At 35.4% G+C, this 57671-nt stretch carries 57 protein-coding genes; 24 read left to right on the forward strand and 33 right to left on the reverse strand.

What is annotated here, in order from left to right; genetic code table 11:
* Positions 1-441: 441 nt before the first annotated feature.
* From ACFPM4_RS07980 to ACFPM4_RS08005, 6 genes are all read right to left on the reverse strand, one after another.
* Positions 442-912: an AAA family ATPase gene (locus ACFPM4_RS07980; protein ID WP_382349913.1), complete on the reverse strand. Its 471-nt coding sequence runs from the start codon at positions 910-912 to the stop codon at positions 442-444.
* Between the two features lie 904 nt (positions 913-1816).
* Positions 1817-3205: an alpha-amylase family glycosyl hydrolase gene (locus ACFPM4_RS07985; RefSeq protein ID WP_382349916.1), complete on the reverse strand. Its 1389-nt coding sequence runs from the start codon at positions 3203-3205 to the stop codon at positions 1817-1819.
* 41 nt (positions 3206-3246) lie between these two features.
* Positions 3247-5370 carry a sensor domain-containing protein gene (locus tag ACFPM4_RS07990; protein ID WP_144924357.1) on the reverse strand — a complete coding sequence of 708 codons (2124 nt, stop codon included), beginning with the start codon at positions 5368-5370 and terminating at the stop codon, positions 3247-3249.
* Between the two features lie 83 nt (positions 5371-5453).
* Positions 5454-5825 (reverse strand): YisL family protein, encoded by a 372-nt coding sequence (locus ACFPM4_RS07995; RefSeq protein ID WP_382349920.1) that lies wholly within the window; start codon positions 5823-5825, stop codon positions 5454-5456.
* Positions 5826-5915: 90 nt separating this feature from the next.
* Positions 5916-6812, reverse strand: coding sequence for a fumarylacetoacetate hydrolase family protein (locus ACFPM4_RS08000; protein ID WP_144924351.1), 897 nt, complete (start codon positions 6810-6812; stop codon positions 5916-5918).
* A complete protein-coding gene (locus ACFPM4_RS08005) occupies positions 6809-7996 on the reverse strand; it encodes a DUF418 domain-containing protein (protein ID WP_144924348.1) in 1188 nt (395 codons plus the stop codon). Before ACFPM4_RS08005 ends, ACFPM4_RS08000 begins: the two co-directional genes overlap by 4 nt.
* Before the next feature lie 127 nt (positions 7997-8123).
* Between ACFPM4_RS08005 and ACFPM4_RS08010 the strand changes: the two genes are divergently transcribed.
* The 6 genes from ACFPM4_RS08010 to ACFPM4_RS08035 are packed head-to-tail and all read left to right on the forward strand — an operon-like array spanning position 8124 to position 10009.
* A complete protein-coding gene (locus ACFPM4_RS08010; RefSeq protein ID WP_144924345.1) occupies positions 8124-8345 on the forward strand; it encodes a spore germination protein in 222 nt (73 codons plus the stop codon).
* Between the two features lie 29 nt (positions 8346-8374).
* Positions 8375-8584: a spore germination protein GerPB gene (locus ACFPM4_RS08015; RefSeq protein WP_144924342.1), complete on the forward strand. Its 210-nt coding sequence runs from the start codon at positions 8375-8377 to the stop codon at positions 8582-8584.
* A 21-nt stretch (positions 8585-8605) separates the two neighbouring features.
* Complete coding sequence (gerPC, locus tag ACFPM4_RS08020) at positions 8606-9208, forward strand: spore germination protein GerPC (protein WP_382349925.1); 603 nt, start codon at positions 8606-8608, stop codon at positions 9206-9208.
* Position 9209: 1 nt separating this feature from the next.
* Complete coding sequence (locus ACFPM4_RS08025; protein WP_144924336.1) at positions 9210-9389, forward strand: spore gernimation protein GerPD; 180 nt, start codon at positions 9210-9212, stop codon at positions 9387-9389.
* A gap of 1 nt (position 9390) precedes the next feature.
* On the forward strand, positions 9391-9789 hold the full coding sequence (locus ACFPM4_RS08030; protein ID WP_382349929.1) for a spore germination protein GerPE: 399 nt from the start codon (positions 9391-9393) through the stop codon (positions 9787-9789).
* A 1-nt stretch (position 9790) separates the two neighbouring features.
* On the forward strand, positions 9791-10009 hold the full coding sequence (locus ACFPM4_RS08035; protein ID WP_144924330.1) for a spore germination protein: 219 nt from the start codon (positions 9791-9793) through the stop codon (positions 10007-10009).
* 55 nt (positions 10010-10064) lie between these two features.
* Here ACFPM4_RS08035 and addA read toward each other — a convergent pair whose 3' ends face one another.
* The 4 genes from addA to ACFPM4_RS08055 all read right to left on the reverse strand — a co-directional run bounded on the left by addA (position 10065) and on the right by ACFPM4_RS08055 (position 20821).
* On the reverse strand, positions 10065-13814 hold the full coding sequence (addA, locus tag ACFPM4_RS08040; RefSeq protein WP_382349932.1) for a helicase-exonuclease AddAB subunit AddA: 3750 nt from the start codon (positions 13812-13814) through the stop codon (positions 10065-10067).
* Complete coding sequence (addB, locus tag ACFPM4_RS08045) at positions 13811-17308, reverse strand: helicase-exonuclease AddAB subunit AddB (RefSeq protein WP_382349935.1); 3498 nt, start codon at positions 17306-17308, stop codon at positions 13811-13813. Before addB ends, addA begins: the two co-directional genes overlap by 4 nt.
* A gap of 124 nt (positions 17309-17432) precedes the next feature.
* Entirely contained in the window at positions 17433-18044 is a 612-nt protein-coding gene (locus ACFPM4_RS08050) for a TVP38/TMEM64 family protein (protein ID WP_144924321.1), read from the reverse strand.
* A gap of 791 nt (positions 18045-18835) precedes the next feature.
* A complete protein-coding gene (locus ACFPM4_RS08055; protein WP_382349939.1) occupies positions 18836-20821 on the reverse strand; it encodes a S9 family peptidase in 1986 nt (661 codons plus the stop codon).
* Between the two features lie 192 nt (positions 20822-21013).
* On the opposite strand from ACFPM4_RS08055, the gene ACFPM4_RS08060 reads away from it, so the two are divergent.
* Entirely contained in the window at positions 21014-21442 is a 429-nt protein-coding gene (locus tag ACFPM4_RS08060; protein ID WP_382349942.1) for a YhjD family protein, read from the forward strand.
* A gap of 37 nt (positions 21443-21479) precedes the next feature.
* On the opposite strand, the gene ACFPM4_RS08065 is transcribed toward ACFPM4_RS08060, so the two are convergent.
* Positions 21480-22046 carry a competence protein ComK gene (locus ACFPM4_RS08065; protein WP_186324757.1) on the reverse strand — a complete coding sequence of 189 codons (567 nt, stop codon included), beginning with the start codon at positions 22044-22046 and terminating at the stop codon, positions 21480-21482.
* Positions 22047-22248: 202 nt separating this feature from the next.
* Between ACFPM4_RS08065 and ACFPM4_RS08070 the strand changes: the two genes are divergently transcribed.
* Positions 22249-22476, forward strand: a complete 228-nt coding sequence (locus tag ACFPM4_RS08070) for an IDEAL domain-containing protein (RefSeq protein ID WP_382349946.1) — start codon at positions 22249-22251, stop codon at positions 22474-22476.
* 77 nt (positions 22477-22553) lie between these two features.
* Here the strand turns inward: ACFPM4_RS08070 and ACFPM4_RS08075 are convergent, their stop codons facing one another.
* From ACFPM4_RS08075 to ACFPM4_RS08090, 4 genes are all read right to left on the reverse strand, one after another.
* Positions 22554-23831, reverse strand: coding sequence for a M48 family metallopeptidase (locus ACFPM4_RS08075; RefSeq protein ID WP_382349949.1), 1278 nt, complete (start codon positions 23829-23831; stop codon positions 22554-22556).
* A 120-nt stretch (positions 23832-23951) separates the two neighbouring features.
* Positions 23952-24557: a pyroglutamyl-peptidase I gene (gene pcp, locus ACFPM4_RS08080; RefSeq protein ID WP_382349952.1), complete on the reverse strand. Its 606-nt coding sequence runs from the start codon at positions 24555-24557 to the stop codon at positions 23952-23954.
* A gap of 81 nt (positions 24558-24638) precedes the next feature.
* Positions 24639-25628 (reverse strand): lipoate--protein ligase, encoded by a 990-nt coding sequence (locus ACFPM4_RS08085; RefSeq protein ID WP_144924303.1) that lies wholly within the window; start codon positions 25626-25628, stop codon positions 24639-24641.
* 19 nt (positions 25629-25647) lie between these two features.
* A complete protein-coding gene (locus tag ACFPM4_RS08090) occupies positions 25648-26382 on the reverse strand; it encodes an MBL fold metallo-hydrolase (protein ID WP_382350390.1) in 735 nt (244 codons plus the stop codon).
* A 160-nt stretch (positions 26383-26542) separates the two neighbouring features.
* Here ACFPM4_RS08090 and yhfH point away from each other — a divergent pair, with 160 nt between their 5' ends.
* Both yhfH and ACFPM4_RS08100 read left to right on the forward strand, forming a co-directional pair.
* Positions 26543-26668, forward strand: coding sequence for a protein YhfH (yhfH, locus tag ACFPM4_RS08095; protein WP_382349956.1), 126 nt, complete (start codon positions 26543-26545; stop codon positions 26666-26668).
* Positions 26669-26894: 226 nt separating this feature from the next.
* Positions 26895-27272 carry a DUF4870 domain-containing protein gene (locus ACFPM4_RS08100; protein ID WP_318281045.1) on the forward strand — a complete coding sequence of 126 codons (378 nt, stop codon included), beginning with the start codon at positions 26895-26897 and terminating at the stop codon, positions 27270-27272.
* A gap of 368 nt (positions 27273-27640) precedes the next feature.
* On the opposite strand, the gene map is transcribed toward ACFPM4_RS08100, so the two are convergent.
* Positions 27641-28390 (reverse strand): type I methionyl aminopeptidase, encoded by a 750-nt coding sequence (gene map / locus ACFPM4_RS08105; RefSeq protein ID WP_382349959.1) that lies wholly within the window; start codon positions 28388-28390, stop codon positions 27641-27643.
* A 144-nt stretch (positions 28391-28534) separates the two neighbouring features.
* On the opposite strand from map, the gene ACFPM4_RS08110 reads away from it, so the two are divergent.
* Both ACFPM4_RS08110 and ACFPM4_RS08115 read left to right on the forward strand, forming a co-directional pair.
* Complete coding sequence (locus tag ACFPM4_RS08110) at positions 28535-28660, forward strand: hypothetical protein (RefSeq protein ID WP_382349962.1); 126 nt, start codon at positions 28535-28537, stop codon at positions 28658-28660.
* 103 nt (positions 28661-28763) lie between these two features.
* Positions 28764-29339, forward strand: a complete 576-nt coding sequence (locus ACFPM4_RS08115; RefSeq protein WP_144924297.1) for an SCO family protein — start codon at positions 28764-28766, stop codon at positions 29337-29339.
* A 41-nt stretch (positions 29340-29380) separates the two neighbouring features.
* Here ACFPM4_RS08115 and hemY read toward each other — a convergent pair whose 3' ends face one another.
* From hemY to hemE, 3 genes are read right to left on the reverse strand one after another with little or no spacing between them, the layout of a single operon-like run.
* On the reverse strand, positions 29381-30802 hold the full coding sequence (gene hemY / locus ACFPM4_RS08120; protein WP_382350393.1) for a protoporphyrinogen oxidase: 1422 nt from the start codon (positions 30800-30802) through the stop codon (positions 29381-29383).
* A gap of 25 nt (positions 30803-30827) precedes the next feature.
* Positions 30828-31766, reverse strand: coding sequence for a ferrochelatase (hemH, locus tag ACFPM4_RS08125; protein WP_382349965.1), 939 nt, complete (start codon positions 31764-31766; stop codon positions 30828-30830).
* A gap of 22 nt (positions 31767-31788) precedes the next feature.
* Positions 31789-32841 carry a uroporphyrinogen decarboxylase gene (gene hemE, locus ACFPM4_RS08130; RefSeq protein WP_382349968.1) on the reverse strand — a complete coding sequence of 351 codons (1053 nt, stop codon included), beginning with the start codon at positions 32839-32841 and terminating at the stop codon, positions 31789-31791.
* Between the two features lie 280 nt (positions 32842-33121).
* Between hemE and ACFPM4_RS08135 the strand changes: the two genes are divergently transcribed.
* A complete protein-coding gene (locus ACFPM4_RS08135) occupies positions 33122-33622 on the forward strand; it encodes an antibiotic biosynthesis monooxygenase family protein (RefSeq protein WP_144924286.1) in 501 nt (166 codons plus the stop codon).
* 148 nt (positions 33623-33770) lie between these two features.
* Here the strand turns inward: ACFPM4_RS08135 and ACFPM4_RS08140 are convergent, their stop codons facing one another.
* Both ACFPM4_RS08140 and ACFPM4_RS08145 read right to left on the reverse strand, forming a co-directional pair.
* Positions 33771-34994 (reverse strand): ABC transporter permease, encoded by a 1224-nt coding sequence (locus ACFPM4_RS08140; protein ID WP_382349971.1) that lies wholly within the window; start codon positions 34992-34994, stop codon positions 33771-33773.
* On the reverse strand, positions 34978-35733 hold the full coding sequence (locus tag ACFPM4_RS08145; RefSeq protein WP_382349974.1) for an ABC transporter ATP-binding protein: 756 nt from the start codon (positions 35731-35733) through the stop codon (positions 34978-34980). Before ACFPM4_RS08145 ends, ACFPM4_RS08140 begins: the two co-directional genes overlap by 17 nt.
* Positions 35734-36553: 820 nt before the next feature.
* On the opposite strand from ACFPM4_RS08145, the gene ACFPM4_RS08150 reads away from it, so the two are divergent.
* Entirely contained in the window at positions 36554-36976 is a 423-nt protein-coding gene (locus ACFPM4_RS08150) for an HIT family protein (protein ID WP_382349977.1), read from the forward strand.
* A 61-nt stretch (positions 36977-37037) separates the two neighbouring features.
* Here ACFPM4_RS08150 and ACFPM4_RS08155 read toward each other — a convergent pair whose 3' ends face one another.
* Entirely contained in the window at positions 37038-37283 is a 246-nt protein-coding gene (locus ACFPM4_RS08155; RefSeq protein ID WP_382349980.1) for a hypothetical protein, read from the reverse strand.
* A 112-nt stretch (positions 37284-37395) separates the two neighbouring features.
* On the opposite strand from ACFPM4_RS08155, the gene ACFPM4_RS08160 reads away from it, so the two are divergent.
* The 4 genes from ACFPM4_RS08160 to ACFPM4_RS08175 all read left to right on the forward strand — a co-directional run bounded on the left by ACFPM4_RS08160 (position 37396) and on the right by ACFPM4_RS08175 (position 40251).
* Entirely contained in the window at positions 37396-37767 is a 372-nt protein-coding gene (locus ACFPM4_RS08160) for a YtxH domain-containing protein (protein WP_144924276.1), read from the forward strand.
* Between the two features lie 817 nt (positions 37768-38584).
* Complete coding sequence (locus tag ACFPM4_RS08165) at positions 38585-39154, forward strand: HTH-type transcriptional regulator Hpr (RefSeq protein ID WP_144924273.1); 570 nt, start codon at positions 38585-38587, stop codon at positions 39152-39154.
* Positions 39155-39410: 256 nt separating this feature from the next.
* Positions 39411-39953 carry a DUF3267 domain-containing protein gene (locus tag ACFPM4_RS08170; protein ID WP_382349985.1) on the forward strand — a complete coding sequence of 181 codons (543 nt, stop codon included), beginning with the start codon at positions 39411-39413 and terminating at the stop codon, positions 39951-39953.
* A 118-nt stretch (positions 39954-40071) separates the two neighbouring features.
* The gene (locus ACFPM4_RS08175) at positions 40072-40251 is read left to right on the forward strand and encodes a hypothetical protein (protein ID WP_144924268.1); all 180 of its coding nucleotides are present in this window, start codon (positions 40072-40074) and stop codon (positions 40249-40251) included.
* Positions 40252-40334: 83 nt separating this feature from the next.
* Here the strand turns inward: ACFPM4_RS08175 and ACFPM4_RS08180 are convergent, their stop codons facing one another.
* Together ACFPM4_RS08180 and ACFPM4_RS08185 are read right to left on the reverse strand one after the other, a co-directional pair.
* The gene (locus tag ACFPM4_RS08180) at positions 40335-40424 is read right to left on the reverse strand and encodes a YjcZ family sporulation protein (RefSeq protein ID WP_144924265.1); all 90 of its coding nucleotides are present in this window, start codon (positions 40422-40424) and stop codon (positions 40335-40337) included.
* Between the two features lie 89 nt (positions 40425-40513).
* Positions 40514-40597, reverse strand: coding sequence for a YjcZ family sporulation protein (locus ACFPM4_RS08185; RefSeq protein ID WP_144924388.1), 84 nt, complete (start codon positions 40595-40597; stop codon positions 40514-40516).
* Positions 40598-40792: 195 nt separating this feature from the next.
* Here ACFPM4_RS08185 and ACFPM4_RS08190 point away from each other — a divergent pair, with 195 nt between their 5' ends.
* Positions 40793-41677 carry a peptidylprolyl isomerase gene (locus ACFPM4_RS08190; RefSeq protein ID WP_382349989.1) on the forward strand — a complete coding sequence of 295 codons (885 nt, stop codon included), beginning with the start codon at positions 40793-40795 and terminating at the stop codon, positions 41675-41677.
* A 188-nt stretch (positions 41678-41865) separates the two neighbouring features.
* Here the strand turns inward: ACFPM4_RS08190 and ACFPM4_RS08195 are convergent, their stop codons facing one another.
* The 7 genes from ACFPM4_RS08195 to ACFPM4_RS08225 form a co-directional block, all read right to left on the reverse strand.
* A complete protein-coding gene (locus ACFPM4_RS08195; RefSeq protein ID WP_144924385.1) occupies positions 41866-42051 on the reverse strand; it encodes a sporulation YhaL family protein in 186 nt (61 codons plus the stop codon).
* A gap of 84 nt (positions 42052-42135) precedes the next feature.
* A complete protein-coding gene (gene yhaM / locus ACFPM4_RS08200; protein ID WP_382349992.1) occupies positions 42136-43080 on the reverse strand; it encodes a 3'-5' exoribonuclease YhaM in 945 nt (314 codons plus the stop codon).
* Between the two features lie 46 nt (positions 43081-43126).
* A complete protein-coding gene (locus tag ACFPM4_RS08205) occupies positions 43127-46090 on the reverse strand; it encodes an ATP-binding protein (protein ID WP_382349995.1) in 2964 nt (987 codons plus the stop codon).
* 19 nt (positions 46091-46109) lie between these two features.
* Positions 46110-47339 (reverse strand): metallophosphoesterase family protein, encoded by a 1230-nt coding sequence (locus ACFPM4_RS08210; protein ID WP_382349998.1) that lies wholly within the window; start codon positions 47337-47339, stop codon positions 46110-46112.
* A 106-nt stretch (positions 47340-47445) separates the two neighbouring features.
* Positions 47446-48312, reverse strand: a complete 867-nt coding sequence (locus tag ACFPM4_RS08215; RefSeq protein WP_382350001.1) for a Cof-type HAD-IIB family hydrolase — start codon at positions 48310-48312, stop codon at positions 47446-47448.
* A 475-nt stretch (positions 48313-48787) separates the two neighbouring features.
* A complete protein-coding gene (locus ACFPM4_RS08220) occupies positions 48788-49141 on the reverse strand; it encodes a YlbF/YmcA family competence regulator (RefSeq protein WP_144924248.1) in 354 nt (117 codons plus the stop codon).
* Between the two features lie 40 nt (positions 49142-49181).
* Positions 49182-50321 carry a DUF445 domain-containing protein gene (locus ACFPM4_RS08225; protein ID WP_382350004.1) on the reverse strand — a complete coding sequence of 380 codons (1140 nt, stop codon included), beginning with the start codon at positions 50319-50321 and terminating at the stop codon, positions 49182-49184.
* 186 nt (positions 50322-50507) lie between these two features.
* On the opposite strand from ACFPM4_RS08225, the gene ACFPM4_RS08230 reads away from it, so the two are divergent.
* The 5 genes from ACFPM4_RS08230 to ACFPM4_RS08250 all read left to right on the forward strand — a co-directional run bounded on the left by ACFPM4_RS08230 (position 50508) and on the right by ACFPM4_RS08250 (position 53634).
* Positions 50508-50726 carry a DUF5342 family protein gene (locus ACFPM4_RS08230; protein WP_382350007.1) on the forward strand — a complete coding sequence of 73 codons (219 nt, stop codon included), beginning with the start codon at positions 50508-50510 and terminating at the stop codon, positions 50724-50726.
* A gap of 75 nt (positions 50727-50801) precedes the next feature.
* Positions 50802-50987: a hypothetical protein gene (locus tag ACFPM4_RS08235; RefSeq protein WP_382350010.1), complete on the forward strand. Its 186-nt coding sequence runs from the start codon at positions 50802-50804 to the stop codon at positions 50985-50987.
* A gap of 48 nt (positions 50988-51035) precedes the next feature.
* Complete coding sequence (locus ACFPM4_RS08240; RefSeq protein WP_382350013.1) at positions 51036-51935, forward strand: PucR family transcriptional regulator; 900 nt, start codon at positions 51036-51038, stop codon at positions 51933-51935.
* Between the two features lie 109 nt (positions 51936-52044).
* A complete protein-coding gene (locus ACFPM4_RS08245; RefSeq protein WP_382350016.1) occupies positions 52045-53145 on the forward strand; it encodes an ABC transporter ATP-binding protein in 1101 nt (366 codons plus the stop codon).
* Between the two features lie 285 nt (positions 53146-53430).
* Entirely contained in the window at positions 53431-53634 is a 204-nt protein-coding gene (locus ACFPM4_RS08250) for a small, acid-soluble spore protein, alpha/beta type (protein ID WP_144924231.1), read from the forward strand.
* A 227-nt stretch (positions 53635-53861) separates the two neighbouring features.
* Here the strand turns inward: ACFPM4_RS08250 and fumC are convergent, their stop codons facing one another.
* Both fumC and ACFPM4_RS08260 read right to left on the reverse strand, forming a co-directional pair.
* On the reverse strand, positions 53862-55244 hold the full coding sequence (gene fumC / locus ACFPM4_RS08255) for a class II fumarate hydratase (RefSeq protein ID WP_382350020.1): 1383 nt from the start codon (positions 55242-55244) through the stop codon (positions 53862-53864).
* Positions 55245-55406: 162 nt separating this feature from the next.
* Positions 55407-57527 carry a transglycosylase domain-containing protein gene (locus tag ACFPM4_RS08260; RefSeq protein ID WP_382350023.1) on the reverse strand — a complete coding sequence of 707 codons (2121 nt, stop codon included), beginning with the start codon at positions 57525-57527 and terminating at the stop codon, positions 55407-55409.
* Positions 57528-57671: the final 144 nt, after the last annotated feature.

The raw sequence follows: 57671 nt of genomic DNA on the forward strand, positions 1-57671 counted from the left end.
CACTAAACATTCTTACCAAAATAACCTACGAATTTACGAGTAAGGAGCTAGTTTCGTTCATGATAACTCGGCGCTAAACGCCTGCGGGGTCTCATCGAGGCCTTTATTCCCGCAGGAGTCTTCGTGTATTTCCTCCGCTGGTAACCATAAAATTTTTGTAATTGAAAAGGTAACCGAACTATCTTGTTTTAAAATCAAGTTATAGTTCGGTTTTTATTTGCATCGATATTCCTCTGTCCCAGCCTCTTTCATTTATTAGAAAAACGTGGGTGAAAAGCGTAATTTATTTTTTTGATGGGAATACTTTCATCATGATGGCAATGAATTACAGACTAGATAGCTTGCCACAAATAAAAAATCATCACGGATGTGTCCTCGATCGATTATTGCACTTTTAGCATGAGTATTTTGGATAGAATACACCATCTAACCTAATTTTTATTACATGTATAACAATTCTTTTAATCTTCTACAAACTATCTCTACATTTACTTCTGAAGTGTCTATCATAATATCAGAGCTTTTTTCTAATAATGGCAAAACATATTTATAGCCCTCAATTATTTCAGCCATTTCTTCAGCACTTTTCCCATAACTGTTAGTAGTTCTTTTCGTTACTCTTTCCAACATTACATCGAGTTCTGCTTTTAATAAAACAACATGCTTAAAGTGGCGATAAAATTTACTTTGGTTGGAATAGCAACCAGAAATAAATAAGTGGGATTGTTTACTCCTCTTTATTAAGTTGATTATTTTCTCTTCATCCCACACTCTTTCAGTTGTAGCACCATTTTTTATTGCTCGTACGTAGTTATAATCCGTATCAACTACATGATACCCTTCCCTACCTAATTGCTCCAAAACTGTAGATTTACCTACTCCAGATAAGCCTGTAATAAAAATAATAGCCATTTGGACAGCTCCTTTTAAATTCATACTGAAAGGGATTGGACAAAGTAATAGAGATTAAATAAAAAACCGAACTATCTTTGATTTAACTCATGATAGTTCGGTTAATAATTCTGTCTCAAATTGTTGTTCTCACAGGATTGGACTGTCATATATTCATATTTTATGTTTTTAGCGAAGGAAATACACGGAGACTCCTACCATGGAAATTATGAATCTAACTTATACATGCATCGTATAGACAACTACCACTAGCATCATTTCCATTCTCTGTGGTGTATTTTTGGTATACATGATTGACTGCGGGAGCAAAGGCCTCGATGAGACCCCGCAGTCAGAAAAGCGAAGGCGACCGATCAGCGGCGTACGAACGGGAGCCAATCCTGTACTGAGATAAAGGAAACACGGCGAGGGCCCACAGGATGTGGGTCACGTCGACGTTGTGACGTACAGGATGTACTAATGCAGGCGAAGCGACAGGACGTCGCAGCTTGAGCCTGCACAGGACGTGCCGCTTTTAGTCGACGTTCCTCTTGCCGATGTTGACTTATCGTAGGGAAAGGATTGGATCGTTCGCTAGCCGCTAGGAGCCTAAGCTAGACAGGCGTTTAGCGCCGAGGAGGCTCATTAGCCTTGTCTAGTTGTAGGCGCTATCGGCTCGAGGTCAAATAACCTGAGACATGAAAGGCAAAGAGCGCCTTTCTTTGTCTCAGAACATTTGCTTGTCGCGGGCCCGCACGAGGCGGGGCAGGAAGGCGTTGCAACAGGATGTTGCGAAATTAGCCTTCCTTCAAGTCCCAAGCGCCTTTCACTTTTCTAAGCCCGCGGAAAGCGTAGTGTATTTCCGTATCTGTATAGCTACACAAAATAATTGTTCGTATAATGGTTCAATCTCATTCACTTTTTATTATTCTGGTATACGATTTTTCCCACGCTTCCAAGCGATATACATAAAGAGAATAAATGATCCAAAAACCGCAAACAACGCAATAATAAACCACACATTAATACCGCTTTTATCGGTTAGTTTATAAATTTCCATTCCTTCACGATCAATAAATATTTTATATTCCCCATTATCACTTCGAACTAAATCCGTACCTAACAAACCACGTAATTCTTTTTCATCCTCTAAATCACTAGCTGGGATAATAAAATTCTGATCTACATCTGTATTATTAATTACTACTACGACTGTATCAGATTCATACTGACGCTTAAAAGCAATTAGCCCATTATCTTCATGCAATATATCCATTGAACCTCTAGTTAATGCTGGTTGTTCTTGTCTAACCTTCCCTAAATCAGTGATAAAGTCAATTAACTCCTCATCTGTTCTGAAGTTCATTAATGGTATATTTTCCGGTGCCTCTCCACCATTGACTGCAATTTCGGTAGCATAGAAAATGACTGGGACAGATGGTTGTGTATATAAATATGTCAATGCTAATTTCCAAGAAGATCCCGGAAAAGCCCCACTCTCTACCATGTCCCGAGTAAATCTAGTTGTATCCTTATTGTCAAAGAACACCTCTTGAATCCCAGATAAATCACTATTTTCCTTTGTTAACTCCAATAATGATTGAGCAGATTTGTTTGTATTCGAAAATGCATCTCTTAAAGGTTGTACTAATGAAATTGTAGAAACACCATCGAATCCTGCACTGTAAAGTGCTTTCATATCTGTATCACTTAACACTTTATCTTGCGCTGATACATAAAAGTTTTCATTTTCTTGCTTCATGATTTCAATAAATTGTTTCCAAAATTCAATCGATCTTGATTTTACATTCGGTATTTTATACCCATCAATTTCTGTATTTTCAACCCACCATTTTGCAGCATCCTGTATATCCGTATTTGAATAATTAGGAAGAACAGGAAACTCTAAAATTATTTTTATTCCTTTATCGTGTGCTGCTTTAACTAATTTGTTAAATTCTTTCATTGTACCAAAGTGTTGTTCTGGACTGTAATAATCAGTAATCCATTGTCCATGATATCCACCATCTTCATTTTCAAAGATTGATGATAATTGTATAACTGTAAATCCCATGTCTCTTAAATAGTCTAATCGCTTTTCAATACCGGCAAAATCGCCACCATTATAACTATTTATGTCTTTCATATTCACTTCGAAATCATTCTCACTATTACCATTATAAAATCGATCGACGATGAGCGAATAAATAATTTCGTCTTCCCATTTTCGGTCCTCTACTTCATCTGCTTGAACCGTTACTGTAGTGAAGATAAGTGAAAAGAGTAACAATATACTAAATGTTTTTTTCAACAAGGTGAAAAACCCCCGAATGTGTACTACATTTAAAGCGTAGTTTAATATACTTTCATGTTTTGATGCCAACTATAAAATTGATCTGGTTGCATTGGCTTTTCTACATAGTAGCCTTGGACAAAATCACAACCGATTTTCGTTAATAAGGTTAATTGATCCTTTGTCTCTACACCTTCTGCAACAATGTTTAACCCTAGTCCATGTCCCATTGTCATAATGGCATTCACTATTGCAAAATCTGGAGAATCCATTCTAAAGCATTGAATAAAAGAACGATCAATTTTCAAATGATGAATCGGTAAATTCTTCAAATAACTTAATGAAGAATACCCTGTACCAAAATCATCGATTGATATATTTACTCCTAATTCTCCTAGCTTTCTCATCATTTCAATTGTATCTGAGGCATATTTTAGCATAGCGCTTTCTGTTAATTCTAAGTACAAGTATCTTGCCTCTAAACCTGAATATTCAAGTGCGGATTTCACTTCATCAATAAAGCGGTTATTTTGAAGTTGGTGGGCAGATACATTTACAGAAACACATAAATGTGGCATCCCATCATTTTGCCATTCCTTAATTTGTTTGCATGCTTTTTTTAATACCCAGTATCCAATTTCATGAATCATGCCTGTTTCTTCCGCTATAGGAATGAACGTCGTTGGCGGAATCAACCCTAGCTCTGGATGATTCCATCTTAGAAGTGCTTCACATGTACTTAATTCTCTTGATTGTGTATTAATAATTGGCTGATATGCGATAAATAGCTCATCTTTTTCTAATGCTTTACGCAGACTACCTTCTATTTCTAACCTTCTTACCGTCTCTTTATTCATGTCTTCTGTATAGAATATTAAGCTATTTCCACCTTGCTGCTTCACATAATTCAATGCAAGATCTGCATTTTTCATTAATTCCATCGTATTATGACCATCATTTGGAAATTGACTAATACCAATACTTCCTGTAACGAAAAACTCTTGATTATCGTATAAAAAAGGCTTTTGAATAGATTTCAATAATGCTTTGCCAATTTCTGTTGTATCTAGAATCGGATTTTTTTCAGGTAGAATAATAGAAAACTTGTCGCCACTAAATCTACCTAAAACTGCATTTTTCGGTATTTCAGCGGATATGCGCTTAGCTAATTCTTTTAAAACCATATCTCCTGCTCGGTGACCAAGCATATCATTAATCGATTTAAATCGATCCACATCCATAAACATAACATGAAATTTCGCATTGATTTTTTTAGCCTTTACGACACATCTCTCTAATATTTCATTAAATCTCATCCGATTAGGTAAACCGGTATCTTGGTCAAAATAAGCAAATCTTTCCATTTTCTGTTCCATTACTTTTTGCTTCGTTATATTTCTACCAAACACAAACATTTCCACCACTTCATCTTTTAACAAGATTGGAACAAGGTGAAATAAATAATGTTCAATATTGCCAGATTTATTCTTTACATCTATTTCAAATTCCACCGTTTTCCCACGTAATGCTCGAAAAAAGTGTCTTCTAATCGGAACATTATTATTAGGTAGAAAATATTCTACTGATTTCCCTTTTACATCATCAATATTCATGCCAAAAGCTGTTGAAAAAGCATCGTTTATACTTGTAAAACGCCCCTCTATATCTGTTGTAAAAGCTACTTCCGGAAATTTTTGATAAATGGATGTATAGTAATCATTTGTTGCGTTCAATACGGTAGAAACTTTTCCATACTCATTATTCACATGTGAAAAAAGTCTAGCAAATTCATCCGTATTAGGAGTAATTAATGAATGTTTGTAATCATTTTCAGGTTTTTCAACATTAAAAACAGTAAATCTAATAGATACTTTAGATAACGGATTATTGCTCAAATCTTCTTCTATGTTTTTTTCGCTAATTACAGCATGTGGTAATGATTTTAGTAGTATTTCAATACAAGATGCGGAATCTATTACATTATCACCTGGTTTCGTCACTTCAATAAACAATGATTTATAATTAGCGAGGTTTTGTTTATGTATGAAATTAAGTAAACCATTCTCATCTTCAAATAAATGGTCATACGATGTAACCAAGTTACTTTCACCACCAATTAGATTTTCGACAAAATACTTTAAATTACAACATATTTTCATTTTAAAGAAGAATAGCAAATAAGTCATCTAAAATCTATATAAAAAGTAATGAATATTATATTTCTTCATCAAAAAAAACCGCAAAATGCGGTTCTTTTTTGTCTTACTTATCAAGCAAACCAATTCCATCCAATAGGTAATCTTGCCCCTAAATAGAATGTGACAATAAAAGCAATAATCAAAATAGCCCAGAAAATCCCCGTCTTTTTATTAAGGTTTGTACGAACTAGCACCATCTCCATCATCGCTATGATGACTATTCCTCCAAGAAACTTAAAACCATATAAGGCAGGATCAAAATCACTGTGTCTTGCAAAAAGCGTTACACCTGTAGCAATAATTAATAGATAGAACACTCTTAAAATCATTTGCACTATTTTAGTCGCTTTTTTATTTCCACTCTTAAGCAAGAATAATGCAATGACAAATAAAATTATTGCTATTGCCCAAGTCGTAATATGTGCATCTGTGCGATCAAACACGTAGTTTCCTCCTATTCATGTACGAAAGTTATTTTATCTAGATTTACCTAATAGTACCATAATTACCATCATATCTATAGAAATACATCACTATTTCACAATATTGTTTAATCTACCGATATTTTCAATAGTAATCTCTATTTCATCTCCACTTTTCAGGAATCGCGGTGGATTAAAACCTTTTCCAACTCCAGCAGGTGTACCAGTCGCAATGATATCACCAGGTTCCAATGTCATTCCTTGAGATAGCACGGATATAACCTCTTCTATTGGAAAAATAAAATGCTCTGTATTCGATTTTTGACGGATTTCACCATTAACCTTTGTTTCAATTTGTAACTGATTCGGATTTTGGATACTATCTTTATGGACAATCCACGGTCCAATTGGACAAGAAGTATCTAGGCTTTTACCGATAAAAAACTGTTGATGACGTTGCTGTAAATCACGTGCAGTAATATCGTTAAGAATTGTATAGCCAAATACATGCTCTAAAGCATCTTCCTGCTTAATTCCCTTACCTGCTTTCCCAATTATGACTGCTAATTCACCTTCATAATCCAGTTCAGAAGTAATATCCGCATGTGCATCAATTATTGCATCATGACCAGTCACAGAAGTTGGTGCTTTCGTAAAAACCATTACATGCTCTGGAATAGAAGCTTCTCCACCCATTTCTATTGCATGATCACGATAGTTTTTACCAACACACATGATATTTTTTTGTGGCTTAGGTATAGGAGATAACCATTGAATTTCTGTTAATGGGATAGAATATTTGTGAGAAGCTTGAGCCTCTCCCCACTCTATCAAACGAGAAATAGATTGTATAAATGATTCTCCTTCTTTAATACCTTCTAAGAGAGATGCAGGACAATCTATCGCACTGTCTAAAGATAATTGTTCTATATCCCAGACATTCTGGTGCTCTTCATTTAATACACCTAACTTTTCTTTGCCGTTTGAATTAAAAGTAATAAATTTCATTTTTCCTCTACCCCTTTGATTTTAGTACGTCCATAGGTTAATAGACGCCACACCTTTTCTACAGGTCCCTGTTTGAATTTCCACAACCAAATTTCAGCTAAGATTACTTGAATAATAAAAATGGTTATTGCGAGTAATGTCCCTGTCTGCATGGACATTTCTCCATAAAGCCCCAATCCATATTGGTAGAAAATGAAAGTCCCTACAATTGACTGCGTTAAATAAATAGTTATCGACATTCTTCCAGCAGATGCTAACGGCTTCAATATTTGCACAACATACTTATTTGTCATTAGTAGAACAACAATTGCTATGTAAGCAAAACTTAATATAGGTCCACCCAACATATCTTGTACATATTGTAAACTCATAGAAGGTTCTATATAAAATGGAAGCATTTTTATTAACAACCCTATTGGTAAGGTAATAACTAAAAGGATTGTCCAACCTTTTCTTTGTTTATTTGCTTTCTCCAGCCATTGCTTTTTAGCAGCACCTGCACCTATCATCATTAATGGCAATATCATAATCAAATAAACAATGAATCCACCGATGTTATTGTTAACAGACCAATCTATGAATCTCTGTTGTGTTATTTCCCAAAATGTTCCGGTTGCATATGTAGTCTCTGCTTGTTGAAGTGCTACTATATCTGTAAAATCACCAAGTGCCGAGACGTCAATCATGCTAATTATGACTAACATTCCACTTAAAAATAGCTGAGGTATTATGTATACAACTGCCCCAATCGTCATTAACATGGTACCTGATAGCTTCATAAGCAATAGCAATACAAGACCCATGATGGCGTATGTAATCAAAATATCCCCATGCCATACGAAGAAAGCATGTAAAATGCCAATGACTAGAAGAACAATAAGTCTCCTGATACTAATTTTATAAAAGGAAATACCTTTTAATGCACTCCTTTTTTGCATGATAACCATCCCGTAACCGAACATCATTGCAAATATTGGATAGAAACTAGCTTGTACAAAAATATCCAGCCAAGTAAATACAGCAAGATCCCCATATTTCCACCATTCATAAGGATTGTAATATCCAAATGGTGAGTGAAAACTAATCATATTGATTACTAATATACCTAATAATGATAATCCCCTTAAAACATCTAGAGATTGAATACGATTGGATATACCAACCTGCTCTATGTTCCCCTTCATCCATCATGTCTCCCCTATATGTATTCATACTCCATTACATTTTACCTTCTAGGCAATTTAATCACAAATTCTTTTTATCTTCATAGAATACATTGAAAATCAATATATACAAAGGATGTGAACGGCAATGCCCGGTTTTGTTGGAGCCGTTCAAATAATAAGTATAGGTTCTTCAGGTGTTTTCAATGTAGGTGATGTGCTCCAAATTCATCCTGTTTCTAATTTAAAAACATTTGCAGGAGCCGGATCGTTCATCACTGGTGATGAAATTAAAGTAACAAACGAGTATTCGTCTGTAAATGTATATGATCAAGATGATATGGATCAAGGAATACTGTTTACATTATAGAAATTCCTCTTGAAATGAGGTGACGAAATTTGAACATCCATGTTCAACAAACCATTCAGATTCATATGATTAAAATAAGTGGAATTACGAATTCGTCGGTTTTTCAAATCGGAACATCCGGTATCATCACTCCAGTATCGAATTTATATAATACTGGGGATTTCGAGGAACCTGCACCAGAAGCAGTACATTTAACAGAATTAGAACAATCACCACTACAAAGTATCGTACCTCTGTAAATACTCTTCTCAAAAAGGAGGATGGTGAAAATTCAGTATTATATTCAACAACTATTTAATCATGTTCAACGACAGCAAGAGGAAATCGCGAAGCTTCAAGCAGCTGTTGAGGAATTAACAGCTGAAATAAAGAGATTAAAAGAAACTCCTGCTATTACTGTAGAGAGGCTTGAATATAAATTTGACCAATTAAAAGTCGAACAATTAGAAGGTACTTTAAATATTGGATTAAATCCATCTGACTTAAGCAAGCATATTGAGGATCTCGCAATCCCTAATCAAACCTCATATGACAGGCTAAATGAAAAAGCACAGTTTCATCATCCGTTATTAAATGAGATTAGGAGTTATGTAGATACACATGTAAATGATATTATTCAAAAAATAGAATCTGAAACAGGGAGGAATATAGATCCTTCCTACCATGAGATTATTAGAAAGGATATCCATAAACAATTACCAAATAGAATTGAACACTACTTACAGTATTTTTCGAAACAAAATAGGGATATACCACAGGAAGAACTCTCAAAAATGACGTATGATACGATTATAGCTGACATAAATAAAGGAATTCATGCTTTTATTTCCCAGTTACCTAAAATGAATGAGGAGGAAGGATAATATGGAGCTACATGTAGTCAATCACGAATTAAGTGTTGGTAATATTGAAGTGGGTGGTGTGACAACTTCCTCCTTATTTTTGATAGGTGATGCAGATTGTATTAACCTTTCTTCTGCTTTCGATACGCCACCTGAATCGTTAATCATCGGACCAATTGTTCCGCTAGCTCAGGAAGGTTAATATGTGGAAACGTAATTCTTTCGTTGACCATATTCATGTATACGGACTGCTATCAAGTTCAATTCTTCAAATTGGTGATTCACAAAGGGTCCATTCCGAAAGCAATGCATTAGCCGTACAAAGAGAAAAGGAACTATTTTATGGGAATGAAGGAGATTTAAACCAATTACCTTTATTTTCTAAACCACTAATAGAAGCAAGACCTTTAATACACCCCCCGCAGATTATGAAATACCACGTTTTACCAAACATTAATGTTAGAAACATCAAGATCAAAGGTATTTCTGCATCAGCAGTAGTTCAAGTTGGAAATACAGCAACAGCAAATTTGCAATCAAAAGTCATGCATATTCGTCAACTTACCAATGATAGATCAGGTGATACAAGAAAGGATGGATGATATGCCTTCCATAGTTGGTCCTGTACAAATCCTTAATGTTGAAGGTGGAGTAGTTCATTTTGGCGATACAGCAATTATCTCTCCAAAGACAGCCTCTAAATCAACAAGTGGGTCTGGAACAGGAAGTACAGGTGCATTAGTATCTGTCATAAATGGTGTAAGTGCCAATGCAACCGTTGATTCGAATTTAATCGATCAGCCTACCGTTGGCAATAACTAATAGGCTGTTCTCTCATTGTTCTATATGTCAGAACCTTGAGAAGAACAGCCTATTTTTACATTTTAATAAAATCACTACTATCGAAGAAATATAAATACTTTTCTTCAACAGTTTTACCTAAGATTTGTTCTAAAGCACGAGTATAAAAAGCAATTTGAATTTCATAGCGTTTCTTTAAAATAGGCTTTGCTTCGGAAAAACCTCCTGGAAATTTCCCATGAATGACATCCGTTTTGTAATCAATGAGCGTGATTCCACTCTCATCTTCCATTACACAATCAATAATACCTTGAACAAGCACATTTTCATCTAATCCATCCCAATTCGAATAAATTTCACGTGCAGGTATCCCAATTGTAAATGGCACTTCTCGTTGTACGGATTGCGCAGTAATAATTCGTTTTCCAAGATCTGTTTCAAAAAACTGAACTATTTGATCTACTGTTATTGCATCAGCTTGTTCATTTGTTAATATTTCTTTTTCGACTAACTCTGCCATTAGTTGTTTAACGGATTCAATAGTTGGCTGCCTTTCCATGGATATATGTTGCATGACGGTGTGCATTGCCGTTCCACGTTCAGCCGGAGACAGCTCTCCTTTATCACTCATAAACTTTGGTCGATTGAAGAGGAAACTTTTATTAGACTTTATTAACTGAGTACTACTTGCTTCATCTCGTTGTTCTGCCATTCTTTTTAGCTCTGTAACAGACTGTTTTGACATTCTTTTTGTCGCAAGTGGATGTGAGTAATTCCAATTAAGCCTCTCGTAAATCGTATCTTTATAATCCGTTTCAACAGCTACTGGTTTCCCCTCTCGAACAGCTTCAAACCACTCTGTTGTATCTTTCTCTTGTTCCATCTTATCTAATAACTGTAGTTTGGATATTATTTTTATATCCCATCTTGAAGGGTGATTGCTTATTTCATGATCACTATTTTCTACATCAGCTTTTCGAATATTTTCTGCATCACGATGCCTTACAAGTGATACGCCTATCCAATCTAAATATGTGTTAGCCTTGATTCTATCGTATTCTGGAAGGAGCCATGTATCATGTTGAGTTGCTCTCATCCAACGTTCCATGCTCTTCTCGACATTCGCCACAGTCCCAATTAAGTATAATTTTTCTTTCGCTCTCGTTAATGCAACATATAATATGCGCATTTCTTCTGCGATTAACTCGACTCGCTCTTTGCGCTTGAAAGCAAGTTCAGGTAGTGACGGATAAGATATACGTTTTACTGGATCAATATACTTACTAGCAAAACCAAATTCCTTATCAAATAGATAATTACTATTAATGTCCGTAAAGTTAAATTTACGAGCAATTCCACTAACAAAAACAACTGGAAACTCTAAGCCTTTGCTTGAGTGAATGGTCATCACCCGGACAACATCCTCTTGTTCTCCAATTGCCCTCGCTACCCCTAAGTCATTACCACGATCTCTCATGCGATCGATAAAACGTAGGAACCGGAAAAGCCCACGGAACGATGTTTCTTCATATTGTCTGGCCCGATCATATAATGAACGTAAATTAGCTTGCCTTTGTTTACCACTTGGAAGACCACCAACGAATTCATAAAAGCCCGTATCTCGATATAGTTGCCAAATAAGGTCTGATAACGCTCCACTCCTCGCCATTGTTCTCCAACCTTCTAGCTTCTCAAATAATTGAACGATATGTTCAAATGTTTGCTCGTAAGCTTTTGGTGGATCATTCTGTATGAACGCTTTTACGGCATCGTAATAACTCCCTTTTTTGGACTGTAAGCGGATATATGCAAGCTGTTCTTCCGTTAAGCCAACGATAGGTGATCTTAATACAGAAGCTAATGGAATATCTTGGTCAGGATTATCTATTACTCTTAATAGAGATAGCATGATTGCTACTTCTGTAGCTTCAAAATAACCAGTCGACATATTTGCATACACTGGTATTCCTGCATGTTTAAACTCTTCCATTATGTCAGGAACCCATGAAAGGGAACGTACTAAAATAACAATATCTTTATAGTTAATATTCCTTTTCGTTTTCGTTTTTAAATCATATATCTGAGCCTGCTGATCAATTAAACCTCTAATTTTTTGAGCCATACAGCGAGCTTCTAGCTTTGCCTTCTCCAACTCAACTCGATTTAGTCCGTCCTCTATGCTCTCCTCTTGCTCATCTGTAGAATCATCTGCTTGATCAATTAGTAATACTTCAATAGGAAATTCTTCTTCATCAGGGTAGCCTGATCCTTTTACAAGTTCAACATCTTCACTATAATCAATCCCTCCAACATTAGGCCCCATAATTTGTTTAAAGATGAAGTTTACGCCATCTAGGACCTCTTTGCGACTACGGAAGTTTCGTGAAAGATCAATTCTTAAGCCAGAGTTTTCACCTGTTTTTGTAAAGCGTAAATATTTACTTAGGAATAATTTTGGCTCCGCAAGACGAAAACGATATATGGATTGTTTAACATCGCCTACCATGAATAGGTTTCCATCATACTCTCCATCTGCAGATACGAGATACAATATTGTTTCTTGTACCATATTTGTATCTTGATACTCGTCAACGAGCACTTCTTTAAACAGTTTTTTATAACCTTTAGCAATTTCTGAAGGTGATATAACAGAATTTTCCCCTGATTTATCCATGAGAATTTGTAAACAGAGATGCTCTAAATCAGAAAAGTCAACTAAGCCTTTCTCCGCTTTCTTTTTCTCAAATTGGATGGAGAAAGTCTTTACAACCTCTACTAATTGGAAAATTACACCTTTCATCGCAGCAATATCTCGCAAATAAGTTTCAGGTCGGCGCGAAAAAAAGTCCTTCTTTAACTTATCCAATATCGCTTTTGCCGACTTTCTTACATTATCCGCTTCTTTTATTAGTTCAGCTATATATTCATCACCTTTACAAGTCTTCGCACGCGAAAAACTCCAATTATTCATTGCTTCGAAAAGGTTGTCCCATCCATTTGATGCAGCGTCTATAAGTCGATCAACTATTGCAATATCATCAATATAATTTTCTGCCCGTTTATCAGGCCCTCCAGGGATTCTAGTTAATTCTAAAGCTTGTTGTAACAACTGTTTTGCTCCGGCTAATTGCAGGAAGATATCATCCATAATTACTTGCATAAAAGGCAGTTCTTCTATATTCATATGTTCATTAACATCATACATATCGACTACATTGTTAAGCCATTTTACTGGTTCTGGATGCGAATGAGCAAAATCATATAGTTTTGTTATTAATGTTTGTAGAGCAATATCTGTTCGATCATTTGTAAATGTATCAACAAGCTGAAAAAACTCTATATTATCTTCTTTTCCATATTCCGTTTCAAAGAGTTCATCTAGAACTTCATCTCGTAATAAATCTGCTTCCGTCTGATCAGCAATTCGGAAACCGGGATCAATATCCACCATGTAATAGTGTTTACGGACAACTTCAAGGCAGAAAGAATGCAAAGTAGATATATGAGCACTATTAAGAAGGCCGAGTTGTTTTCGTAAATGACTAGAAGTTGGATTAGCATCTATTGCTTTCTCTAATGCCTCTCCAATACGGTGCTTCATTTCTGCAGCTGAGGCATTCGTAAATGTAACTACGAGAAGTTCATCCACATTTATTGGGTTTTCCTCCGCAATAATCTTCTGAATGATTCTCTCAACTAGTACTGCAGTTTTCCCTGATCCCGCGGCAGCTGCTACAAGAATATCCTGGTCTTTAGCCATAATTGCTTTCCACTGATCATCCGTCCATGTTACGTGTTCAGGTTTTACTGGAAGTGTAGTTTTCAATCGTTATCCCCCTCTTCACGAAGCTGAGCAAATATATCTGCAGAGCTTTGCCGGATAATAGGTCGATATTGGTTATTTTCAAAACTAGGATCGATTTGGCATACAGATTTAAATGCACAAAACTGACATGGAGTTCTATTACCTAATCGATATGGATTAATATCTACCGTCCCAGACATTATTTTTTCTCCGGATTTCTTATACATATTTCTTACATATTTCCTCAATACTTTAAACTCATCTGGATTGGCCGTATTCGCTTTTGACCTTGATGATAAGGAACCATCTTTATTAATACTTGCGTTAATGATATTGGAACTACCAGTTTCCAATGAATTATCCATTAACCGAATAATATTGGCGTCACTCAATAATAAGCCTTGCATTTTAAACTTTTTCAAAAGTTCATTCTCAATTTCATCAAGTGAAAGCATATTTTCACTATTAATCATCGGATTATGAACATGAAAATATAGTACCCCTGCAGGAGTAGCATCCATTCCAATTAACTGGGAAGAATGAGTAATAACAATATCTAAATACGTAAGCATTTGCAGTGCTAACCCGTGATATACCTCTGTTAAGTCGATAGCCCTATTACTAGATTTATAGTCAATTACTCTTAAGTAAACACCATTTTCATCTTCTGCTTTATCTACTCGATCAATTCTGCCTTGCAATTGCATTTTTGTACCATTGTTAAGCACAAAACTTAATGGTGGTAATTCGTTTCTAGGTCCAAATGCTAACTCTAAGCCGATTGGCGTAAAATCACTATTTTTTGCTTGGTTACTTAATGCAAAGGAAGCTCTACTAATAACTTGTTCTAATTTCCTCTTAATGTAATTATGTCGGTTAGAACTTAGTAATATTTGATTTAGCAATTTCGGTGCCAAGCTTTCGACAGCGCCTTTCGCTAAACTGTCACACTGCTCTTTTGTAAGCTTTGCCCATGATAATCCTTGTCGTGCAACTTCTTCTGCAATCCACTTTAGTGCACCATGGAAGAGTTCGCCGATATGTGGAGCCTCTAATCTATACATGTCTCTTTCGCGCAACTTCAAACCATACGATGAAAAGTGTGCAAAGGCACAACCATGAAAGTTCTCCATGCGCGATACACTCGCTAACATTTCTTCGCCGTATAGCTCCTTACTCGTCTCTTCCTTTAATCTTCTAGTTTCATTTTGATAATAAAGACTACTTAATACTCTTCTTGCTTTTAGTTTCTCATTCGGATGTTGCATATAAAAGTTATATACATCCCACCAAAAGTCAGCAATTGGATAATTTCGTTTTAATAATTGCAATTGTCCTGTCAAAAAAGCGATAGCTGTGTTTGGATGTGAAATATATTCCAGCTGCTCTTCAGTAGCTAATTCACTTGGTTCATTTACTACATTCGTTTCCTGCATATGCGGGAATAATTCTTTCAATCGTTTTATATAAGGAGACGGTAATAACGCCTTTCCTTCTTCATTTGCTAGTGGGAATGATACATACAATTTCTGTTCCGAAACTGTAAATGCTCGATATGCAATAAACTCCTCATCAAATAATTTCTTCTTTATGGTGGGTGCAATCGTTAAACCACTAGAAATCAATTCCGTTCGGTCATCTTCCGACAGCACTCCCTCCTCCGTTTTCTTTGCTGGCATTACTCCGTCATTAAGTCCAATAACGAACGCTGCCTTTATATTTGATACACGAGAAAGCTCAATATCAGCTATAAACACCTGATCAATCGCAGGAGGAATCAAGGAAAATTGTGATGCCTCAAGTCCTGCGTCAATAATTGCGATAGATTCCTCCATGGATAAGCGCGCTTCACCAAATATCTCAACAAACTGATCTAATAGCTCGATGACTGCATTCCATGCTTGCTCATGCTCACGAGCAGTTGTCAGGTCACCTTTCTCTTCTGCCACTTTACCCCGTTCAGCTAATTTTTCAGGAATATTCAATTCCTCTAAAGTTACATAGATTGCCTCACAAAGCTCGCGACCGTTTCGGGCATTTTTTAAGCGTTTTGCTAAAAATGAAATGGGTTCGACGATAATATTTCTAGATTCGTTTATTTCATCTTCTAATGCTTTCTCTGCATCAGTTTGCGGTAAGCTTTCTAGTTCAAATCCCTGAAAACGTCGATACGTCCAACTCGTTTTTTCCGTCCATCTATTCCCTTTTATTCCGTATGCTAATACATAATTTTCAAGTCGATCCATTTGGTCCCGCATTTGAGGAATATTCGAATGCAATGGAAATAACAGATCTGTTTTGACTGCTCTAAATACAGGCTCATAGCGCCAGTTACTATGAATTACTTCCAGCATACTTCGAATTAACTCAATTAACGGGTGATTTAACATTGGACGTTTACGATCGATAAAATATGGGATTTCATAATCGTAAAAAATGGTTTCAATTATATCCTGATAGTCTTGTCCATTCCTCATCAATACTGCAATATCTTGGTATCTGTAATTGTGATCCATTAAAAGCTTGCGAATTTCACGAGCTACTCCTTCTATTTCTGCTCGCCGATTTGCTGCTATTTTCAATTGAATAGCTGTAGTGTTATTAAAGGGTTTTACTGGTCTCTTTTCGAAATGACGTTCTAAATGCTGTAAACTATCGTCCTGAAAACGTGGAGTTTCAGCCAAATATACATCTTCTTCTATTTCAATATTTGTATTTCTTGCAAGTTCAAACAGGATGGAATAAGTTTCTCCTGTAATCCTGAATAAATGTAAATCCTCAGGTATTGTTCCATGTTTATAAGGACGATCAAGAGTTAATGCAACAGAAACTCGATGACAATGGCTCATTAATTTTTCGATTACTTGATATTCTTGTGGTGTAAAATCATGGAATCCATCTATATAAATTTCTGCATCACGTAAATAGTTTGACTTTTCAATTGCATTTGTAAGTAATGTTAAATAGTCATTCGAGTCTATATATTTTCCAACAAGCGCCTCTTCAAATTTTCCATAGATCAATTCTAAATCATGTATTTTATCAGCAAGTTCGCGTGTAGAGACGGAAAAAGCAAGCTCTTCTTGTTTCGTCTGAAGTTCATTTGGTGTAATACAATAATTTTTGAATTCTTTTAGCATACCTTCAACATGCTGAACAAATCCTGACTTATCTGCAGCTTTTCTAAACAAACGCAGGTCATCTTTATGATCCTCAATAATTTTTCTAATTAGCATATTTAATCCCGTACTTGAAATATGCTTTCTACTTGCACCGCCTGTTTCTTGCAGTACCCGCCATGCAAGACGTGTAAAACTGAATACTTGTGTTCGAATCATTCCTGTCAATCTTGGAAAATTAACGAGGCGATACTCTGATAAAAAAGTCATTTGATCAGGTACGATATATAAAATCGGACGACCACTAGGCCGTTGAATTAATTCTTCTTCTATTTCTCGTAAAAACTTAGTCGTTTTCCCCGTTCCAGAGCGACCAATAACGAAGCGAAGTGACATCTTCTCAACTCCTTATTCTGAAGTTACCATATCCATTTAAAGTAATACTATTATACCACACGAACACCGAACGTACATTCTCAAAAAAAAATAAAGGTTGCCTTTTCTATTCGAAAGGCAACCTTTATTCTCCTCTTGTATGTACTTTGTCCTGCATTTTTCCTTCTACTTGTTTTCCGACAAACCAAAGGATAACAATAATCACAAGTACTATTGCTGTCCTTAGCGGGTGTTTTATTAACGAAACAATATCATGTCCAATAAAACTTAAAGTAAAAATCATAACAGCTTTTCCTGCTAATACCGCCAACATATATTGATATATATTAATTTTAGACATCCCTGCCACGATATTAACAACTGCAGATGGTGTAAACGGAAAGCATAAAAGAATAAACAAAGGACCAAACCCATGTCGTTCTACCCAACTTGTTAAACTCTTTACTTTTTTACTTCGTCTTAAAAATTGAAATACACGTGCATCTCCATATCTTCTTACTAAAAGGAATACGAGTAATGCACCTACCGATGCGCCAATCCACGAAAATAGAAACCCCCACCCTAAACCAAATGCATTAGCACTTGCCATTACAAAAAGAAATAATGGTAAAAACGGTAAAAAGGCTTCTAACATTGGCAATAATAAACTCGGTAACGGACCTAATGCTCGGTATTGTTCAATTAATTCTACAAGTTTCTCCATCGTAAACCATTCTGTTATCGAATGAAAATCCATACACATTCCTCAATTCACACTAGAAAAAATCGTCGAAATTTCTTAAATTATACCACATTTCGTCAATTGGGCTATATTACAATCCTACCCTAAAATCAAACCCAACAACCGCACAAATTTGTTACAAAACCAGAAAAGCGGAAGCGACTTGATTAGCGACGTACAAATTTAAAGATTTCTGACGAGATAAAGGAAACACGATGAGCCTATAGGCGAATCGATGTTGACTTATCGTAGGAAGAAATCGTAAATTTGCTAGTCGCTAGTCGCTGTAGCTAGACAATCATAAAAGCGGAGGGCGCGCATAAAGGTGAAGGAAGGCTAAAAACGCAACATCCTGTTGCAACGCCTTCCTGACCCGCATCATGCGGGCCCGCGACAAGCAAATGTTCTGAGCCAAAGAAAGGTGCTCTTTGCCTTTCATTGGCTCAGGTTATTTGACCTCGAGCCGATCGCGCCTGCAGCTAGACAATGAAAAAAAGCAACTGATCAGCTGCCTAGGCTTACAGTTTGTAAGTCCCTTCAAATTTCCTCTTGAAAAATAACGCTCTATATGTGAGATACACATCCTCTAAGGCATTATCGTAGAAAGGAAGAATTAGTTAGGCACTAGTCTCCCATGCAAAACAACGAAAAACTAAAGGTCTTTTTACAGAATTTATTGTTCTAAAAATATTATATAGGGCACAATGTTAATTGTAGCGGAAGTAGCAAAAATCAACAGTCACGGAAGTCAAGTAATGACTAAATACTACTAGTTCCTGACTTTTAGAGCAGTCCCTTACATACAATCATACATATTGTAAAAACCAATCCCGAATATACTCTAACCGTTTAATTCGTAATGTTGGTTTACCACTTCTTGATAACTCATGGTTAGATTCAGGGAAACGAATAAACTTGGTTGTTTTTTTCCGTTGCTTTAAGGCAATAAACAATTGTTCCGCTTGTTCAATCGGACAACGAAAATCTTTCTCACCATGCAATATGAGGAGAGGAGTTTCTACTTTATCAACATATTTCAACGGGGAGTGGTTCCATAGTTTTTCAATATCTCCTAAATCAGCACCTATTTGCCAATCTGTAAAGTAATATCCTATATCACTTACCCCAGAAAAGCTGATCCAATTTGAAATAGAACGCTGAGTTACAGCTGCTTTAAAACGATTTGTTTGACCAACAATCCAATTCGTCATAAATCCTCCGTAACTCCCTCCTGTTACCCCAAGACGATTGTGGTCGATGAAATCAAAATTGGCTAAAACACTATCAACTGCTGCCATTAAATCCAGATAATCATTCCCACCATAATCACCGCGAACTGCATTTACAAACTGTTGACCATATCCATGACTTCCTCTTGGATTTACATACAAAACGGCAAACCCTTGAGCTGCCAGCACTTGAAATTCATGAAAATATGTATTAGCATACATAGCATGTGGACCACCATGAATCTCTAATATTAAAGGATATTTCTTTCCTTCTTCGAAATTAATTGGCTTCATGAACCAACCATCTACTTTCCAGTCTTCTGCCCCTTTTACTTCAATCGCTTCCGGCATTGCCAGTTGGCGAGTTTGCAGAAATTTCTCATTCACATATGTTAAACGTTCTTTTTTTCCAGTTGATAAATGAATTAAATACAAATCACCTGGTTCAGTTGGAGTACTTATTGCAACTACAGCTCTGTCATTTTTGGAATCTAAAGAGAAGCCGTAAACATATTGAGCATCATTTATTGCAGGATATATTTCCCCGGCAACATTTCCATAGTAAATTTCAGTATTTCCATGATCACTTACTTGAAAATAAAAACTTTGACTATCTTCTAGCCATTGAATAGAGGGTGCTTTTGTTCCCTGTAAGAAATCACCTACAACATAATCGCCAATTGGTGCGTCAAATTCATTTGTCATACATGTTAATATTTCGAGATGTAAATCATAAATGTATAACTTTGCATGCGTTGCATTTCTAAATTCTCTTTCACTTCCAATAAAACTAATATATTGACTATTTGGAGACCAAGTTGGTTGATTATACGCTCCATTTCCCTCAGTCAAATTTCGTTTTTCTTTCGTTTTTAGATTTAGCAAGTAAATATCACTAATGAAAGAAAAATCTTTGTCTTCTGTTTTATCAGCCGAATAGGCAATGTATTTACCATCTGGAGACCATGAACCTAATTGAAAGTGATGTTTTCCTTCTGTTATCTGTTCTAACGTCTCTGTTCTTAGATCTATCATTCCTATTTGTGTAAACTGATGTATGTCCAAAAATCCACTAGCATCTGTCTTATACTTCATGATATCTACTTCTAATGGAGTTATTTCTTGCTCTTTTTCCTTCTTTTCAGCGATATCATGTATCGTTTCATCTTTGCCAACTTTAACCGAAAAAACAATTTTATTACCACATGGAGACCAAACAGGATTGGATATACCATGCTTGCAATTTGTTAATTGTTTTGCTTCTCCACCTGTTTTCGATAATACATAAAGTTGTGGCTTCCCTGTTCTAGTAGATACGAATGCAATTTTACTTCCGTCTGGGGACCATGTTGGAGAACTAGTTTTTCCCTTTCCAAACGTCCATTGAATTGGTTGTTTCTCTTGAAGATGTATGTAATACATATTCGAAACATAATCGTTTTCCTTTTTGTCGATATGGGTTTGTATATAGACTAATTCCAAACCATTAGGTGATAGCTGTGGATCTACTATCGATTTTAAATCATATAAATCTTCTGGTTGTATTCCTTGTGTTATTGTCATGTTGTTCATCCTTTCTCCCTTACTAGTATATAGTATCCCATTTATCTAATCGCTTATTTTGCTTTTAAATCACACGAAAAATGTCATTATTTGTTGCTTGCAAATCACATATTTTATGGGTAAAATAGTACAGAACAAACGTTCTTGTTTATCTTCAGGTACCTTAGGAATTTCTTGTAAGGAGGGCTATTTATGACGAGGATTTCAACTTATGATCGAGACATCATTGAGCAAGCAATATACTTACCTATGCTAATTACCGTACTAAATCGTGACTTATCCGTAATCGAAAACAGTTCTTTGAAACTAAAAAAACCTTACCAAGAATTAATTATAGCAACGATAAAGACGGTTCAAAAAGAGCTTGCGGTAGTAAAACGGTACATGCAAAAAAATAATATTAAAGTCCAACGTCTTAAGTCAGATGATGCTTTTACAATGTATTTATTTCTTTATAAGGGGTATGAAGAACAACATAATTACTTCAATCCACGCTTACGTAATAGAGTCGAGGAACTTATGCTTTATTATTTTAATAGACAACAAAATCCAGAAACAAACACTCCGTTCCCTATTCAGCAACCTACTCTAAAAGAATTGAATCAGTTAAGACAGCACTAAAAAATGAAAAAGGAAGCGTGAAAAACACGCTCCCATTTTAGTTATTTGTATCATAGGTTTCATTATATTCAGATGCTTCTAAGTAAAGTAGCCTTGTCTTTGGATTACTTAAATATGACACCATCCTCTGCTTGTTTCGCTCGTATTTCACGCGAAGTTCGGCTGCACGTGAAATTTGACTTTTAAAAACATAATTTGAAACAGGAACCTCCATCGTTTCTTTATTTTGAAATTCAACAAGAGTCGTGCTCTTATCTTGTTTCCAATAATGTTCCACTTGGTCTGCAACAATCCATATACAATCTTGGTGAAAGGGAGATTTTGTTGGAAAGATATAAATAGAAGTGTGAGGATCAAGGAGGATTGGGGGCTTATGAGTGACATTAATCAATGCTTTTGTACCATTCCGACGACCATTAAAATCTGTGCCATTATAACTACAGCATCTATTAATAATTTTTATCGGTGACTCGGGAGTTAGCACATAACAATCATCTTCCACTACCCTTGTCCATAACTCGTTCTCCCTTATGTAAGGTATTAACATGTACGTGCTCGGGTTAATTTCATATTCTTCCACAAGGTATTTCTTTCTAACTTTCAAATCCATTTCTCCTTCCTAAAAACATAGTACATTTCAACTATACCACAAGACACAGAATAAATCATTGTTTTTTCGTAAAAATTTGAATAATTAAAATGTAAGAGCTTTCTTTTTGTTTGCAGGTCAGAAAATTGACACTCTTCTGTTGATATTTCTGCTGATTTTTTGTATAATTAAAAAAAGGTTTCAGAGGTGATCATCGATGGAAAAGAAGAAGTCTTATCAGGAACTACTGAAAGAGTATACGATGACACAGCAAAAAAATGAAACAAAAGCGATGGAATGGTATGTCGATTTTTTCTTGAACGGTTTATTACAACAAAGAAAAGAAAAACAACTCCGAGACGACATTGACCAGGCGCTGGATGAGAAAGATAAAGAAAGTTTTACAAGGTTAACGAATGAGCTTAAACGGTTACTAGGACGCTAAAATGAAAAAATCCCCTGTTTCCATTTGAAGGGGATTTTTTCATGTCTGTTTGTAACAATTATGATGCAGACTATCACTTATTCTCCATTATCCTCTTGTTTTAATTCATATTCCTCAATTAATTTAATTCGCTCCAGCATTGTTGGATGTCCATACCTAAATATCTTCACTAAATATGGAGGGTTTATTTGACTAAGCCCAGCCTTTGTTAAACTTTGAAAAGTCTGAACTCCAGCATCCTTATTTTGCGTCATTTCAATTGCATACGTATCAGCACGTACTTCTTGGTAACGCGATACCCAGTTCGTTAGCGGACTTACACTAAACAACAAAATGGAAGTAATTAGTAAGAAAACGGGTAATGAACTGATATTCGTCATTTTTTCTACTTTCCACGTTTGACCTCGCCTTGTAATCCAACGCTCCATTATTTTAGCAGTGATATATAGGCCGATTAAAGTTAAAAGTAAGTAGCCAGCTATTCCAATATAAATATGCTTTTCTACATAGTGTGCCATTTCGTGCGCCATGATAAATAATATTTCATCATCACTTAAGCGTTCCAGTGTCGTATCCCACAGTACAATTCGCGAATTGGAACCGACTCCTGTCACATATGCATTCATCGAATTTGTTTTACTAGACATATCTACTTCGTATACATGATCCGCTGGAATATTGGCTTTATCAGCAAACTCTAAGATTTTTGCTTCTAATTGCTTATCTTGCAATGGAGTAAATTCATTGTATAACGGGTCAATCAATACCGGTTGAATAAACATCATGAAGATGGAAAATGGGACAGATAAAATCCAGGCACCAAGCCACCATCGTTTTTTAAACTTCCTAATTAATGCATACAATACAGTAATGACAATGAACGAAATAGCAAATTCTATCCAGAAATCAATTAATTTATCCTTCATCCATAATGAAAATGTTTGTGTCGAGATATTGTAGGACTTCGACATCATAAAGGAAAGATAGCTTAGTGGGAACATGACTAAAAACGAAGCTAAAGATAACCAGAATAAATAAATGGCGGTAGTAACAATTGAAATTTTTGTGGTTTTTTTAGCCCAGTCTTCAAACTTAGCAGATATACCAAAAATTAAGATTAAGTAGTAGAATAACCATTCATATGGTGTTGCAAGAAAAAATAATAAGTTACGAAATTTGGAGTATTCTTCACTCAACATGATCTCTTTAGCATCTAGAAATGTTGTTGGATCAGCACTCGTTCCTTTTAATGCATCTGGAATGGAACTATCAGCAAGAAAATATAAATACGCATACATGAAAACACCAAATAATACATAGGCAATGATCGCCCTAAGAGCCCACTTTTTTATCAATCACCCATCCCCTCCTTGTCCACCTTATATTATATGTAGAAAAAAAATACGGAAATAGAACAAAGAGCCTCAATAAAAATCACGATTAATGAGTATTAATCGTGATTTTTATGAAGTTGGTTATTCTGATAATGTTTTCACGCATAACGTGACTGCTCGCTTTAAATCTTCATGTGACCAACTAGGAACTTTCCCATGCTCAATTGCGAGTGCATGGGATGCAGGGATATGGATAAAACCTGCTGGTATTGTTAGTTTATTCGTTGCGGCATAATGTAAGGCGGTATACATAACATGATTGCACAAGTAGGTACCTGCAGTATTAGAAATTTCAGCAGGTAATCCAGCGGAAATCAACGAATCGACCATTTTTCGTATAGGTAGGGTAGACATATAAGCAGCCTCTCCATTTGCCTCAATCGGCTCATCCATTCGAATATTCCCTTTGTTATCCTTTTCCCCATCATTAATATTAATTGCTATTCTTTCAGGAGTTACTTTAAACCTTCCCCCAGCAAGTCCAAGTGAAATAATAGCATCAGGTTTTACTTCCGTTATTAGTTCAAGCAATTCTACTCCTGCCTTTTCAAAATCAACGGGAAGCACTTTAGAGTAAATTTTATAATCCCCGATTACTATACCATCTAACTCTTTTACAATTTGCTCTGTTGGATTAATAGAGAATGTAAGAAATGGTTCGAACCCTGTTAGCAGTAATGTTTTCATTTAGTTTCACTCCTACTTGATTTCAATCAGTTATAAGAGAAAAAGATGGAGTGTTGTTTGCTACTCCATCTTTCTCATACACTAATAAATCAATTCAATAATTTCATCCTTCGTTACATTTCCAAAGTAGTGTTGAATGTTGACATCTTCTAAAGCTTTTGCAATTGCAGATCTTTCATATTGAACACCTGTCAACTTATTTTCAATTTCATCGATATCCCCTACCCCGAAGAAATCACCGAAGATTTTACAGTTCGTTATGATACCTTTATTCACATCCAGACGGAATTCAATTTGACCAACAGGGAAGCGATGAGAAAATTGCAAGTTAAATTTAGGTGATTTCCCATAATTCCAATCCCAATTTTGATAGCGTTCTTTAGAAATTTCGTGGATTTTCTCCCAATCCTTTTCGGTTAATTTATATTCCGGAATCGGATCTACACCCTCAAAAATGTTGCGCAACAATAATTGACGAAATTCTTCTACCGTCATTTTCTCATCCATAAACTCAGAAATATTGGCTACACGGCTACGAATTGACTTGATTCCTTTTGAAGCAATTTTATCTTTACGAACTTTTAATGCAGACACAACATTTTCAATTTCAGAATCAAACATCAATGTACCATGACTAAACATTCTACCTCTAGTTGAAAACTGTGCATTACCAGATATTTTCCGCTCCCCAACTAGAATGTCATTTCGACCTTTCATTTCTGCATCTACACCAATATTTTTCAAAGCATTGACTACAGGTTGAGTGAATTTTTTAAAATTCAAGAAGCTGTCGCCATCATCCTTTGTAATAAAACTAAAATTCAAGTTTCCTAAATCGTGATATACAGCACCACCACCGGACAATCGACGTACAACATGTATTCCATTCTTCTCTACATAATCAGTATTAATTTCTTCAATTGTGTTTTGGTTTTTTCCAATAATAATAGAAGGCTCATTTATATAAAATAATAAGTAGGATTCGTTAATATCCAAATGTTTAAGTGCATATTCTTCTATAGCTAAATTAATACGTGGATCTGTAATACCTTGATTATCGATAAATAACATTATACTGTTCCTCCATTTTCTATACGACTATTTCCAACCCTTGTGAAGCAAGGATAACTTGTCTATTAAAATTTTCTTTTGCTTCCGTAACTAATTGTTGCAGTTCACCAAAATGCGGTAAATGGGTAAGAATTAACGTCTCGACGTTAGCCTGTTTTGCTAATGAGCCAGCTTCTTCACTCGTCATATGACCAGCAGCTGCACCATCCATCCCTTTATAAAAGTTGGATTCACAAAGTAGCATATCCGCTCCCTCTGCAAACTCCACAAGTTCGTCAAAATAAGCAGTGTCTGCTGTATAGATTAACGTTTTTCCATCAACGGAAATCTTCATCGCATAACAAGCTACAGGATGTTTTGTTTCCAGTACTTCTATTTTAAATGGTCCAACTTCTATTTTTTGTTCTGGAATATAGGCAATCCCTTTTGAAATATCTTTATATGTTAAGGACTGAAAGCTGTTCACATCTTTGACATGACCATAAATGGGGAGTGTTTTCTCATAACCATTTACATATTTACTTATTAATAAGGCATGATGTAGGACACCAATATCTGCAATATGGTCTGGGTGATAATGGGATATGATCACTGCATCTAAATCATCTGGAGATATGTAGTTTTGTAACTGTGATAATACAGCACTACCACAATCAATTAATAAATGAAAACCATTGTGTTCTAGTAAGTATCCCGAACTTGCCTCTCCTGCTTTCGGAAAGCCTCCCCAATGGCCAATGACTGTTAATTTCACTTGCAACACTTCGCTTTCTACAAGAGTTTTCCTCCACCATTACTATACTGTATTTTACCCATTTTTTCATGTTTGAAGAAATTAGTATTGACAGCCACACTACTGTTATAATACAATTTAAACAACAAATACCAGTACTATAACAAAAGGAGTGTGGAAATTGGTACAGAACATCATTGAATTCTTTAAAAATCTGCCTCCAAAAAAATGTGCAGAATGCGGTAAACAGATTGAAGAACAGCATGAATGTTACGAAACAAAATGTCCGCAATGCAATAAATTATAATAATAGACACGAGGAGCTCTAATTGGTTATTCCAATTGTAAGCCTCCTCTTTTTTTTTTTACATAATGATAAAAAATAATCATACATTTAATTTAGTAAGTTATTTGTGAAGTAGGTAGCGGTAATAGGTAATTCGTTTCATTTTATCGACAAAGTATAGATGGTTGATAGGATATCTGTTACACTCTACCATTAATAGAACTATTTGGAAGGGGCGGATTTGTTAGTGGAAGAAAAAAATGAAATTGTAACGGATGAAAATCAAACACCAGTGAAATCGTCAACAGGTCTTGATTTAAATGTGGCTAGTCTTTTATGTTACTTAGGGACTTTTGTTACAGGAATCATCTTTCTAGTCTTAGAAAAGAACAGTCCAGTAGTAAAATTTCATGCGATGCAATCAATCGTTACATTTTTGGGTCTTATGATTTTAGGTTATGCTTTAGACTACATCCCATTTTTAGGTTGGCTAGTTAGTTTGCTTGTATCCTTTTTAACATTTATCATGTGGATTTTCTTAATGATTAAAGCATACAATAATGAAATGTTTAGAGTCCCATTAGCAAGTGATCTTGCAGATAATTTCTTAGGGAAAATGAAATAAAAAAATTCCAGTGATGTATTATCACTGGAATTAGATTGTAGGTAAAAGGCATCGGGTACTACAACCCTGATGTCTTTTTATAATTTTTCTAGGGGAAAGTAATAAATACTGTTGATTTCCGTTTCAGATGCTTGCTTTCCGGGGGGCGTTCGCCGAGCCTCCTCGTCGCTACCGCTCCTGTGGGGTCTCGTCTGTAACGCTAATCCCCCAGGAGTCAAGCATCTTCCACTCCAATCAACTGGATTGCGTATTACTCTATACTGTTACAGCCAATATCTTTAAATATTTATTTAAGCTTCATCTTCTGGATTGTTTCTGTCCAATTTCCTGCCTCAATAGAACTCAATAATTATTCTAGTTAGAGGCAATTAATCCAATGAAGTTACGAGTAATGGGCCGTCTTTTGTGACGACTACTGTGTGTTCAATTTGTGCTACAAAGCTTTTATTTGGAGTAACAAATGTCCAGCCGTCGCCTTTTTCATACACCTCTTCATCTCCTGAGGATATAAATGGTTCAAATGCGATTACTGTTCCTTCTTTAAGTAAGACTTTATCCCATGGATCGTAATAATTTAAGATGTGATTCGGTGCTTCATGGAGAGAGTATCCTACTCCATGGCCTGTTAAGTTTTTAATAACCGTGAAGTTATGACGTTTAGCGGTATTGTGTACAGCTTTCCCAATACCACTTTTCTTTGAGCCTACTTTTATTTTAGAAAGACCAGCTTCAAATGCTTTTTTGGCTACATCACAAAGTTCAAATAGTAATGGGTCTCCGTTCCCGACAACAAAGGATAATCCTGTATCAGCAAAAATGCCATTCTTAGAACCTGATACATCGATGTTTACTAGATCTCCTTCCTTGATCACACGATTTCCTGGAATACCATGTGCAACTTCCTCATTTACACTAATACAAGTAAAACCAGGAAAATCATATTCACCTTTTGGTCCGGATATTGCACCATATTTATCGAACAGTTCCCCTGCGAAATCATCTAATTCTTTCGTTGTAACACCTGGTTTTGTTTTCTCTATCATTTTATCTCGAATTGTAGCAACAATTTTCCCGATTTCTTTAAGAGCAATTAACTCCTCTTCCGTTTTTACAATCATTTTATTTCCTTCTTTCTGACAAAATTAATTAATCTTAACTAATCATAACATAATATGCATATTCAAATACTACACTATGATTAGGTTCAATATATGTGTTCATGGGTATAGAATAGCAATACATGATTAATTGGAGGCTATATTATGTTTGTATGGATTACTACAATAATCTCCTTCATCATTATATTAGCATTTTTTGAAGAAGCGATTTACTTTTTTACGAATCGCTTTATTTTCCATCAAAAAGATAACGATGATACGGGTAACTAGAACATTTGGATATTTAACGAACAATAATAAAAATCGCTCATTTTACTACTTAAATGGGCTATAATGAAGCCAACATCTAAATTAAGTAGGAGGGCTCATATTCTTGAGAAAGCTTTTATTTGTCTTTATATTATGTACGCTTGTGCTTAGTGCCTGTTCATCTTCTATCCCCAAAAGTGGGAAAGCACTCGCTGACTTCAATTATACAGACCAAGACGGTAATGCATTTGGATTAGAAGATTTAAAAGGTAAAGTATGGGTAGCAACATTTATTTACACTCATTGTGAAACAGAATGCCCAATGATGGCTTTAAATATGAGTGAATTACAACAAGATGTTGCAGATGAAGGTTTAGAAGATGTACATTTTGTTGCCTTTAGCATCGACCCAGAAGTTGATACTCCAGAAATACTAAAAGAATACGGACAAAAATTCAATGCAGACTTTTCAACATGGCATTTCTTAACTGGTTATACACAAGAAGAAATTGAAGCTTATGGACCGAAAAATTTTAATACAGTTATTAAAAAACCAGAAGATAGTGATCAAGTAATTCATATGGTTGATTTCTATCTAGTCAACAAAAAGGGCGAGCTCATAAAAAATTACAATGGTATGGAAGATGTGCCATTTGACCAGATTGTTAAAGATATTAAGGCAGCCTTAAAACAAAAATAATAAAAAGCAGGAGGTGAATTTTTCACTCTCCTGTTTTTTTATTACCTTGAAACATCTATTTTTAAATACTCCAGTACGTCGTTTACCGCTTGTTTCCCTTGATCAATACAATCTGGAAGTCCTAATCCACCAAATGAACTGCCTGTTACAAAGACACCAGGTAGATTCATTCGAACATCTTGATGCATTTTTTCTACTCGTTGTTTATGTCCTACTGTATATTGCGGCATTGCATTTTTCCATCTAGTAACGACAGTAAATAATGGTTTTGCTTTTATATTCATCGTTACTTTTAAATCATCTAAAACAATCTTTTCAATCTCTACATCTGATAAATCTACCACTGCTTCGTCACTAGCACGACCTACATAGCAACGAAGTAGTACTTTCCCATCTGGAGTTGTATGTGGCCATTTTTTATGTGTCCATGTACAAGCAGTAATGGTGTAATCACTATTTCTCGACACAACAAAGCCAGTACCATCTAGTGTCACTTCTACATCATTCGCATCAAATGCCATGGCTACTGTTGCAACCGAAGTTGCTTGCATCTCTTTAATATCTTGAAAATAAGGGGTATTTGGAAATAGTTCAGCAAGAGCCATATGTGGTAAAGCTACAACTACGCTGTCTGCTTGAAGGTTCTCACCATTGCTTAATACAAGGTTGTAGCTGCCATCTCCTTTGTGATCAATTCCCTCTACTTTTGTTCCTTTAATAATAGAACTAGGCGCAATTCTTTCTTCCACTGCATCTACTAATGTTTGTAATCCACCAGTTAATGTTAGGAACTTACCTTGAGTTTTACTATTTAATCGATTTTGTGTAGGAGTCGTTTTCTTCATTCCCCAAATTAAACTACGATGCTCTCTTTCAACGCGATAGAATTGAGGAAACGTAGACATGAGACTTAGTTGATCAATGTCACCTGCATATATACCGGAAAGTAATGGTTCCACCAAATTTTCAACAACTTCATCCCCGAGTCTTCTTCTAAAAAAGTGTCCAAGTGACTGATCTCCACCTGACTGTGAGCGCGGGAGCACAAAATCACTCATTGCTCTAATCTTTCCTTGAACAGAAAAAAGCCCTGTTGAAAGGAATGGTCCGATTTTTGTTGGAATCCCCATTACTGCACCTGTAGGCATTGGATGTAATTGGTCTTTCACTAGCACATATGCTTTTCCAGCAGTATTATGAACTAGTTTATTTCCTAACCCCACATCTGTCGCTAATTCGGCTGCACTTGTTTTTCTCTCAAGGAAGGAGTCAGGACCTTTCTCTATTACAAAGCCATCTTGATAATGGGTTTGTATTTTCCCACCTAATTTATGAGTAGCTTCCAATAAAATTACCTCCATTGGAAGCTTTTGTTCGTTAATGATTTTTTGCAAATAATAAGTTGTTGTTAATCCGGTTATTCCACCACCAATCACAACAACTTTTTTCACTTGTTCTTTCAATGTTGGATCGCCTTCTTTATACAAGTTAAGATTTCATCTCAATTTTTTTCAACACTACATCAGCGAGTGCATCAATAAATTCTGGTTGTGCATCTGGCATTGCAGGACGGTAATAAGATGCTCCGACTTCATCTGTCACTACTTTACATTCCACGTCATTATCGTATAGTACTTCCAGATGAGTAGATACAAAGCCAACTGGAATATATACAAAAGCTTTATAGCCTTTATCGTTAAATAAAGAGCGTGTTAAATCTTGCACGTCTGGACCAAGCCAAGGTTCCGGAGTATTTCCTTCACTTTGCCAACCTACTTCATACGCTGTAATTCCAGCACCTTTTGCAATTAAATCCGCTGTTTCTTGAAGTTGGTTTGGATATGGGTCACCATGTTGAAGAATTTTTTCTGGTAGACTATGGGCAGAAACAATGAGACAAGCTGCATCACGTTCTTCAGCAGACATACCTGCATATATTTCCTTCACCTTTTTCACCCAGTAATCAATAAACTTCGGTTCATCATACCAACTTTCAACAGATACAATATTTGGACCACCAAGCTTCTCAGCTGTTTCTTTCGCGCGCCCATTATAAGACTTCACGCTGAACGTAGAAAAATGTGGTGCAAGTACAATAGAAACCGCTTCTTCCACACCATCGTCATGCATTTGTTGTACAGCATCTTCGATAAACGGTTCAATATGTTTCAAACCAATATATGCTTTAAATTCCACTTCATCTTGTATTTCATTTAGATGATCCTGTAATCCATAAGCTTGTTGTTCCGTGATTTTTGCTAAAGGCGAGATTCCTCCTATTGCCTTATAGCGATATTCTAAGTCCTCTAATGCCTCTTTTGAAGGCTTTCTACCATGTCTAATATGTGTATAATAACGTTCGATATCTTCTTCTTTATACGGAGTACCATAGGCCATAACTAATAGCCCCATTTTCCTTTTTGCCATGCTTTCCACCTCGTTTGATGAATTACTTAGATTGACTAATTTTTTCTGCACTATATTCATGAATAAAAGATGTTAGTCGCTTGAGCATTTCAGGATCTACATCTGGGAATACACCATGACCTAGGTTAAAAATAAAGCCTGGTTTTTGAATACCTTGATTAATAATTTCCTTTGCACTTTTCTCTACATTTTCCCAATTAGAAATTAATAAGGATGGATCTAGATTCCCTTGAACAGCTTTCGTAACACCTAAATTTCTAGCTTCTGAAATTGGCAATCTCCAATCAAGACCAACAACGTCTAATGGCAGGTCATTCCATTCCAATGCTAAATGGCTAGCGCCAACACCAAACATAGTTAATGGAACTCCCTCTTCTCGTAATGATGAGAAGATTTTTGTCATTACTGGCTTGATATATGTTTGATAATCAGCTCGATTTAAAGCACCTACCCATGAATCAAATATTTGAAGCGCACTTACTCCAGCCTTAATTTGTGCTTTTAAGTAAATGATTGTCATATCAGCTAATTTATCCATTAACGTGAACCATGCTTTTGGTTCCGAGAACATAAATGCTTTTGTCTTATGATAGTTTTTAGAAGGACCGCCTTCAATCATATAACTAGCTAAAGTAAATGGCGCCCCTGCAAAACCAATTAATGGTACTGTTAATTGTTCTTCTGTTAACAATTTAATCGTATCAAGTACATACGGGATATCTTGCTCAGGATGAAGTTCACCCAGTTTCTCAACATCTGTTACAGTACGAATCGGATTATCAATTACTGGACCAATACCACTTTTTATTTCAACATCTACACCTAATGCAGGAAGAGGCGTCATAATATCTTTATAGAGGATTGCCGCGTCTACATTATACATTTCTACAGGAAGTCGAGTAACGTATGCACACAATTCCGGTTGATGAGTAATTTCAAAAAGGGAGTATTTTTCTTTTAGTTTACGGTATTCTGCTTGTGATCTCCCAGCTTGTCGCATATACCATACAGGTGTATGTTCAGTCTGCTCACCTCTAGCAGCTCGTAAATAAGTATCATTTTTAATGTTAGCCATGCTTTTACGGGTTCCACCTTTCGCACATAATGAAATAATTATAATGTATGATTAAATTCTCGTAACGAATTTTGCTCATTTCGAATTCGTTACTACTATAATATTGTTTCACCTTAAAGTATAGACAAGTTCAGATGATGTCATAAATTTGTCCTTTTTCCCTATCCATACTTTATTCACATTTTGTAATAGGTACATATATATGGTTTTATAAGTTAAGTTTAAAAGGTATTATGAACATATATAGTGGAAAAGATGATGAAAGAGTGGAGTGATAAAAATGTTCTTTTACATAACTTCAGGAACCTACTCATTTTTAGAAAAAATCAAAGAAAAGTACTCCAAGGAAAATATGGTTTTAATGCACAATCTTAACAATGCTCAATTGATACATGAAACACCAAAAAAATCACTATTCCAATCACCTCGAAAATATACTGTGATTGATTCAGCCGGAGAATTTACAAATAAGGGTTTTATCAGTTGTATTTATATTCCTGTTCGTGATGAAGATCGTCCTGTATTTGAATATCGTATTGAAAACAGGGCTCAGATTATCTCTCGAGAGGACGGGTTTTTAGCACTACGAGTACTTCGACCTCTAAAACAAGATACGTATATTGTGATGTCCATGTGGTCTAATAAGGAAGCATATGAAAAATGGATAGAATCACCATCATTTAAACAATCCCAATATAAATCAAACGCTACAAATGTATTTTCTGGTCCCTCCTACACCACTACTTATCAAGTTGGAAAAGAGGAAGACGAAGAAAATTAAAAAAAGACTAGAACAAAAAGATTATGGTTGAACTTAAAAACCGAACTATCATTTGATAGCTCGGTTTTTTCTAGTATATTTCCGTAGCGGTATAGTTGCACTTACTTTATTGTGATTTAATTAAGATTCTTTTTTCTCAGACTGATGTTTATTGTACATCTAATTTCTTTAATCTTGTTTTTGTATATACGTTTGAGAAAATTAGTGCAAAGATGATGGTGACAATTGCGACTATTATGCCCTCTATGAATGGCAATCCAATACATGCACTAACACTAAATAGAATTGCTTGTACAACAAGTACTTTCATGAGTAATTGTAATAACGCGGTTCGTTTTTGTTGGGGTGGAACAGGATATAAATCCGGCCAAATTTTCAAATCATGCCTTTTGATCATTGGGATTAACTGAAAGCCTGTTAAATAGATAAATAAGCACGAAATAATCAGAGAAAAGTATAGATTATTACTATAGAGTAAAATCAACGCAGCAATAATGGATAATCTTACAACTAATCCTGAGTATTCACTCGTTCTTACTAAGGTTCTCGAAAAAAGGAACCGATACGTAAATTTGCTATCAAATGGAATTCGTGAAAAGATTGGATCTAACCATTTTCTTCTCTTCACTCTCCCTGTTAAATGAGGAACATCTGTAAACATGTTTGCCGCATGATAAAACATTTGCATCCTACCACGTTCTTTTTCAATTAATCGTTGCCAATTAATACTTTTTGTTTTCACAATTTCTAATACATAAATCGTAAAAGCAATCATGATTAGAAGGACAACCCCAGTAAACCAATAAGATGCTTCTTCTATAATAAAATATAATAATAGCACATTACAGATGAAGCGTATTAACCAATCAAAGGTTTGTGTTTGCTTATCGGAGATTTTCATCATTTTCCAATGAATGATTAAATTCCAAACTTTCATAGCTAAGATAAGTATCAACAATGCGAAGAACGTACTAAAACCATTTCCTGTTACTCGAACATATAAAGGCATTAATGCTGCTAGAACTATTAAAAGTATATAGGACTGGCCAAAAAAGCTAAGCACAATCCCTTTCCGAAAATAATTCCCTAATTTTGTTTCTAATGGTAATAAAAAAACAATATCAGGTTCTTTTAATAAGGTTGTAATCGGACTGACCGTGATCACTATCCCTAATATGATTGCAGCTACATATCCAACTGGAAAACTGGAGTCCAGCGTTTTTACCCATTCGGAATAATAATAAATTGCTGCGCCTCCACCAAATATGAATACGAAGAGCAAATGATCATTAAACATGTACTTTAAATATCGTCTTAGTTCTTGAAGATACGACTGGATTCTTTCACGCCATAAATCATCCATTTGTTTCATCGTTATCTTCCTCTTCTTTCGTCAATCGTACATAAATATCATCTAAAGTAGCACTAGGCATTGCAAATTCGTCCTGTAATTGTTGAAGTGTCCCTTTTGCCCGTACTTTTCCATTATGTAAAATGATAAAGCCATCACAGTATCTTTCAGCAGTAGCTAAAATATGTGTAGACATTAGTATCCCTGCTCCATTTTGCTTCATTCGATTCATTAACTCCAATAATGATTGAATCGCTAGTGGATCTAGACCAATAAAGGGCTCGTCAATAATATATAAAGGTGGCTCAATAAGGAATGCGCACATGATCATTACTTTCTGCTTCATCCCTTTTGAAAAATGAGCTGGAAACCATTTCATCTTTTTATCCAGTCTAAATTCTTTCAATAACGGTGTGATTCTCTTGTTATATTCACTTTCTGATATACCATACGCCATAGCAGAAAGTTTTAAATGCTCTTCTAATGTTAATTCATCATAAAGAATTGGTGTTTCTGGTACGAATGAAAATTGTTTTCGATACTCATCAGGTGCATCTTTCAACGCAAGATTATTTATTGTAATGCTGCCTTTCCTAGCTTCCATCAGCCCAATAATATGCTTAATGGCTGTACTCTTCCCTGCTCCGTTTAAGCCAATTAAGCCGATAATCTCTCCTTTATTAACAGAAAAAGACACATCTTTTAATACTGGTTTCTTCGTGTATCCACCAGTCAAATTTTCTATTTGTAATAAAGACATCCTCCATGCCCCCTTTCTTTATGTAACTGTTATTGTACCAAAATTTTGTTCGATAGGCACATTCATTCTTGGCTATTTTTTCCTCTTATTTTTTCGGCCCTCCTGGATAACATAATATCGAAGGCGCGGGACTAAGCGAAGCTGGGGTGGTTGTTAAAGACACTAATCTGCAGTAGAAGCGGAAAGTAGCGAAAAACGAAACATGACGATCAATTATCAATCTTGATATTAACAAGGGGATGATTGCGTTGGGCATGATAGAGGAATTCGCATAATCAATCAATAAAATGATTGAAAAAAACTTTCCAAGTATCCTTTGGAACTAAGCGAAGCTGGGGTGGTTGTTAAAGACAATGATCTGCAGTAGAAGCGGAAGGTTGCGAAAACGAAACATGACGAACTATTATCAATCTTGATATTAACAAGGGGATGATTGCGTTGGGCATGATGGAGGAATTCGCATAATCAATCAATAAAATGATTGAAAAAAACTTTCCAAGTATCCTTTGGAACTAAGCGAAGCTGGGGTGGTTGTCAAAGACACATATCTACAGTGAAGCGGAGAGCCACGATGAACATATAACATAAACCTCGTAATCCAACTTGACTTATACCAAGGGGATGATAGCGTTGGGAATGTTAAATGATGAATCGGATTTTTCTTACCTCTAAGTCATTTCAGTAATTGAAGTGATGGTATAGAACCTTTCCAAGTCACCCGCTTACCTTCAACGTGCAGGGTTTGTACTAAATCCTGCACGTTTTCTTTTCCTTATGATAAAATGAAAATTATCATGGAAAATGGAAGGTGAATGTTAGGATGAGTAATTGCATTTTTTGTAAGATCATTAATGGTGAGTTACCCTCAGCAAAAGTTTTTGAAAACGATGATGTTGTAGCATTTCTCGATATTAGCCAAATTACAAAAGGCCACACACTTGTTATTCCAAAAGTACATAATGAAAATATTTTTGACTTACAACCAGAAATTGCAGCGAAATTATTTGAAGTTGTTCCTACAATCGCAAATGCATTAAAAGCAGCTTACAATCCAAAAGGAATTAATTTATTAAATAATAATGGATCCTTTGCTGGACAAGAAGTTTTCCATTATCATATGCATATTATTCCTCGTTATGATGAAAATGATGGTTTTGGTGCAAAATATATAAGCCATCAATCTGAATATAGTGGTGAGGACTTACAGGCTATCGCTAAGTCCATTAGAGATGAATTGAAATAATCTTGTCCAATAAGGGTCTGCCCCAATATATAATATATGTAGGGGCTGACTCTTTTTCATATCACTTCGTTAAAATCGCTAAAATAATACCGAAAAAACAAAACAGAAACCCTGCTCCTCCTAAAGTTTTTGCTCGTGCTTGCAAAATTCTCTTAGGCGGATACGCTCTTGGCCTTAGCAACTCAAGAATAAAGAATAACATTCCAAGTAACAATAAAATACCAACAACAATAAAAAAAGTTATGACACCTACCATTGCCTCACCCCAAGTATTTCTATGATGTACATGGTTAGCAGTTGCTATCATTATATGCGAGCACTTTCTTGTACATGATTTGATTATTCAAAGATTATTGCAGGAGTTATTCATTTTTTGTCGAAAATATATATTATAGTAGAAAAAAATCTGAGGTGATAATATGAATAAAAAAGCTTTCACATGCGGATTATTATTCGGTGGTATCGTCGGAGCTGCAGCTGCCTTACTTACAGCACCATCTTCAGGTAGAGAACTTCGAAACCAAATTAAAGAAACAAAAGGCGAATGGGTAAAAGTTGCCAATGAATTAAAAGAAGATGCAATTGATATAAAAAACTCTGTCGTCCAAGCAACGAAAGAAGGACAAGAAATAATTAAGGAAATTGCAGGAGATGTAAAAGTCGCCGTTTCTGAATGGCAAAAAAGTATAGAACCAAACAAAGAAGCCTTGCAAGAAGAAATGAAAGAAATACGTGAGACAATTGCACAATTGGAAGAAAAACTTCAAAAAGAAAAAACAACCATATCTTAAACATTAAAGGGTTGCCTAATACTTTTTAGGACAACCCTTCTCTATTTTACAACCATTTCTTAAAAATTTTGTTTATTTACTACTTTATTAATCTTTACTTTATTGGCATAATATATAGAAAAGCGAAAACGCCTGTTTAGCGACGTACAAATTTAAAGCTTTCTGACGAGATAAAGGAAACACGATGAGCCCTTAGGCGAATCGATGTTGACTTATCGTAGGAAGAAAGCGTAAATTTGCTAGGCGCTAGGCGTTTGAGCTAGACAGAGAAAAGCGAAAGGCGGTTGGAGGTGAAGGAAGGCTAAGGTCACAACATCCTGTTGTAACGCCTTCCTGACCCGCCTCGTGCGGGCCCGCGACAGGCAAATGTTCTGATTCAAAGAAAGGCGCCTTCTGCCTTTCATTGAATCAGGTTATTTGACCCCGAGCCCCTACCGCCTGTAGCTGGACAAAGAAAAGCGAAAACGCCTGTTTAGCGACGTGGGCCTACAGGAGGTAGGTTACGTCGACGTTGTGACGTACAGGATGTACTAATGCAGGCGAAGCGACAGGATGTCGCAGCTTGAGCCTGCACAGGACGTGCCGGTTTTAGTCGACGCTCCACTCCTACAAGGAGCCTGACGAGATAAAGGAAACACGATGAGCCCTTTGGCGAATCGATGTTGACTTATCGTAGGAAGAAAGCGTAAATTTGCTAGGCGTTGGAGTTGGACAAAGTAAAAAGAAGTACCTATAACCTAAAGTTTCAAAAAATTACATTTATTATGCATTACTTCCGTGAATGGAAAAAGGCTATAATGATAGGGGAAGATGAGAGATGGATAATAACAAAACACCATTAATTGAGACAATGCTGTTTAGTCAAAGAATAGCACAATTAAGTAAAGCTTTATGGAAGTCAATTGAGAAGGATTGGCAAAATTGGATCAAACCATTCAACTTGAATATTAACGAACATCATATTCTCTGGATTGCCTATCAAATGAACGGAGCAACTATATCTGATATTGCTAAATTTGGCGTTATGCATGTCTCTACTGCATTCAATTTCTCCAAAAAGTTAGAAGAACGTGGTCTATTGTGTTTTTCAAAAAAAGAACATGACAAACGCAATACATATGTGAAGCTAACCGAAAAAGGTGAAAGTTTATTTTTGGAAATACTCGAGCGATATAATCCGGAGAATAATTCTGTGTATCAGGGAGCACTTCCGTTAAAAGAGTTGTATGGAAAATTCCCAGACATAGTCGAGTTAATGGCCATAATTAAAAATATATATGGCGAAGATTTTATGGAGATATTCGAAAAATCATTTAACAATATCGAAAACGAGTTTGTTGAGGTGGATGGTAAACTAAAAAAGCTTAGCGTAGAACCAGTAGGCTAACATGTATTGTACTCATAACAATAGCTCGATTATATATTTCCTCCACTCAAACTCGATAAAGCGGATTAAAGATTAAAAATCATCCGCTTTTTGTTTGCTCTCCATGCTCATTCCTTCACAAAAATATGTATCTCTTAATCTTTATCCTTGCTTTTCAAATTTCTATATGAATCAATCAAAATAACTATTGCATTTCCAGATTATTCGTCGTAAAGTATGTAGAGTTAAAACCACGGAATTTTGGAGGCTTATAGGCATGCATTGTTGGAAATCTTTTAACGGGAACAAAAAAAATTTGTTTTACCGGAATTTTGCTATTTCCATTTTCGTTTCTTTTTTTGTTTTTATTGCTATTTTTGTTCCAACTCAAGCTATGGGCTATGGGCATTTAAAAGATAATAATTTTTTAATCTTCCTTTGTGCGTTCATTTTACTTTATCCAGTGCATAAATTATTTCATATACTCCCTATTTTGTCGCATAGAAAAGAAATGAAAATCGATTTTGAATATTACTTTTTAGCTTTACCTGTGATAAACATAACTATTAACAAACCAATTCAAATTAGACAATTTCTAATTGCATTGCTCTTTCCTTGTGTAATAATAAATTTATTATTAATTGCAGCAATTTTTCTATTTCCACACTATGTACATTATTCGTCCATCTTAATTGCTATCCATTTTGGACTGTGTACTGTAGACTTTATGTATGCTAAAAACTTAATCACTTCTCCTAGTGGAGCATTAGTAGAGGAAAACGAAAACGGCTATGAAATACTAATTAAAGATAATCAGTAAGGGGATTTTTTCCTTTACATCAATACACTTCCTGTAGTTTTTTCTAGAAATTATCTATCTTTTTCTTCTTATATTTGCTATCCTTTTACTATCAGGAGATGAAGGGACGGGTGAAATATTGATCTCCATTTTTATCATTTTTGCTATTTTTATATTATATATCATTAACAACTTAACAAATTCCCTATGCATCGTTAAGGAAATACCTGAAGAACGGCAGCCCAAAGTATTTCGTACGATTAATATTTTAATAACCATTTTACTCTTCTCTTCATATATTGAGATTTTGTATACGTAAGAGTAAAATGAATGGATAAAAAGGCAGATTCATAGGATCTGCCTTTTTATTATCAATGGTCGATTTGACCTTTAAATTTTAATTTAGTACAACCATGAAGCACCTACGATAATTAACAAAATGAACAATACAACAATCAAGGCAAAGCCTCCGCCGTATCCGCCTCCGCTCATTAACTAACACCTCCTCCAATTGGTTCTTAATATCCTATTCAGCTTTTTTGCATGTGTTAGGAAATTAGTAAATTTTTTTAAAAATATTTTTATAGATATGCTGCACCTACAATGATTAACAGAATAAATAGGACTACGATTAACGCAAATCCGGAATTATGAGCAAAACCCATTTTAATAACCTCCTTTTTCTCTTTCGCTACAGCATATGCCCCAACATAATGACTTGGTTGTAGCAAACGCCCATTTTTTAAAAGATTACATTAAACCAAGCTAATGTTTTGTTTTTTTCCAAATAAAGTTATGATATAGTAAACCTTGTACCTTTCAACAATAAACGACATGTATACATAGGGAGTTGTATAATAATGAAGAAATGGGTAATATCTTTCACATTAGCCGCAGGAGTCCTCGGCTTAGCAGCTTGCAATGGAAATGATGATGGAAATAGCGAAGCCATTGTAAAGTCAAAAGCAGGAAATGTGACAAAAGAAGAGCTTTATGAAGCAATGAAAGACAGTGTCGGAGAAATTGTATTACAACAATTAGTCTTCGAAAAAGCGTTATCGAAAGAGTACGAAGTCGATGAAAAAGAAATCGATGAGCAAATTAATGAATTGAAAGCTTTAGGGGAAGAACAATTTAACATGTTCCTTATGCAAAGCCAGTTTAAAGATGAAGATGATTTACGTTTTAATATGCGTTTAAATGAACTTCTTAATAAAGCTGCAATGGATCGAATTTCCGTCTCAGAGGACGAAGTTAAAAAGTATTATGATGAGAAGTTACCTGATATTAAGGCTAGTCATATATTAGTAAAAGATGAAGAAACAGCACTAAAAGTAAAAGAGCAATTGGAAAACGGTGGAGACTTTGCTGCAGTTTCTAAAGCATTCTCTGAAGATAAAACTGCTGATGCACAAGGTGGAGACCTTGGTACAATTTCTTATAGTGATCCACAATTAGATGCGGCATTTAAAGAAGCTGCATTCAAATTGGAACAAGATGAAATTAGTGATCCTGTTGAATCACAATTCGGATTTCATATCATTAAGGTTACAGATAAACCTACAAAAGAACCATTCGAAGATGTAAAAGCAGACTATGAGAAAGAACTTAAGTTATCCAAAATAGATGGTACTGTGATGCAAGAGGCATTAAAAGATGTACTAGAAAAAGCAGACGTTAAAATTGAAGATAAAGATTTAGAGGACACTTTTGATACCTTTTTAGGTAAAGAAGAAGAAAAATAAGATACAGACAATGCATTTAGACTGTCGATAAACTAGATGAACTCGAGTTTTTCGACAGTCTTTTTTAATGTTTCAAAAATTAATTGCTACTATGATAAAGGATCTTATTCTACTCCATAATAAAAAGACATCAAGATGAATCTCTCAATGTCTTTTGTGTCAAGCTTTAAGCTGAGGACGAAGCTATTTTAAACTGCTGCATCGACTTTCTTTCTTCGCTCTTTCTCTTGCTCCATTCTTTCTACATACACTTGTCCTTCTTTCTCAATCCACTCTGTTTCCATTTCTCTATCTTCTTTTGCTGTTTTTACTGCCATGAATGCACTCACAAATATGCCAACAATGACAAAATAAACCCAAAATGGTAATGACATATCACTAACCACTCCTTTCATCGCTTGTCCACCTACTACAATATATGTTTCACAAATAAAAAAATGCCCTCTATTAAGAAGGCATTAGGGATGAAATGTAGGTTTATAAAAGGAACGATTATCAAGCGCAAATATCCGCTCCGTAAACTCTCCTGGCTTCACTCGTTTTAAAGCACGATCCAGCATATTCATTTTAGCATCGATATTATCTATAAGGTGGAGTATCTCTGCTTCTTTAATCATTGGTTGTTTCGGACTCCCCCACTCCAACTTCCCATGATGGCTTAAGACAAGATGTTGTAATACTACTATTTCCTCGCCTTTAATCCCTAGCTCATCCGCAGCTTTACCTATTTCATTTACAATGATTGAAATATGGCCAATAAGGTTTCCTTCAATTGTGTACGTTGCAGACACAGGGCCAGATAGCTCTATAACCTTACCTAAGTCGTGTAAAATGATACCTGAATATAACAGGTCTTTATCTAAGGACGGATATTGAGTAGCAATTGCTTTGGCTAAATCAAGCATGGATACTACGTGATAACCTAAACCAGATACGAATTCATGATGGTTTTTCGTAGCAGCTGGAAATTCTAAAAAAGCAGTTTGATACTTTTTCAATAAATGTCTCGTAATTCTTTGCAGATTTGGATTTTTCATTTCAAAAATATATTGTGTTACTTTCTCAGCGATTTCTTCTTTACTTATCGGGGCTGTCTCCAGTAAATCAGATACATGAACACCATCTTGTGGGTTGGATGGTCTGATTTGTTTTATCTTCAATTGTAGCCTGCCTCGATAATTATGTATTTCACCTGCAACACGTACAATCGTTTCTGGTTGATACAATTTTACTTGCTCATCAGAAGTATCCCATAGCTTCGCCTCAATATCTCCAGATCGATCTTGAAGAATGACTGTAAGAAATGGTTTCCCATTACTTGCTATTCCTTTTGTTGCACTTTTAATAAGCAAAAAAAGATCAACATGCTCGCCAACCTCATGATGTAAAAGTTCCTTTGCCATATGAACGCCCCCGATTTGATTTTTTCTCTTCCCAAATTATAACATATCAAGTTACATGTTGTTCTCTACTTTCGGTTAAAGCATAACAATGTGATGGATCGAACTTTGCTTTAATATGTTCATGACACGTAAATAGAAATACTTGTGATGTCTTACTGATTGTTTTCATCAACTGTAAAACATTATCTGTTCTTTGTTTGTCAAAGTTAACAAAACCATCATCAATAATAATTGGAAACGGATAGTCTTCATGTAATACTTGTACTAAAGCAAAACGCAATGCAGTATAGAGTTGCTCACTAGTTCCCCTACTGAGTTCAGCAGGTGCATAATATGTTCCATTTTGATGACGGACTAGAATACTTTCATTTTGCTGAAATGAAATTTGGACATACTGGTTATTTGTCAACATAGACATATATGCTTCTGCTGTCTTCATGACTTTTGGAAAACGATCCTTAATATAATTACTCATCGTTTTTTGAAGTAACGTTTGAGCCAACATTATTTTAGCCCACTTCTGTGCTTGTTCATTAAAGTTCGATTTACTTTGATGAAAACGGTGAAGCTTGTCTGTGTATGTGCCGCCTTCCTCTAATTGTTCGATTTTATGGTTAATAGAGGCTAATTGTTGGCGTAAATCTTGCAATTTTTTCTCATTAGCCGTCATCTGGACAACTATTTTCCCAAGGATATCGTTTAATTCATCCTCTGAATCGTAATTCTCTGATTCCACTAGCATATCACTGCCAATTTGTGCTTTCAGAACCTCCACACGCGTTTGCAGACGTTCCAGTTCTTCAAATCGTTTACCTACACTACGGAACTCTTCTTCATTTTTCACTCCTGCATGATCAAACAATTCTTGAATAACTTTGTCATACTCATTGATTTCTACCTCTAATATTTTTTTTTCCTCTACTATTTCGTTTTTCTTCTCTATTAATTCAATTAAATTATTTTTCTTTGCTTGCTCGCTTTCATAACAACCTTTTAATTGATGTAATATGACGATCTTATCTACTTCTGTAATCCCAACCTCAAGTGCTATTTCTCGGAGCTCTTCCATCCATTTATCGTATTTTTCCTTTTTATCGTCACGTTCTTTTTTTGCATGTAACATGTTGGAGTGTAGCTGGAATAGCTTTAATAGTAATTCATACGCATCATCTAAACGTGAATTAGCAAAGAATATTGGCAACCCCAGTTGATCCTTTATTTGAACTAGTTCGGTTTGTATTATTTCTTGTTCCGACTTATTTTTCTCTTTATAGGAGGTCCATTCTTGTAAATTGTATTTTTTCTCTTCTAATCCTTGAAATGTTTGTTTCCATTCATTTCGGAGTGATTGCTGCTCATCATAAATGAGTTGAGGATTAATATGATCGCCTTCATTTTCAAGCTGATTCTTTATCTTTGCTAATTTCGATTGTAAATGCTCGACATTGCTAATATTTTTTTGCTTTTTTCCTAACACAAAAGCAATGATAGCATATACAAAAGCTATGATTGCAACGATTGTAAGAATATGTTCACGTTGGCTCCATCCCCAAATAAATAATCCGATACTTAAAACAAAGAAAATGACGTTCATCATCAAATTCATTTTCGTTTGTTTTTCTTGCATTGCGTTTCGTTCTATTTCTATTTCTAAGTCCCTTTTGATACTTTTCTCTTCTTCTATTAATTGCTCTCTATTTTTCCAATTAACTCGTTGCTTTTGCAATTTGTTAAAATCACTTTCAGAGAGCATTTTCTGTTCTATTGTTTCACATTTTTTCTCTGCGATATCTACTTCTTTATAAAGTCGTTCTATTTGTGAAAGTATTTGTTGCTCTTCTGTCTCTAATCCAACTAATTGGTGTAATTTATCTTTTATTTGAGCTTTCATATCAAAGCTAAGATTAATTTCCTGGATATCTTTATCCTTCGAAAAATGAAGGTCTTGTCTAATCCGCTCGATTTGTTCTATATATTCATTTATACTTTTTTCGAGCGCTTCAATTTCCCCTTGAATTTGCTTATAGTGTGGCCATTCATCCATATATTTTTTTACTTTCTTTAACAATTGATCATCAATTTGCGATTCGGTATTTTTTATTATAGAAGCAGAAGTTTTTTCACTTTTTTCCTGTAAGGCTTTCCATTTACTAAAAATAGCCAAGCGATTGTTAAACAATTGTTCATAGCGTATTAATCCATCCGTTGGAAAAGTTACAGGTTGTAATCGTTCTATTTTCTCACAAACATGTTCATACTCCGTTATGAGCGACCACTTTTCTACTAATTCCATCATCTTTCGGTAGTTACGTTCATTGGTGCTCGATTCTTTATCTAAATTCTGAATTTCAATTGATAACTGTTCTTTTTTTATTAATAGAGCTTCATATTTTTCATTTTCTTGTCTTGCTTGTCTTAATTCAGCTTCTTGCTCTCGTAATATTTTTATTTGTTCGTTCAGTCTCGGCTTTCTTCCTCCAGGTTTAAACAAATAATCTAGTTCCTTTTGGAAAGCTTCATCTGCTTGTAATAGGATGTCTGATCCAATAGATCCTGTCGCAAGTAAATAACGAGTTATTTCATCATTTTTCAAGCGCTGTACTTCTTGCAAGCCACTTAAGTTAAAGGAAAATACATTTTCATATAATGTTCGGCTCATCCCTCTCAAAACTTGAGTAAGTAGTTCTTCTCCTCCAGTTACACCATCTCGAAGAAAAACAGTTACATCACCTGCAGATTTCCCTCTAACTCTTTCAATCACTACTTCTCCATACTCTCTCGTCATAATTGTTATTTGTCCACCATATGCCGAATGCGTTTTCGGTTCATATCGTAAAACGGATTGTTGCTTAGAAGGAAATCCAAACAGAATACTATGTATAAATGACATAATAGTGGACTTACCTGCTTCATTTTCACCGAATATAACTTGTATATCTGGAGATAGTTCATCCATCTTGTAATTAATAAACTTGCCGTATCCATAGATATGAAGACTTTTCAGCTTCATTTACATCACCCTCCTTTCATTACACTGTTAATTGTTTCAGAATTAGTTGTTTTGCATCTTCAATAAGCGCTTGTTTTTCCTGTTCAGATATGTGTGTAAGATAGCGACTCCCATATGTATGGGAATAAAGACTAGATAATACTTTTTCAAATTGATCATTCAGAGCTAAATCATCTATCGACATCTCAAGCATATTTATAAAAGTCCGATCTGCTATATGTGATGGTTGGCTTTCTCCAGCACGATTTATCTTATATGGCCAAATAAAGCTTTCATCAAAGGTTATGCCGTCTTGAAGCATCTCTAAAAACTCACCATTATCTATTTTCTTTACTATTTCTAGTGGTAATTTTTGAATTTCTTCTATATGTATTTCTAGCAGAACTCCTTGTTTTTCATTCCTTAACAGTTGGTCATGCTGCCTCTCAAATTCATGATAGAATTGAGAAAATGTCATATCTTCTTTCGTTTCTATCTTTAACTGTTCCCACTTAATTGGTGCAACGGGAATGAAATCTAATTGTGCTGCCCCAGAAGAGTACAAATTTACAGTATAACAACCCTTTTCCCCACGTTCTTTTCGATGTCTCCCTTGAATATTGCCTGGATAAACAATATATGGTTCTGTATGGAGTGTTTGACGTTTATGGATATGGCCAAGAGCCCAATAGTCCATTTCTTTTTTGAGCAGCTCTTGAATGGAGAATGGTGCATAAGGTTGATGGTCACTTCCCCCATTTTCCCAATGGCCATGTAAAAGTCCGATATGAAAGTCAGCACCATCTATTTTTTTATAGTCGTTAATTTTCTTCTCTGCCACATGACGCTCCGGATAACTAAAGCCATATAGATGAACCTTTTTTCCATTCTTAGTAATGAATGGTATCATCTCGACTTCCTCTTTAAAAATATGAACATTATCTGGCAGTTCTAGTGCTAACCAATTACCTGACAAATGATCATGATTTCCATGAGTAATAAAAGCACTTATCCCTGCATCCTTTAACCGCTGCATCTGTTTTCTTAAGCGAGCTTGCGCTTTAATGCTCCGATCTTCACCATCGTATAAATCACCAACAATGATCATAAAATCTACATTGTGGTTAATTGCTTCATCTATAATAGTTTCAAAAGCTTTAAATGTGCTCTCCTGTATTCGTGAAAACAATTCCTTCGGGAGATGACTAAGTCCTTGGAAGGGGCTATCCAAATGAAGATCTGCAGTATGAATAAAGCGGATTCCATCCATTTATACTCACTCCTAAAAATCGAATATACGTTCTATTATTATACACAAAAAAAGAAGATAAGTCTAAGTGGATTTCCAAACCTATCTTCTCATTATTCTTATATCATTACTTTAACATATCGATTTTGCGGAGAAACTCAAGCTTATATTGTTTTCGAAAATGCTCTTTCACCATGTATGCAACACCATTATCATTATTAGAACGTGTTAGCCAGTTTGCAACAGCCTTCACTTCCTGTGGTGCATTTCCCATTGCAACCCCTAAACCAGCCCACTTGACGAAGGAGAGATCATCCATACCTGAGCCTATTGCCACAACTTCGCTTGGCCTTATTCCCATTTGACTACATACATATTGCACTCCATTAAGCTTAGAAACATCACTACTTACAATTTGCATTGAATGAGAGTCAGTTGGTATACATACAACCTCATCAAACATCGCAGTTAATGCTTTTTGTGCATCTTCTAAATATGATTTATTTTCAAATGTAACATCTATATTAGGAGGTGATACCGAAGTTTCTTGTAATTTTTCACTAACATCATCCACGAATTGCTCTGAATATGAAAAACGAGATGTACGTTGAAATACAACCCTCGCCAACAAACTATCTGGTAATTTCACCTTATTAGCAATTGTATACTCTTCATGAACAAGCTTAAAATGACACGGAACCGTTTCCAGTAATGCAACAATTTCTTTCGTAATTTGAGGTGTGATGCGTCTCACATAGACAGGTTTGTTCACTTCTTTTCCGATAAATGCACCTTGATGAGCGATTATATGACCTTCTATGTTTAATGCTTTAGCTATTCTTTTTGCCGCGGAATAATGCTTGGAAGTTGTTAACAATACCGTGATATCCTTATTTTGGGCAAACTCAATTGCTTCACGTGTCACTTTGTTCATGCGGCCATTATCTTGCAACAAAGTACCGTCAATATTTGTAACCAACAGTTTATATACCATGGTGTCCTCCCCATCGTGCAAAATTCTCCTCAATAATAATATTTATGTAATGGAAAGTTGGATAGAACTATGAACATTATACAAATGAGGGATTTGAGGATAGTTATATTAAAAGTAGGATATGGAATATTAGAATTTGACACACCAGTGATTGTAGCGGAAGGCGCGAGACTCCTGCGGGATGAACGGTAGCCGGAAGACCCCACAGGCGGTGTCAAGCGCCGAGGAGGCTTCCGAACCTTGTCTAGCTGTTGGCGCTATCGGCTCGAGGTCAAATAACCTGAGACATGAAAGGCAAAGAACGCCTTTCTTTGTCTCAGAACATTTGCTTGTCGCCGATAAGCAAGCGCCTTTCACTTTTCTTAGCCCGCGGAAAGCGAGCGCCTGTAGCGGAAATCAACTAAGTAAAACTGAGAAATTAAGTAAAAAGGTATTCCCACATGCCAATTAACATGACGGAATACCTTCTCTAAAATTACTTATTCATCATCCCATATAACTCATCTAACGGTTTGACAATAATCTTATTTAGTTCTCCTATTGCTTCACTCATACGTTGTTCTGCTTGCATGAGCTGTGTTACTTTTTGATTTGCTTGTACTTGATTTGCAATTGCTTGAGCATTCATTACTTCATCTTCTGTAATATTTTGCCCAGACATTTGCTTTTGCTGTAATTCCATTTGTACATTGCGGAAAGCATCAAACATGGACTTAGCTGTCTCGTCATTTTCTACTTCTTCATACATTTTCTTGAGATTTAGAAACTCTTCACTAGTACGCAAAGCTTTTTCCAATTCATATGCCTGATCATATAGATTTGTAGCCATTAAGTAGGACCCCCTTCCTTCCTTTGCTATTCTAACATTATTATGACGTGAACAAAACAATGATTCCTTGAATTAGGCCTATTGCCCCACCTAGAACAGCTCCCAAATACGTAATCATCACAAGTTCTTTCTTGGCGATGGAGATGACTAGCTCCTCTAATTTTCGCAATGAAAAAGATTCAATTTGCTCCCGAACTATCGCCTCCACTTCAAAGCGCTCTAGGATTTCACCGATTCTATCGGACAAATATGTTCCAGCTGTTTGTAATATAAATGGGATAATATTTGTTTCAATTTTTTCCTTATATGGTATTAGTAGTTCGGAAATGGGAGTTTGAAGAATTTTTTTTAATTGTATGGTATCAGCTACCGTTAATTTAATTGTTGCTAATATTTTTTCATCGTTCATATTTACGAAAAGCTCTTCCGTCGTTTTTTCTTGAATTTTTTCCCACTCTGACTGTAAAACCTGGACGAGCATTAATTTCGTTTCTTCATTTTTTAACATTTTTATAATTTCTGGTTGAAATTTATCTGCTAGTGAATCATTACCAACGAACATTTGCACCATATTCCATAGTTTTCCTCTGTCCTTGAGAAACTGTTCAATCATTGTTTTTATTTTATACTTACCCTCTTGACTGGAAAAATATTCAACTGCCTTTTCTATAATTCGGTCTGCAGCATCCGGTATTTTATTCTGCAATTGTTGCGTCCATTCTCTCGGAATGACCTCTTGTATTTGCTTATTCCAGAACTTATCTTTAATACCGTAGTATTTTTCTTCAATGCGCCCATCAATAAATGTATTCGCTCGTTCAATTGGATTATCAACTTGTAGCTGCTCTAATAATTGTTCTATCGTCCATTCTTTCTCAAGCCAACTATTAAATTTTGCAGTCAACCAAATGTGCATTTTTTCTATAAAATCTTTATTCGTTATTTTTTTTCTAACGCTATCTGGAGTAACTAGGTGACCAACAACTAATTTACCAATTTGTGTTGCCAATTCATTATGGCGTTTTGGGATAAGTCCAGGTGTAAAAGGTAATTGCCATTTTCCAATATAAATTGGTTGATACGGACGAAATAACATTCTTATTGCCAAAAAATTTGTAAGACCACCGATTAGTGCTCCTATGACTATCATAAACAGAATTAATAATAATGAATCTAACATCTATCACAACATCCTCTCAAAAGTAGGAAAAATACCATAAATTATATACGATTGAAACATAAAAAAGATTCTACATACGTACGTTTACATATATATAAGGATATACAATAAGCTGAAATTAATCATGTAAATGCATAGTTTACGCCTGAGAATTTTTTGATACAATAATAGTAATGAGGTGATTATGTGCTTCATCATTTTCAAGTAAAGCCTATTTTCGATGATGGTCGACTTCCTGGATGGATTTTCAGCTTTTATTTCGAACAAACAAATTATAACGGAAAATATCATCCTAACGGAAGCATTGAATGGACAAACAGATCACCAATGAAACAACATATAAGTAAAATAGAGAAACACATCCACGATTTAATGATTTATCATATATATGATGTTCAAAGATGAAAATTAATTTACCATCTATTGTAATGAATGTTACTTACATTTCGCCTCCAAACTAATGTTAAGGAGGCTGATGGGATGAGAAAGAAAAAACGAGAATTTTTACCAGACGTGGATAATGAAGGTCGAGATCGATTATATGTCGATGTTGATAGAATGATTAATGAAGGTATGAGTGGCGGCTACGTATTCATGCGCGAGGATTCCACCAATATCGAGGAAGCAACTGATTTCTTTCCTGAAGATCCACCAGAAGAAATTTGACGGTAGGGCTGACTTTGCGGTCAGCCCTACTATATATGAGGAGATTCCATGTTTATACGATTATTAGAAAAATATCCTAATGCGATTACAGCATTAGCACCTAATTATGATGATAACTATGTATGGTTTAAAGATAATGATCAAGAATCATTTATTGGTATTCCAGCAGAAGATCTTACGGAAAAGGAAATTTCATTACTACACACATTATTTCCAATAGACAATAACAATTGGGCCCTTTCCAATATCGCAAATGAATGGCGTGAATTTTTATTACATAATGGTCCACTTCCCCAATCCAATACAAATAATATCCGGTTTATTCATTTTACCATTACAGATATTCGAGACGAATTTCTTTTTTCAGAATGGGAAGAAGCAATTAAAAGTTTATTTTATAATGATGTAACGATTGTTCCAATCACTAATCAACAAGGTGTAATCATAGAGGAAGAAAGTAATGTTGCAATTACTGAAGAAGAATTATTTTCTGCAATCCAAGCATTTGAAAGTGATTTTTTCATTAAAATATACTTTTATATCGGCCATTTTCTTGAGCAAACTGATGCATTAAGATCACTATATCAATTGGAACGCAATATGCTGGAATTATCTTTTGCTGAATATCCAGAAGATCGAATTTTTACTAGGGAAAAATTAATGCCACTTTATTTGTATCGACATATACCTGCTCCTGAACGAAACATCCTTTTTGCAGATATACAGCAGTTGCTTGCGGATGATAAAGAACTTTTGGAAACAATAAAAGTGTATATTGAAAACCAATCAAACGCGACTTTAACAGCGAAACAGTTATTTATGCATCGTAATAGTTTGCAATATAGGATAGATAAATTCATTGAAAAGACCGGGATTGATATAAAAACGTTTCACGGTGCCTTTTTCGGATATTTAGCCTGTATTTTTTTAGAGATGAATAGAGATTAATGCAAGGTGCCAAAAATGCCCATGGTATTTTTGTGCACCTTGTCCATAGTAAGTTGAAAGCGTATTCTGTAAAATGTACTTAAATACAGAATACTAGGGAGGCAATAAAATGGCTGAGTTAAAGCTTGATGGGATTTATAAAGTATATGATAACAAAGTTACAGCAGTTGAAAATTTCAATCTAGATATTAAAGACAAAGAATTTATCGTTTTCGTAGGACCTTCAGGTTGTGGTAAATCTACAACACTTCGTATGATTGCTGGTCTAGAAGAAATTTCACAAGGTGACCTATATATTGATGACAGAAGAGTTAACGATATCGCTCCTAAAGACCGCGATATTGCGATGGTGTTCCAGAACTACGCACTATATCCACATATGAGTGTTTATGATAACATGGCATTCGGATTAAAATTACGTAAAATGCCTAAGAAAGAAATCCAAGATCGTGTAAATAACGCTGCAAAAATTCTTGGTCTAGAAAACTTCTTAGATCGTAAACCAAAAGCTCTTTCCGGTGGTCAGCGTCAGCGTGTTGCTTTAGGTCGTGCGATTGTCCGTGATGCAAAAGTGTTCTTGATGGACGAGCCGTTATCTAACCTTGATGCTAAGCTACGTGTACAGATGCGTGCTGAAATTGCGAAGCTTCACCAAAGACTACAAACAACAACTATTTACGTTACCCATGACCAAACAGAAGCGATGACAATGGCTACAAGAATCGTTGTTATGAAAGACGGTCTTATCATGCAAGTTGGTTCTCCTAAAGAAGTTTACGATTATCCTGAAAATATCTTCGTTGGTGGATTTATCGGATCTCCAGCAATGAACTTCTTCCATGGAACATTAGAAGAAGACGGGTTTGCTCTTGATAAGAAAACGAAAGTTGCAGTTCCAGAAGGTAAAATGAAAATGCTTCGTGACCAAGGTTATGTTGGTAAAGAAGTTGTTCTAGGTGTTCGTCCTGAAGATATCCATGATGAGCCTGCATTCATTGATGCTTCTCAAGGAACTAAGGTTAATGTTACAATTGAAGTTGCTGAGCTTCTAGGTGCTGAAACAATGCTATATTCTAGCATTGCAGAACAAGATTTTGTTTCTAGAATCGATGCAAGAACAGTAGTTGAGCCAGGTCAAAAAATGGATCTAGCATTTGATATGAATAAAGCACACTTCTTTGATGTAAATACTGAAAACCGCATTCGCTAATTAATATAATCCAAATCTAAAACCTGCCTATATTTGGCAGGTTTTTTTCTGTTTTTTTGGTCATCATAATAATCGAGACAGCGATACATCTCTCCAAAAAAATAACTATAAAAAAAGTAAAAATTACCAAAGAAAAAGAAGAATAGTTTACGAAAAACAAAACATACTACAAAATACAAACAACTTCTTCAATGGGTTAATCATAGTTGACACATTCAAATGTGTGTCGGTGCAATTCCGACTAACCCAACCAATACTAAACATATAACAAGGAGATGACGCAAAATGGCTAGCAACAACAACTCTAACCAGCTTGTAGCTCCAGGTGCACAACAAGCACTAGATCAAATGAAATACGAAATCGCTTCAGAATTCGGAGTAAATCTTGGTGCGGATACTACTTCCCGTGCTAACGGTTCTGTAGGTGGAGAGATTACTAAGCGTTTAGTTCAAATGGCTGAACAACAGCTTGGCGGTTTCTCAAAATAATTTAACTTAATAAATTGGCTAAGCCCCCGGATTTTCATCCGGGGGTTATTAATTTCTATTATGGACGGTTGATTTCCTCTGCGACGTAAAGGATGTACTAGTGCAGGAGTAGCCACAGGACGTAGCTGCTTTAGCCTGGCAGGAGCTCGCCCCTTCCGTTCCAATCAACCTAGTAGCTATAAAAGCCAGTTCTTAATTTTTTTAAATTTCAGCTTGATATATTTTAGTTATAAGTTAACCATTTTAGCTGGGTCAATCCATTGGTCATATTGTTCTTCTGTTAGGTAGCCAGTTTTGATTGCTGCTTCTTTCAATGTGCTACCATCTTTAAATGCTAGTTTAGCAATTTCAGCTGCTTTTTCGTAGCCAATGTGTGGGTTTAATGCAGTAACAAGCATTAATGAGCGATTTACATTTTCTTCGATTACATCGATATTTGGCTCAAGTCCTTGAGCACAGTTTTCATCGAATGAAACCATTGCATCTGCAAGTAAACGAACAGATTGTAAGAAGTTATAAATAATCACTGGTTTATATACATTCAGTTCGAAGTTTCCTTGGCTAGCTGCAAAACCAATTGCTGCATCATTACCGAAAACTTGGACTGCTACCATTGTTAATGCTTCACTTTGAGTTGGATTCACTTTTCCTGGCATAATAGAACTTCCTGGTTCATTAGCAGGTATCGTTATTTCACCGATTCCGCTTCTTGGTCCACTTGCTAACCAACGTACATCATTGGCAATTTTCGTTAAATCAGCCGCAAGTCCTTTTATTGCTCCATGTACAAATACAACTTCATCATGACTAGTAAGGGCGTGGAACTTATTATCAGATGAAACAAATGGATAGCCAGTTTGTTCACTTATTTGTTCAGCAACTTTATCACCAAATGTTGGGTCTGCATTTATTCCTGTACCTACAGCAGTTCCGCCAATTGCTAAGTTAAGTAAGTGTTTCGCACTCTCTTCAATCATTGTTTCACTTTTTTCCAACATTGCTCTCCAGCCACTTATTTCTTGACCTAATGTAAGTGGAGTTGCATCTTGTAAGTGCGTTCTACCAATCTTAATAATATTCATATAAGCTGCTTCTTTTTCTAGCAGTGTTTCCTTTAACTGACGTAAAGCAGGTAAAAGTCGTACATAGATCTCTTCATATGCTGCCACATGCATTGCTGTTGGAAATGTATCATTAGAGCTTTGAGACATATTAATATCATCGTTTGGATGTATATTTTCCTCTGAACCTAGTTGTTGTAAAATTTCATTACCTCTTCTAGCAACAACTTCATTTATATTCATATTTGATTGTGTACCGCTTCCAGTTTGCCATACAACTAGAGGAAAATGCTCATCAAATTTTCCTTCTAATACTTCATCACATGCCTGTGTAATCGCTGTCTTTTTCGTGTCAGAAAGTTTCCCTAGTTCGTTGTTCACGATTGCTGCAGCTCTTTTTAAATGGGCAAACGCTTTAATAATTTCAATTGGCATCTTTTCATTACCAATTTTAAAGTTTTGTTTACTACGTTGTGTTTGAGCTCCCCAGTATTTATCTTGAGGTACTTTGATTTCGCCAATTGTATCTTTCTCTATACGATAATCCATCTGTATATCCATCCTCCTATGTAATCTCCTAACAAATCTATTTTCTCATAATTCTCTGGAATTTTCATCTATTAACAAAATAAAAAGAATATCCTATAAGTCGCATTTTTGACTTATAGGACATTCTAATAATGTTAGTAGTGATTTTTGCTTCAGGAGAAATTATTCCCCTCTCCAGTTATCGAATTGTTCTTTTAACTTCTCTTCGATTTTCTTTAAGTTGCCTTTTCCTTTATCTAATTTTTCTTTCCACTTTTTCATTTCTTTTTCTATTTTTTCATCTAATTTTTCTTTGCTATTCTTAAAGAAGTTTTCTCTTTCTTTTTGTTTTTCTAGTTCTTCTTGTCTTTTTCGTTCTTCTTCAATTCGTTTTTCTTCTAGTTCATCGTTAATTGATTTTATTTCAAAGTTTTTATGGTCAACGAAGTTTAGACCTGTTTGCATGATTTCTCGGAAAATCGGTACTATGGTGCTTCCACTACTACCAGGCAAATAATGTTCACGGTCTGTATAATCGTAGCCTAGCCAGATCGCTCCAACAATATTAGGTGTATAACCAACAAACCATTGATCCTTTGTTCCGTTCGTAATATCTTTAAAAGGTAGTTGAGTTGATCCTGTTTTACCTGCAATTGTATGACCATTAATTTTCGCCTTGCTACCTGTCCCGGATTCTACTACATTTAGTAACATCGACGTCATTTTATTTGCTGTTTCTTCTTTAATCACTTTCGTTTTTTTCGGCTTTGCTTCAACTATTACTTTTCCTGTTGGACCAACAATCTTTGTGATGAGATGACTTTGCACTCTCTCCCCACCATTAGCAAAAGCACTATATGCTTCTGCAAGTTGTTTTGGAGAGTAACCTGTTTTTGTACCACCTAGTGCAAGACTTAAATACTTATCATCATCCTGTACAGGCAATCCGAATCTTTTTACTGCATCCACCCCTGTATTCAGACCAATCTCATTCAATAACCATACTGCTGGAACATTGAGCGAGTCTTCTACAGCCTGATACATTGGAACTTCACCAAGATAGCGATGGTTATAATTCGAAGGAGTATATCCATTAAAAGAAGTTTTCTCATCTTTTAATAGTGAATATGGATCATATCCTGCTTCTAGTGCCGGTGTATATACCGCAAGTGGTTTCATAACCGAGCCTGGCTGAGCTGTTAATTGTGTTGCTCGATTATAGCCACGGAAAGTATGCTCTCCTCTACCACCTACTAGTGCTCTAATACCTCCATTAGATGGATCAATTAGAATCGCACCGCTTTGGGCTAATGTTCCATCACTACTCTTCGGAAATAGATGATCTTTTTTATACACTTCTTCAAGGCCTTCTTGCATTCCTTGATCTAACTGTGTATAAATTTTATATCCTTTTGTTAAAAGTTCATCTTGTGTTAAGCCGTATAAATTGATTGCCTCGTTGATAACAGCGTCCACATAAAATGGGTACTTCCCTTTTAAAGGATCTCCACCTTTATCACGAATGGTAATTGTCTCCTGTATAGCAGCTTCATACTCATCTTCTGATATCATGTCGTATTTTTTCATTTGTCCTAATACAACATCACGACGATCTAGTGCCCCTTGTAAGTTTTTATAAGGGTCAAGAGCAGATGGGCGATTAATGATACCTGCCAGCATCGCTGCCTCACTAAGTGTAATATCTTGTACATCTTTCCCAAAATATTTACGTGAAGCATTTTGAACTCCCCATGCTCCACTGCCAAAATATATTTGGTTCATATACATTTCCAATATTTCTGATTTTGTATATGTCTTTTCAATTTCAATAGCTAGAAAGAGTTCCTCTATTTTCCGCTGATAAGTTCGCTCATGTGATAAAAGTGCAACCTTCGTTAACTGTTGAGTGATTGTACTTCCTCCAGCTGTAATCTCACCAGCCTTTAGATTTTTGAAAAAAGCACGCGTGATTCCTTTCACATCGAAACCATTATGCTCTTTAAAACGGTGATCCTCGATTGCAATAATAGCATTTTGTAAATGGTCAGGTACCTCCTCAATTGAAACACCTTCCATTCGGTTTGCAGATATCTTACTAGCTTCTTGATCATCTTTATCATATATGACTGTAGCTTGAGCTAAACCTTGCTTTAAAGATTCTACATTTGCAGAACTTGCTAACCATGCGAAATATCCTAACCCTACCAAAATCGCAATGGATAATAATAAAATTAAAATTTGGTTTATATGGGCTCGTTTCCAAAACTTCCTTATAGCTTCTTTCACGAAAATTACATATTTCATAAATGCTACCCCACTTTCACAACCTTACCCATAATAATACTTATTTCGACAAAAAAAGAAAAGCGGAAGCGACTTGATCAGCGACGTACAAATTTAAAGATTTCTGACGAGATAAAGGAAACACGATGAGCCAATGGCGAATCG

Source organism: Lederbergia graminis (assembly GCF_042655485.1).
GTDB classification, from domain to species: domain Bacteria; phylum Bacillota; class Bacilli; order Bacillales; family Bacillaceae_C; genus Lederbergia; species Lederbergia graminis.

What these genes read in the sequence shown, in the direction of transcription:
- ACFPM4_RS07980 (WP_382349913.1), bottom strand. Translation starts at nt 912, where the DNA reads ATGGCTATTATTTTTATTACAGGCTTATCTGGAGTAGGTAAATCTACA.
- ACFPM4_RS07990 (WP_144924357.1), bottom strand. Translation starts at nt 5,370, where the DNA reads ATGACTTATTTGCTATTCTTCTTTAAAATGAAAATATGTTGTAATTTA.
- ACFPM4_RS08000 (WP_144924351.1), bottom strand. Translation starts at nt 6,812, where the DNA reads ATGAAATTTATTACTTTTAATTCAAACGGCAAAGAAAAGTTAGGTGTA.
- ACFPM4_RS08005 (WP_144924348.1), bottom strand. Translation starts at nt 7,996, where the DNA reads ATGAAGGGGAACATAGAGCAGGTTGGTATATCCAATCGTATTCAATCT.
- ACFPM4_RS08010 (WP_144924345.1), top strand. Translation starts at nt 8,124, where the DNA reads ATGCCCGGTTTTGTTGGAGCCGTTCAAATAATAAGTATAGGTTCTTCA.
- gerPC (WP_382349925.1), top strand. Translation starts at nt 8,606, where the DNA reads ATGGTGAAAATTCAGTATTATATTCAACAACTATTTAATCATGTTCAA.
- ACFPM4_RS08025 (WP_144924336.1), top strand. Translation starts at nt 9,210, where the DNA reads ATGGAGCTACATGTAGTCAATCACGAATTAAGTGTTGGTAATATTGAA.
- ACFPM4_RS08030 (WP_382349929.1), top strand. Translation starts at nt 9,391, where the DNA reads ATGTGGAAACGTAATTCTTTCGTTGACCATATTCATGTATACGGACTG.
- ACFPM4_RS08035 (WP_144924330.1), top strand. Translation starts at nt 9,791, where the DNA reads ATGCCTTCCATAGTTGGTCCTGTACAAATCCTTAATGTTGAAGGTGGA.
- addB (WP_382349935.1), bottom strand. Translation starts at nt 17,308, where the DNA reads ATGTCACTTCGCTTCGTTATTGGTCGCTCTGGAACGGGGAAAACGACT.
- ACFPM4_RS08050 (WP_144924321.1), bottom strand. Translation starts at nt 18,044, where the DNA reads ATGGATTTTCATTCGATAACAGAATGGTTTACGATGGAGAAACTTGTA.
- ACFPM4_RS08055 (WP_382349939.1), bottom strand. Translation starts at nt 20,821, where the DNA reads ATGACAATAACACAAGGAATACAACCAGAAGATTTATATGATTTAAAA.
- ACFPM4_RS08060 (WP_382349942.1), top strand. Translation starts at nt 21,014, where the DNA reads ATGACGAGGATTTCAACTTATGATCGAGACATCATTGAGCAAGCAATA.
- ACFPM4_RS08070 (WP_382349946.1), top strand. Translation starts at nt 22,249, where the DNA reads ATGGAAAAGAAGAAGTCTTATCAGGAACTACTGAAAGAGTATACGATG.
- pcp (WP_382349952.1), bottom strand. Translation starts at nt 24,557, where the DNA reads ATGAAAACATTACTGCTAACAGGGTTCGAACCATTTCTTACATTCTCT.
- ACFPM4_RS08085 (WP_144924303.1), bottom strand. Translation starts at nt 25,628, where the DNA reads ATGTTATTTATCGATAATCAAGGTATTACAGATCCACGTATTAATTTA.
- map (WP_382349959.1), bottom strand. Translation starts at nt 28,390, where the DNA reads ATGATTGTAAAAACGGAAGAGGAGTTAATTGCTCTTAAAGAAATCGGG.
- ACFPM4_RS08110 (WP_382349962.1), top strand. Translation starts at nt 28,535, where the DNA reads ATGTTTGTATGGATTACTACAATAATCTCCTTCATCATTATATTAGCA.
- hemH (WP_382349965.1), bottom strand. Translation starts at nt 31,766, where the DNA reads ATGGCAAAAAGGAAAATGGGGCTATTAGTTATGGCCTATGGTACTCCG.
- hemE (WP_382349968.1), bottom strand. Translation starts at nt 32,841, where the DNA reads ATGGCTAACATTAAAAATGATACTTATTTACGAGCTGCTAGAGGTGAG.
- ACFPM4_RS08135 (WP_144924286.1), top strand. Translation starts at nt 33,122, where the DNA reads ATGTTCTTTTACATAACTTCAGGAACCTACTCATTTTTAGAAAAAATC.
- ACFPM4_RS08140 (WP_382349971.1), bottom strand. Translation starts at nt 34,994, where the DNA reads ATGAAACAAATGGATGATTTATGGCGTGAAAGAATCCAGTCGTATCTT.
- ACFPM4_RS08145 (WP_382349974.1), bottom strand. Translation starts at nt 35,733, where the DNA reads ATGTCTTTATTACAAATAGAAAATTTGACTGGTGGATACACGAAGAAA.
- ACFPM4_RS08150 (WP_382349977.1), top strand. Translation starts at nt 36,554, where the DNA reads ATGAGTAATTGCATTTTTTGTAAGATCATTAATGGTGAGTTACCCTCA.
- ACFPM4_RS08155 (WP_382349980.1), bottom strand. Translation starts at nt 37,283, where the DNA reads ATGATAGCAACTGCTAACCATGTACATCATAGAAATACTTGGGGTGAG.
- ACFPM4_RS08160 (WP_144924276.1), top strand. Translation starts at nt 37,396, where the DNA reads ATGAATAAAAAAGCTTTCACATGCGGATTATTATTCGGTGGTATCGTC.
- ACFPM4_RS08165 (WP_144924273.1), top strand. Translation starts at nt 38,585, where the DNA reads ATGGATAATAACAAAACACCATTAATTGAGACAATGCTGTTTAGTCAA.
- ACFPM4_RS08170 (WP_382349985.1), top strand. Translation starts at nt 39,411, where the DNA reads ATGCATTGTTGGAAATCTTTTAACGGGAACAAAAAAAATTTGTTTTAC.
- ACFPM4_RS08180 (WP_144924265.1), bottom strand. Translation starts at nt 40,424, where the DNA reads ATGAGCGGAGGCGGATACGGCGGAGGCTTTGCCTTGATTGTTGTATTG.
- ACFPM4_RS08185 (WP_144924388.1), bottom strand. Translation starts at nt 40,597, where the DNA reads ATGGGTTTTGCTCATAATTCCGGATTTGCGTTAATCGTAGTCCTATTT.
- ACFPM4_RS08190 (WP_382349989.1), top strand. Translation starts at nt 40,793, where the DNA reads ATGAAGAAATGGGTAATATCTTTCACATTAGCCGCAGGAGTCCTCGGC.
- ACFPM4_RS08195 (WP_144924385.1), bottom strand. Translation starts at nt 42,051, where the DNA reads ATGTCATTACCATTTTGGGTTTATTTTGTCATTGTTGGCATATTTGTG.
- yhaM (WP_382349992.1), bottom strand. Translation starts at nt 43,080, where the DNA reads ATGGCAAAGGAACTTTTACATCATGAGGTTGGCGAGCATGTTGATCTT.
- ACFPM4_RS08205 (WP_382349995.1), bottom strand. Translation starts at nt 46,090, where the DNA reads ATGAAGCTGAAAAGTCTTCATATCTATGGATACGGCAAGTTTATTAAT.
- ACFPM4_RS08210 (WP_382349998.1), bottom strand. Translation starts at nt 47,339, where the DNA reads ATGGATGGAATCCGCTTTATTCATACTGCAGATCTTCATTTGGATAGC.
- ACFPM4_RS08215 (WP_382350001.1), bottom strand. Translation starts at nt 48,312, where the DNA reads ATGGTATATAAACTGTTGGTTACAAATATTGACGGTACTTTGTTGCAA.
- ACFPM4_RS08220 (WP_144924248.1), bottom strand. Translation starts at nt 49,141, where the DNA reads ATGGCTACAAATCTATATGATCAGGCATATGAATTGGAAAAAGCTTTG.
- ACFPM4_RS08225 (WP_382350004.1), bottom strand. Translation starts at nt 50,321, where the DNA reads ATGTTAGATTCATTATTATTAATTCTGTTTATGATAGTCATAGGAGCA.
- ACFPM4_RS08235 (WP_382350010.1), top strand. Translation starts at nt 50,802, where the DNA reads ATGAGAAAGAAAAAACGAGAATTTTTACCAGACGTGGATAATGAAGGT.
- ACFPM4_RS08240 (WP_382350013.1), top strand. Translation starts at nt 51,036, where the DNA reads ATGTTTATACGATTATTAGAAAAATATCCTAATGCGATTACAGCATTA.
- ACFPM4_RS08245 (WP_382350016.1), top strand. Translation starts at nt 52,045, where the DNA reads ATGGCTGAGTTAAAGCTTGATGGGATTTATAAAGTATATGATAACAAA.
- ACFPM4_RS08250 (WP_144924231.1), top strand. Translation starts at nt 53,431, where the DNA reads ATGGCTAGCAACAACAACTCTAACCAGCTTGTAGCTCCAGGTGCACAA.
- fumC (WP_382350020.1), bottom strand. Translation starts at nt 55,244, where the DNA reads ATGGATTATCGTATAGAGAAAGATACAATTGGCGAAATCAAAGTACCT.
- ACFPM4_RS08260 (WP_382350023.1), bottom strand. Translation starts at nt 57,527, where the DNA reads ATGAAATATGTAATTTTCGTGAAAGAAGCTATAAGGAAGTTTTGGAAA.